Raw genomic sequence first — 57671 nt, 5'->3', positions numbered from 1 at the left:
ATTTTTCCCAAGCGGTACAAAATTGGCCGGAAGTTTTGAGCTGCTTCGCCCTCACCGGCGAAACCGATTATCTCCTGCACACCTTCTTTACTGATATGAACGCTTTCTCTCATTTCGTGCTCGACACCCTGCTCTCGCACCCCGGCGTACAAGATGCGCAATCGAGCTTTGTATTGAAAGAAATCAAAAACACCACCGCCCTGCCGCTGGCACACCTGCAAAACGATTAAGCAGCGCAACGGTTTTCATACATCAATGCCTGTCTGAAAAACAGCTTTTACTTTTTCAGACAGGCATCACACATCAAAGGCAAGCATCATGCAATTTAACCTGATCATCATCGGCGATGAAATCCTGCACGGCTCGCGGATAGACCAGCATTTCGCCTTTTTCAAATCCTTGCTGGAGGAGCACGGTTTCCAACTGGGCAGCGTACAATATCTGCCGGACGATCGCACGCTTTTAAGCAAACAGTTGCGCCGCAGTTTCGAAGACGGCCTGCCGACCTTCGTTACCGGCGGCATCGGCGCCACTCCCGACGACCACACCCGTCAGGCGGCTGCGCTGGCTCTGGATTTACCGATAGTCAACCATCCGCAAGCCGCCAAATATATTGAAGCGGTTACCCTCAGCCGCGAGCAGTCGCTAGACTCACCGGAGCACCGGCAACGGCTGAAAATGGCGGATTTTCCGCAAGGTGCCGATATTATAGAAAACGAATACAACACCATCGCCGGTTTCTCTATCCGCGAGCATTATTTCCTGCCCGGCTTTCCGGTAATGGCGCAACCGATGGCACGTTGGGTGTTGAACAAATATTACGCCAACCACTTCCACCAGCGGCAAAGCGGCCAGCGCTCGGTGCGCATTTATGATCTGGCGGAAGCGAAAATCGCGCCCTTAATGGAAGCAATCGAACAACAATTTCCCGGTGTTTTTACCTACAGCCTGCCCAGCGAGCGCCGGGTAGACGAACATGGCGAAGTAATTCCTTCGTTTATCGAATTCGGCATCAAAGCCGAAGGCGAGGCTTGCGGCCAACTGGATACAGCTTGGCAAATGGCACTGGAGCGCCTGAATACCTTAGGCGGCCGCTTACAGGAGCAAGCCGGCGCTTATGCCTGATTGATTGTGCTAGGGTTTGTTGATGCCCGGCTCAAGCCGGGTATTTTATCGGCCGTCATGTTCACTTTTTCATCACCCCGATTCTTCTTTTCATGGGAACAGAAATGTGTTCTTGCACAATTGCAAGAAAAAGTAATCAAAAAACGTGAAATGCTCCCATCGTGTAAAAAGAAGTAGTTCTGCTTGTTCCGTTCCACCCGCTTTCGTTACCATGGCCTTGCATCTGTTCGGACATTGCGAACACAAAACACCTGTAAAGCGGTCGACAGCCGCTGCCCAGACCGGTTTATCCAAGTATAGTGGCTTAAATTCAGAATAGTACCGCGTTGCCTCACCTTGCCGTACTAGCTGTACTGTCTTCGGCTCGGCGCCTTGTCCTATTCTGAATTTAAGCCACTATAAGTAAAGGTTGTATGATGAAGAAAAAAACACGCGCCATTGCCCTTACCGGCATTCTGGCCTTGCTTTCCACCAGCGCCATGGCCGCCCTGCCCGGTGCGATTTTCCACCCGCGCGGCGCCGACGTAATTCAAGCCCACCGGCAAGCCGATGATGGTTTTGCCGCCGAATTCCGGCTGCGTCATCACAATTTTGGCAAATTATTGCAACAAATCCACCAACATGCCGAAAGCCAAGGCTTCAATGTGACCACTTCCGACGTCCGCCCGCATTCGGTTGAGCTGACTTTCCAGCGCGACCAACAAGAATTGGGGATCTCACTCATCCAAAAAGATTACGGCATCATCGCTTATAAAGCGGATTTAGCGCCATTGGAAACAGCATAAATTTGATACGCAAAATGCCTGTCTGAAAAAGTTTTCAGACAGGCATTTTGCGTATCCATCCATAACCATAAAACAAAGATTAACGACCCGGTACCGTACCGATGCGTTTTTTCAGCGACACATTCGGTTCGTTAAACAAACTGGCGTAATAGGTGGCGTTGGCCATCACTTTTTTCACATAATCACGCGTTTCGTTGAACGGAATGGTTTCGGCATAAATGGCCGCTTCCATCGGTGCGCTGCCCTGCCATTGACGGGCGCGGCTGGGGCCTGCATTGTAGCCGGCGGAAGCCAATACTTCGCTGTTGCCCAAACGGGCTTTGGTATCGGCCATATACCAAGTTCCCATGCGGATGTTGCCTTCGGTGGTATACAGCTCGCTTTGGCTCATACCGATTTTACCGGCGATATGCTGCGCAGTAGCCGGCATCACCTGCATCAGGCCGTGGGCGCCGACGCTGGAGCGCGCGCCCATCATAAAGCGGCTTTCCTGCCGGATCAGGCCATACACCCAAGCCGGATCGATACCTACCTGCTTTGCATACGCAGTGGTGAGGTCTTTAAACGGCGAAATATAGCGCAATTGGTAGTTCAACTTCTGATTGGTGCTGTCGGCGGTATTAATCGCCATTTCGTAAAACTGGTTATTGAATGCCAACTGTGCGGCGGTGAGTAAGTCGTCTTCACCAAATCCGCGGATAGCATAACGCCATTCCGCCTGCGCCTGCCGGCGCATGTTCCAATCGTCGGCATTTTGGCTGGCGCGGAACAAGTTGAGCGCGCGTTCGATGGCGCCGTCTTTTGCCATCCGGTTGATCGCACTGCTGCCTGCTTCGGAAACATTATTGCGGGTATTGACGCTGCGGCCCAACTCTTCGCCGGCCAACAACGCATAAAAGTTACGTCCGCTGTCTGCCGCCTGTTCGTATAAGCGTTTGGCTTCGCTTTGATTTCCCTGCGCCGCCATGCTGCGCCCCAGCCAATAGAGCCAAGTCGGATCTTTCTGCTGTTTATCGTTCATGCTGCGGATAATATCGGCAAGCTCGTTCCAACGCTGCAAACGCAATGCGGAACGCGCATACCAGTCAAACTGGTCGGCAGAGAGCTGTTTGCGGTCGGCACGGTTGTAATACGATAAGGCAGCGCCGAAGTTCTGGCTCTTGGCCTGTGCATAGCCCAATACGCCCCAGGCAAAACCGGTTTGTTCGCGACTGAGCGAGCCGGATAGGTTTTCCAGCGTAACGGCAGCGGCCGGGCTCTTTTGCGCAGACGAGCCGATAATATTCATCAACAAGGCTTCCTGCGCACCCTGCCCGCCGGCACTGCCGTCGAGCGGGCTGCCTAATGCGGCAGCCAGATTGCGGGCATCGGTTAACTGGTTATTGCTGATCAGCCCACGGACACGGCGCCAAGCATCCGCCTGTTTTAAATCGCCGCGGCGCGCCGCTTCTTCCAGCAAACGGTTGCAACCGGGCGCCTGCCGGCCCAATTCGCGCACCACTTCGGCGGCAAGCTCGCTCTTTTTACCCTGCTGGCTCAGCATTTGATACTCGCCATAACAACGCACCTCCTGTGACCGGCCGGCCGCATCGAGTTTGGCGTATTGCTGTTGAAATAAATCCCAACGGTTGCGGTTGCCCAAGCTTTTCAGCCATTCGTTGCGCACGGCCTCTCCCATGGCGCTGTCGGATTGGCGGCTGAGAAACTGTGCCGGCAGATAATCGTCGCCCTGCTTGGCCGCAGTGAGCGTGCTTTGGAAAACCGCATAATCCGCCGCGGTTTGGCTGGGTGATTCGCTGGTACGGGTTTTCAGCTGATGGCCGGAAGACTGCTCTTTGCCATTAATCGGTTCGACCACTTGCTCAGGTGAAGAACAGGCGGCCAGCATAGCAACGGCGGTAGCGAGCAAGCTATATTTAAACTTATGTGTTGAAGTCATAGATTATGGATTCCGTTTAGAGTGTGTTTGTTTAAAGTGAATAATAACAGTGTTTGGTGTGTTTGTAGGCAAACTCAGTTAAGCGGTCTTTATATTTTCAGACAGGCATTTCCTATCTTTATTTTTTCCAGTAGGCCGGTGTCAACAGTACGAAAACGGTGAAGATTTCTAAGCGTCCCAGCAACATCACTGCGGTACACAACCATTTTTGCAAAGCGTTCAATTCGGCATAATTATGTACCGGCCCGACCAAGCCCAAACCGGGCCCTGCATTGGTGATACAGGAAACGGTTGCCGTAAACGCCGAAATGAAATCCATGCCGGTGGCCATAAAGACAAAGCTGAAGGTGACTACCGTCATGAAATACACAAAAATAAACGCCATCACCGACATCGCAATGTGTTCGCCTATGGTGGTTTTATTCACTTTTACCGTACGCACCGCATTCGGGTGCAACAGCAGCAAGGCTTCGCGCAGACTAAACTTGGCCAGCGCGATCGCACGTGCCATTTTGATGCCGCCGCCCATCGAGCCGGTATTGGCCAAAATATTACTGAGGAAAAACATCCACAAAGAAATCAGCAACGGCCAGGTATTGAAATCGGTATTGGCGAAACCACCGGCCAAACCGACCGAGATAAAGTTGAAGCCGACATAACGGAACGACTCTTGCCAAGTCGCATAAAAACCGGTCATCCACATGTATAAACTGCACGCCATAATGCTGCCGAACAACACCACCAACATGATTCTGGCTTCTTCATGACGCCAATAGGCCCGCACGGAGCGTTCGCGCAATGCGGCAAAATGGCAGGTAAAATTCAGTCCGCCCAATACGGTAGCCACCATAATGACACCTTCGACCGCTTTAGACTGGAAATAGCCTATGCTGTCGTCGTGGGTAGAAAAACCGCCGAGCGAAAAAGTGGACATGCCGTGACAAATCGCATCGAACCAAGTCATCCCGCAGATTTTCAATGCGATACAGGTTAAAACGGTAAAAAACAGATACACCAGCCACAACTGTTTGGCGGTTTGCGAAATGCGTGGCGCCATTTTGCTGTCTTTATCGATACCGGGAATTTCCGCTTTAAACAGCTGGGTTCCCCCTACACCCAACATCGGCAAAATCGCCACCGCCAGCACGATAATCCCCATGCCGCCGAGCCAGTTCATCATATGCCGCCAGAAATTGAGAGAGGGCGCCAAAGTATCCAGGCTGGAAATCACGGTAGCCCCGGTGGTGGTCAGCCCGCTCATGGCTTCGAAAAACGCATCGGTATAGCTCATATGCGGGAAATACAGGTAAAAAGGCATCGCCGAAATCGAGGCAAAACCTACCCATAATAAAAACACCAGCGTAAAACCGTCGCGCGGGCGCAATTCGCGCTGGAAACGGCGGGTGGCCAACCACACCAACCCGGAGCCCAGCAAAGTTGCAGCGGCGGTCTGGCTGAAAGCGGCGAGGGCATCATCCATATAGGCATAGGACACCAGCGTCGGTATCAGCAGCACCATGGCATACAGAAAGCCGAGTTTGGAGAGCACATGGATAACGGAGAGGATTTTTGATCGGTTCATATTCGATTCGTTATGACGGCCAAGCTTTCGGGAAATATACCCGCATCTGCGGGCTTTAGATTCGCTTAACCGAAAAAGCCTAATTTCACTTCAATCAGTTTTTCCAGTTCCGGCAATACGCGCCGGCGCGAAACGAAGAAGATAATGTGATCGCCCTCAGCCAGTACCACATCTTCCTTGTGCCCCATAATCACTTCGTCGCCGCGCACCAATGCCGAGAAATGGCAACCTGCCGGCCATTTGATTTCCGATGCTTTGCGCCCGACCAAGGGCGAAGTTTGCGGCGTACCGTGCACCACCACTTCAATCGCTTCGGCGGTACCCCGCCGCAGAGGATGAACAGCCACCACATCGCCGCGCCGGATATGCGCTAAAATCGAGCCGATGGTCACAAGATGGGGCGACACCACGATATCGATTTTATTGCCTTCTAACAAATCTACATAACTGCTGCGGTTCACAATCGAAACCACTCGTTTGGCACCGAGGTTTTTAGCCAGCAGGCTCGCCATAATGTTGTTTTCATCATCATTGGTCACCGCGCAAAACACATCGATTTCATCAATGTATTCACGGTCGAGCAAATCTTCATCAGTAGCGGAACCTTGCAACACCAAGGCTTTATCCAGATTTTCAGACAGCCATTCGGCGCGCTTTTGGTTATATTCAATTAATTTTACGGCATGCGAATGTTCCAGATGCTTGGCCAGCCGGTATCCGATATTGCCGCCGCCGGCAATCATAATGCGCCGGCCGCTCTGCTCGGGCGGGCGCAATTCGCGCATAATGGTTTTCACGTTGGCCGCTGCGGCCACAAAGAATACTTCGTCACCTTCGATAATCACGGTTTGCGCAGTCGGCACAATCAAGCGGTTGTTGCGGTAAATCGCACTGATTTGGCAATCGACGCCGTCGGGCAAATGGCTGTTGATCTGCGAAATTTCGCGGTCCACCAACAAACCGCCTTTAAGTGCCTGTACGATAACCATTTTGGCTTTTTCGTCTGCAAATTTCAGTACTTGCAATACGTTGGGATAGCTAAGCAGCCCCCATAAACGCTCGGTTACCAACTGCTCGGGGCTGATAGATTCGGTGATATTGAACAAATCGAGGCTGCTTTCCCATTCTCCGCTCTCGGGTTTGAACTCCAGATAGTCGGTCGCGCGCACACGGGCGATGCGGTTGGGAATATTGAATAACTCGGCCGCCATTTTACAGGCCACCATATTCGTTTCGTCGCTGCGGGTAAGTGCCAGCAGCATATCGCAATCTATCGCGCCCGCACGCTCCAAAACGGCAGGCGAAGAGCCGTTGCCCACCATCGTGCGCACATCCAGTTTGCTGCCGATGTTGCGCAAGGCATGTTCGTCTATATCAATAATGGTTACGTCGTTGTTCGACATGCTGGCCAAATTATGCGCAATGGTCGAACCGACCTGGCCGCTGCCCAAAATCAGGATTTTCACGGAAACCGCCGCGTATTCGTTAAAAAGTAAAAGATGGACGCTATTGTACGGCGTATTGCGTGCGCTGGATACTACAGCCGTTTATTTCAGACAGGCATTCGGTTTCTGCCGCCCCCTAACATGACCGCACCATTCGAAAAGAACATTAAGATTTTCCGCATCGTTACGATAATTTGATTACAAATAAAAAAATAAATAACCAATGCCTGTCTGAAAAACTTATCCATAAAACACAAGATAGATTTTTCAGACAGGCATTGGCAAAGCAGAGCTTTCCAACCATGCAGGCTAAAGTTAACCAAGCCTACGGTTTGCTGTTTCTTCCGCAATCCGCTCCCGCAAAGCGGTGCGCCGCGATTCATTCGAGCGTATTGCCGATTCCAATGCTATGCGGCTGCCGCAAAAAGCAAACTGTTCGCGGGCCCGAGTCACTGCGGTATACAGCAAAGAGCGGTTTAACAAGTGATGACTTTGCTGCACGTCCGTAGGCGGCAACAGCCACACTTTGCGGTATTCCGAGCCTTGGCTTTTGTGTACGGTCATGGCAAACGCGGTTTCATGCTCGGGCAGGCGACTTAACGGCAAACGACGCCAGCCGCCGGCATCCGGAAAATAAGCCGCCAGCTTGGTTTGGCCGCCATCCTCTTCGCCATCCGGCATTACCACACCGATATCGCCGTTGAATACGCCTAATTCATAATCGTTGCGTATCACCATAATCGTTTGCCCGGCAAACCACAAGGCCTGTTCTCCTGCCAAACCGGCATGCTGCAATTGGCGGCGATAAGCACGGTTAAAAGCCTCCGCATCCTCCCGGCGCGCCGTCAATACGACTACATCTGTCTGATGGCAGAACACCGCCTGCAAATCCTGCGCCGTCACTGCCTGCCAATAATTCTGTTGCAAAGCATAAAAACGCTCAGCTAACTGAGCCTGCGTTTCCTGATAGAACAACAACTCCTGCGGAAAGCGACCAAACGCCTGCCACGCCTCTTGCGCTTCTCCCGCAACAATACTGCGGGCCAAACAACCGATGCCGCTGTCATCCCCGAAACGGTGGCTATAAGTGAGACGATAGCTATTGGCGGCCAAAGGTTGGACTGCCTCTGCTACCTTCAAGCCGTGGCCGGGCAACAGATAGTCCAACTCCTCGGCCTGTTGCGGTGTTAATACGGTGGGTTGCACCAATTCGGCCAACACTGCTCCCGCTCCCACCGAAGGCAACTGGTTTTCATCTCCCAGCAGTATCACCCTGCATCCAGTAGGTACCGCACGCAGAATATCCAGCATCAGCGCAGTATCCAACATCGAAGCTTCGTCTATCAGCAAAACATCCAACGGCAACGGGTTCTCTTGATTAAAAAGCGGCCGCATCATCGGTGGGCGCAGCTTCAACAACCGGTGTACCGTCTGTCCTTCCAAATGATGCAGATGCCGCCTAACTGTTTCGCTAACAGTAAAGTTACCCAGCGCCTGCTGCAAAGCACGCGACATATGTGCCGCTGCCTTGCCGGTAGGTGCTGCTAACGCAATGCGCGGCATTTCGACAATATTTTCACACAACAATGCCAACAGTTTCGCTACGGTAGTGGTCTTGCCCGTTCCCGGGCCGCCGCTGATTAACATAAACGGTTGCAGCATGGCCAGCGCAGCGGCGGTTTTCTGCCCGCCGCTGCCTTCGCCGACAAACCATTCGTTCAAACGGCTGCTTACCGTCAACCAATCCACCGCCGCCACATCAGTATCGGCCAAACGGCAGATTTCACGCGCCAAATCACGCTCAAGCTGCCAAATACGGCCGAGAAACAGTTTGTCTTGCACCAATTGCAAAGGCGTGTCGCCCTGCGTACCCACTATGGGGGTTGCGCGCAATAAGCTCTGGCACTCGGCCGCCGTTAACCGGATAAAAGTATGCCCTTCCGATAACGCCTGAAACAGTCGCATCAAAAAGGGCCTTACGATTTCCGCACCGTGCGGTGAGATGCGTTCGAATAAGGAGGCCACAGCTTCGGCCGCGGCTTGGTCAATATCGATGTCCATCATAAAAAGATGAAAACGCTAGTTAAAGAAAACAATGTTATCCGACAATATTAAAAATGTTTCCGGCTGCTTATCCGAGCCAAATAAATACCTTAACGATCACGAAGGCTACCGTCTTCCATCAGCATCACCCGATCGAAGCGGTCGGCCAGCTCGTCATCATGGGTAACCACCACCAGGCTCGTACCCAATTCGTTTTTCAGATCAAGCATCATCGCCAAAATATTTTGCGCATTTTTACGGTCAAGATTACCGGTTGGCTCGTCAGCCAATAAACATTTTGGATTATTAACCAAAGCGCGGGCAATAGCCGCCCGCTGACGCTCACCGCCCGAAAGTTCGCTGGGCCGGTGCAGCATGCGCTGTTTCAATCCTACTTTCTCCAGCATCTCTGCTGCGGCAGTCTCTGCTTCGGCTTTGCTTTTCTTACCAATTAATAAAGGCATCATCACATTTTCCAGCGCGGAGAATTCCAACAACAAATGGTGAAACTGATAAACGAAACCCAGATAAAGATTACGCAAATCACCCAACTGCTTTTGCCCCAGTTCACCTAAATTCTGCCCCATCAGGCTAACCGTTCCCTCGGTGGGCTGGTCCAAACCGCCCAAAATATGCAACAGAGTCGATTTACCACTGCCGGAGGCGCCGATAATACTCACGCTCTGCCCGGCAGCCACTTGTAGGTTTAACGCTTTCAATACCTGCACGTTCAGGGCGCCTTCATCATAACTTTTGCTGACGCCACGGCAGTCCAATACCCACTCACTCATAACGCAAAGCCTCCGCCGGTTGGATTTTCGACGCACGCCAACTCGGATAGAGCGTCGCAATAAAAGACAAAAACAAAGAAATAGCCGCAATAATCAAAACGTCTTCTATCTTGACATCGCTCGGCAATTGATCGAGAAACATCACTTGTGATTGCACCAAGCTCACACCCAGCAGATTTTCAAAAAAAGCGACAATTCCGCCGACATTGATACCGACAACAACTCCGATAACCATTCCGAGCACCGTACCGAAAAAACCGGCCACAGCACCTTGCACCATAAAGATTTTCATCACACTACCCGGCGCCATGCCTATGGTACGCAAAATCGCAATATCCGCCTGTTTCTCGGTTACCGCCATGACTAACGAAGCCACTAGGTTAAACACCGCTACGGCAATAATCAGCATCAGGATGATGGACATCATGCGCCTTTCCAACTCAACCGCTTGGAAATAAGTACGGTTTTCGAAAGTCCAATCGCGCACCCACATGGTTTTCAACTGTTCCGGATTCAACAGACCACTAGTAAATGACAGCGCTTGCTGCGGATGAGCCAGTTTCAGGCGGATACCGGTTACTCCCTCCCCCAAACGGTAAAACGTTTGCGCATCTTTAATGTGCGTAAGTGCCAAAGTGTTATCCGTTTCGAATAATCCTGTTTTTACAATACCGACTACGCGAAACTGCTTTAGGCGCGGCACCACACCGGCTGGCGTTACATTCCCTTCCGGCGCAATAACGGTTACCTTACCGCCTATCACTACCCCCAAGGAATCCGCCACCCCGGCTCCTAAGATAATATCAAAATCATCTGCTTTTAAATCATCAAAACTGCCGCTGGGCATATCTTTCCAATAATCGACTACTTTCTTTTCTTCAGCCGGATCAATACCACGTAGTTTCACGCCACGCACTTGCCCCGTATTCGCGAGTAAAGCTTGCCCCTCTACATAAGGGGCATCGGCCAACACTTCCGGATTACCGGCAACCACTTTACGCAATTGCTGCCACTGTTCCCTGCCGCCCTGGTCTTGAAAACCGATTTCTGCATGCGGTGAAGCACTTAGCATCTGCCCGCGAATTTCTTTTTGAAATCCGTTCATAACGGAAAGCACAACAATTAATGCGGTAACGCCCAAGGCAATGCCGATTATCGATATCAGCGTAATGAACGACATAAAGCCGTTACGCTTTTTCGCCCGCAAATAGCGCAGGCCTATCCATGTTTCTAAGGAAGCCATTTTACCTTTTCAGACAGGCATTTCGCCTGCCATCTTGTTTTCTGAGCAAAACCCGCATTCTACCGCAAAACAGGTTAATTCGTTTTAAGAAGAAGCTTATAAGAGGGGTAAGCCGTAAAATAACTGCCGGAAAACTTGAGCCAAATGATCAATAAAACCGCTTGGTTGAAATACTCTGCAAACAGAGTTACTCATCCAAGCGGCTATGAAAACAACTTATATTCAGTGTGGTTTAACCGGCAACCTTCACTTCTACGCGACGGCCTTCTGCATTATTACCTTGGGCACCGGTAGTACTCTCCGGCTTCCTCAATTCGATATTGGCAGCTTTCACACCTTGTTTTTCAAAGAAAGCCTGCACTGCTTGCGCACGTTTTTTGGAAAGTTCGGCATTAGCAGCTGCATTACCGGTACTGTCGGTATATCCACTGATAACTAATTTTTTGCCTTCTTTGCCGGCTGCAATCACATCACCTACTACAGATGCCGCATTGACAGCTACATCGCTTTTACCGGTTGCGAAGAAGAAAGTAGCAACTTGAGTGCCTGCTTGGGTATCGTAAGTTACATCAGCTTTGTCCTCAGCAGGTGCGGCAGCCGGTGCAGAAGCAGCAGATGCCGATACAGCCGCAGGTTCAGAAGCAGCTGAAGCAGCAGGTGCAGCTTTCGCAGCGGCCGCGGCTTTAGCGCCCAAAGCATTAGTGCTATCAGTCGGCAAAGCTTTACCATCCGGATGAGACAAACCCCAAACATAAGCAGTCAGCAGATGTACTTTATCGTTACCTAAGAAGTTCTGCCAAGCAGGCATCTGGTTATGATGACCGTTGGTAATAGTATCGATAATGGCTTTTTGCGAACCGCCCCATAACCATACGTCATCAGTCAGATTTGGGCCCGTACCTTGAACGCCCTGCCCCTTATCACCGTGGCAGGTATAACAGTTGGCAGGCGGATTATGGAATACGGCAGCACCACGCTCAGCACGTACAGGATCGTACTGTTCCTCGGGCTTAGACAAAGACAATACATAGTTGGCTACGTCTTTCACACGCTCTTCACCCAAAGTTGGCCCCCAAGCCGCCATCACGCCTACACGGCCTTTGGAAATGGTTTCGCTGATTTTCTCAGGCGTACCGCCCCATAACCAATCGGTATCGGTCAGGTTGGGAAAGCCTTTGGAACCTTTGGCATCAGAGCCGTGGCACTGAATACAGTAGGTATTGAATAAGTTTTGACCAATACGCTGAGCTTGCGGGTCTTTTGCCAACTGTTCAACCGGCATTTTGGCAAATTTAGCGTATAACTCTCCATATTGTTTGTTGGCCGCTTCGACTTCTTTTTCATATTGATTCTTGCTGGTCCAACCGGCAAAGCCCTTGAAATCCCCCAAACCCGGATAAACCAGCAGATAAACCACACCGACCACCATGGTTACAATAAACATATAAAACCACCAGCGCGGCAGAGGGTTGTTATATTCCTCGATACCATCCCAAGAGTGACCCATGGTCTTAACCTCTTCACCTTTGGGTGGCGCTTTCACCTTATTTTGAGACAACAGCAACCAAGCTAAGCCGATAAAACTCAATACCACGATGGCAATGATGTAATAGCTCCAGAAGCTGCTGGTAAATTGTGAAGTTGAATTCATTCTTTCGCTCCGTTGTCACGGGAATAATAGGGCTACGCATTTTTTAATTAGGGGTGTCTTCGTCATCCATGATACTTTTGGCAGCATCATCGTAATTCTTTTTGTTACGCTTACGTGTAACCACATAAAGAACCAATATAAAACTGACAAACACCCATACGGTAAATAAACTGCGCGCCCAATTAAGATCCATCATGTTACCTTGTATTTTTCAGTGTAGTGCCCAAGCCTTGCAGATAGGCAATCACCGCATCCAATTCAGATTTGTTAGCCAGCAATTCAGGAGCCGCTTTAAAATCTTCTTCCGTATAAGGAACGCCGGTAGTACGCAACGCTCGCATATTACGCGTCACCACTTCAGGATCTAGACGGTTACGCGCCAGCCACGGGAATGCAGGCATATTGGATTCAGGTACAACGTCACGCGGATTTAACAGGTGAATACGATGCCATTCGTCGGAATAGCGGCCGCCTACGCGCGCCAAATCCGGGCCGGTACGTTTGGAGCCCCATTGGAAGGGATGGTCGTAAACCGACTCACCACCTACCGAATAATGGCCGTAACGCTCGGTTTCCGCACGGAACGGACGAATCATTTGCGAGTGGCAGTTATAACAGCCTTCGCGGATATAAACATCACGTCCGGCCACTTGCAGCGCATTGTAGGGCTTCAGACCCGGAATCGGCTCAGTAACCGATTTTGTAAAGAACAAAGGTACAACTTCAATCAGCAAACCCACGCTAATCACCAAGAAGGTAAATACGATTAGGAAGCCGACTTTCTCTTCTACTAATGGTTGTAATTTCATTTTAACAGCCTATTCTCTGCATTTATCAGTGGTGTTCGCTTTGGGCTACTACCGGTATAGCTGCATCAACCGGTTTTCCTGCCATAACAGTACGGTAAACGTTGTAGGCCATGACAAACATGCCGCTCAAGTACAATAAACCGCCTACAAAACGGATAACATAAAAAGGCATGCTCTGTTTAACCGACTCAACAAAAGAATAAGTCAAAGTACCGTCAGTATTCAACTGACCCCACATCAGGCCTTGCATTACACCGGAAATCCACATAGAGCTGATGTAAAGCACGATGCCCACAGTGGCTACCCAAAAGTGCAGTTCAACCAATTTGGTGCTGTACATGCCTTTGGTACCGAACAGACGCGGAATCAAATAATACAAAGAGCCGATGGTAATAAATCCTACCCAACCCAAAGCACCGGAGTGTACATGTCCGACAGTCCAGTCGGTGTAGTGGCTCAATGCGTTAACGGTTTTAATAGACATCATCGGGCCTTCAAAGGTAGACATACCGTAGAAGGAGAGTGAGACCACCAAGAATTTCAATACCGGGTCAGTGCGCAGCTTATGCCATGCGCCGGAAAGCGTCATGATGCCGTTAATCATACCGCCCCAAGAGGGTGCAAACAGAATCAATGACAACACCATGCCCAAAGATTGGGTCCAATCAGGCAATGCAGTGTAGTGCAAATGGTGAGGGCCTGCCCACATATAGGTGAAAATCAGCGCCCAAAAGTGAACCACCGACAAGCGGTAAGAATAAACCGGGCGGCCGGCTTGCTTCGGTACAAAGTAATACATCATGCCCAAGAAAGCAGCAGTTAAGAAGAAACCTACCGCATTGTGGCCATACCACCATTGCACCATCGCATCGATGGCACCCGAGTAAATCGGATAAGACCAGAACAAACCTGACGGCACAGCCAGATTATTAACAATGTGCAGCAACGCCACGGCCAGAATAAATGATCCGTAGAACCAGTTGGCTACATAGATATGCTTAATTTTGCGCTTGGCGATGGTGCCGAAGAATACAATAGCATAAGCAATCCACACCACGGCAATCAGAATATCTACCGGCCAAGGCAACTCAGCATATTCCTTACCTTGTGTATAACCCAAAGGCAACAAAATAGCCGCGCAAACGATAACCAGCTGCCACCCCCAGAAAGTAAAGGCCGGCAGGAAGTTGCCACCGAACAGGCGGGTATTACAAGTACGCTGTACTACATAATATGAAGTAGCGAACAGGCCGCAGCCACCGAAAGCGAAAATCACCGCGTTGGTGTGCAAAGGACGGATACGGCCGAAGTGAAACCACGGACCGATGTTTGACAGGTCGAGTGCGGGCGCAAACAGCTGAGCGGCGGCAATAACACCGACCAGCATACCCACAATACCCCAAACTACAGTCATGATGGCAAATTGGCGCACCACCTTGTAGTTATAAGTTTGCGTTTCCATGAAGATTCTCCATTAACATGGCAATTAACATCTGACGGGAAGCTTTTCCGCACGCTACAGACGGCTGAAGCAAGTACCCGATTTTTCTTAATTTAACACCGTTTTCCTAAGACACTGCTAAAGCAGGCGGAAGTTTAACTGGGGCATTTTAAATCAAAACAGGCTGCACACCAAGACAAATCGGCATAAAACCGCAATTTTATTCCGTCAATTAAGTTGCCTTTCTGTTGATTTTGTAAGAGTATAGATTTTGAATTGTGTTTTATTTGACGAATGTCAAACAGCCCCAAAATCACAAACAAATCTTAACAAACAGGCCGTTTTATGTTGCATTACATCCTACAACCCCATCCTTCCAGCCATCAGTGGCAAATAGAGTTGACTTTTGAGCAACCCGCCGATATTCCAACCAAATTATCTTTGGCCAACTGGGTGCCCGGCAGTTATATGATTCGCGATTTCGCCCGCCATATCATCAGTATCGAAGCAGAATGCAACGGCCAATCCGAACCATTGGAGCAAATCAATAAAAACACTTGGCACACCACACCAAGGGCCGGCAGATGGTATATCCGTTACACCGTTTATGCCTATGATTTATCCGTACGCGGCTCGTTTCTTAGCAATGAGCGTGCTTTTTTCGACGGCGCCTGCCTGTTTCTCAAGGTAGCAGGCCTGTCTGAACAAGAACACCGCATCAGCCTGCACAATTTACCCGCCGGCTGGCAGATTGCCACCACCCTCCCCCGTTTTTCGGAGTCAGATAACGAATTTAGTGCGCCATCTTATGCCGATTTAATCGACCACCCGGTAGAAATGGGGCAATTGGAAATCCTCTCTTTTCAGACCAACGGCATTTCGCACCGCATCGCCCTTTCCGGCCACTATCCTGATTTCGACCGCGAACGCCTATTGCGAGACGTCTGCCAAATCTGCGAAACCGCTTTGCAGATGTTTCCCTCTCCCGCGCCCTTTTCCGAATACCTGTTTATGCTGTTTCTCGGCGATCATGTATACGGAGGCCTCGAGCATATCAGCAGCACCGCACTCATGGCCGACCGCCACAGCCTGCCTGCACGCAATATGAAAACGGCCGATGACGCCTATACCGAGCTACTGGGTTTGTTTGCGCACGAGTACTTCCACGCTTGGAACGTGAAATCCATCAAACCCGCCGCCTTCCAGCCTTATCATTTAGACCACGAAAGCCATACTGAGTTGCTGTGGGCATTCGAAGGCATCACTTCTTATTACGACGATTTATTACTGGCAAGAAGCGGCGTGATCAGCCAAGAGGCCTATCTGAAACTCTTGGCCAACAACATTACCCGCGTACAACAAGGCGGCGGCCGGTTGAAACAAACACTGACACAATCCAGTTTCAATGCTTGGACCAAGTATTACAAACAAGACGAAAACAGCCCCAACGCCATCGTCAGCTATTACCAAAAAGGCGCGCTGGCCGCCTTATGCTTGGATCTAACCATCCGCCAACAAAGCCAACAGCAACACAGCCTCGACAGTGTAATGCGGGCGCTGTATCAAGACTGGTTGCAAAACGGTAAAGGTTTAAACGAAAACGAATGGCAGCGTCGTGCCGAAGAAATTACCGGCTTGAATTTAGACGGCTTTTTCCAAGAAGCCATCTTCAGCACCCGTGATCTACCCTTAAATGCCTGTCTGAAAACCGCCGGTATCGACCTGCGTTGGCTGCCCGCCAATCGCTCAAGCGGCGGCAACGTAGTAGCAGAATTTCCAGCCGAAAACAGCGTTAGCGATTTTGGTGCACGCTTCAAACAAAACGGCGACAGCATCACCCTCACCCATGTATTTAACCACGGCAGCGCCGAGCAAGCCGGCTTGGCCGCACAAGACCGCATCATCGCGCTCAACGGCTTTCAATGCAGCGATTTCAACCAACTCTGGCAAAAGCTCTCCATCGGCGATACGGTCAGCCTGCATTATTTCCGCCACGGCTATTTGCTGCAAACCGAGCTAACCGTACAAGCCGCCGCCGCAGATACAGCCTATCTGAAAATCGAAGATCAGGATTTATTGTCCGTTTGGTTGCAAAACCAATAAAACCTTTTTTCAGACAGGCATTGCCGCTGATTTTTAACTACCTAACACTTGCAAAAGGAAACCTCATGACCATCTCCCGTTTAAGCGAAAAACTCTATATTTCCCCACAAGTCGGCCCCGCCGATGCCGCAGAAGCAGCCAAACTCGGCATCCGCAGCGTTATCTGCAACCGCCCAGACGGCGAAGAACCCGGCCAACCCAGCGCCGAACAAGCCACCGCTTGGTTTGCCGAAGCCGGCATCACCTCTTTCCACCACCAACCGGTACTCGCACCGCAAATTAATGCCGACGATGCCCGCCGTTTCGCCGAGCAACTGGCTGCTGTCGACGGCCCGGTACTCGCCTACTGCCGAACAGGTACCCGCTCCTCTTTATTGTGGGCCATCGGCCAAGCGGAAAACGGCCGCCAAGCAAACGAACTGATTGCCGAAATACAACAAAAAACCGGCTTGGACTTAAGCCCGTTTGCCGGCAAACTACTCTCCTAAAATAAAACACCACGCCCCCAAACAAACAGCCGGAGACCTTTGCAAAAAACTTTTTAATCCTGAATTTATGGATATCTCGTCATACTCGGGCTTGACCCGAGTATCTGCTTTTTCTTCTCAAACAAACAGATGCTCGGGTCAAGCCCGAGCATGACGCAAGTGTTTTCAGGTATCGAAAAGAATTTTGCAAAAGTCTCAGCCGGCGCAACATTAATTCGCACCGGCTGTTGTATCTTTCGCAAACAGTATCTTTTGATAGTGGCTTAAATTCAGAATACGACAAGGCGAGGCAACACTGTGTACTATTCTGAATTTAAGTCACCATAAGAAACCTCAGTCACCCAAATATCTCCTTGCATGCCTGTCTGAAAGATTGCCACCATAGTCAAACCAACAGTTCCCTCACGCTCGGGCTGCCGCAACATAACATGCCCGGACCAGGCCGGAGAACATGAAGCGATACGTCTTCTGAAGCCGATGAACCATCTCCAACAAAAACCGGCAAAATGCCCAAACCGTCAAGACAACACCGTCACCGCCGCATGCCCCTGCTTGAATTTTGCCTTCAACACCGCCGGCAAGGCCTCGTCAAAATACCAACGCCCGTCAGGCAACGCCAACGCACCGCCGGCACAACGCAGCGTAACCGATTGCCCGCTTAACGTATCGGTCTCCACAATATTCACCTCATGCGCAGATCCCCAATCGGCTACCGGCAAGACGCCAGCATATTGGCGCACCCGCCGATTTTGCGCCGCCACTCCCGATTCAGACTGGCAAACCCCGTCGCATTTACCCACTTGGCGCACCGGGCAAGGCTCGCCCTTGGCATGACCGCTTGGTAAAATATCCAATACCGCCGGGCAGAAACCATGTTGCGAACTCCACTCACCCAAAGCCCGCCTAAGCGATTTCTTATGCAAAAACAAACCATTGGGGCGCTGATCATGACTACCTGCAGCCAAAGGCACAATTTTGGCCTGCAAAGCGCCCCGCGCATTTTCGCGAAACTGTACCGTTAAATAAGAACGTAATGTTTGCCGCGCCTGCCAACCGTATTGTTCCGCCAGTTGCGCCTTCAACCACAACATATGCAACGGGCCGATGGCCGCGCGAAACTCCACCGAAACGGCCTCCTGCAAAAACAGCGGCAACTGTTTCTTCTGCAAAACCTCGGCCGTTTGCGAAAACATCTTTTCCGCCGCATCCATGTGCAACAATCTGCCCTGTTTGTCCAACCACAACAAAATACCGCAACTGTCCGGCAGCGCATAAAGCTGTGTTGCCAAAGATTCGGGCAGGTTATCCGGCAACATTTTCGGGTTCATCAGCGCACGAATCTGCGTTTCCAGCATATCGGATCCGTGTTCGTTTAAGGCGTATTCCAGAAAATCCGCCAACGCCAGCACATCGGCCATCGCCCTATGCCTGTCTGAAACCTCAATGGCGCAACGTTCGATCAAACTATCCAGATTGTGTTTGTAAAACTGCGGATAAAGGCGGCGCGACAATTGGACGGTACACAACGCCGGTGCCGCAAACGCCAATCCGGCGCGCTGGAAAGCGTGGCGCAGAAAGGTGTAGTCGAAGCGGCTGTTGTGCGCCAGCAGCAGGCTGCCCTGCAACAGTGGCAACACTTGCGGCGCCAATTCGGCAAACGTCGGCGCATCAGCCACCATTTCATTATCGATGCCGGTCAGCCGGCTAATAAACGGCGAAATCGGCATCTGCGGGTTAACCAACCATTGATGGCGGGTAAAAATCCCGTTCTCAAAACGCAAAATAGCGATCTCGGTAATCCGGTCTTCATACAAATGGCCGCCGGTGGTTTCCAAATCAACGATTGCCACCGGCCGCCCGAAGCGCGCAAACAAGCCGGCCAACTGCGCTCTTTGCTGTTGCTCCACCATGATTTCCGATCTTTCCATACAAAAAACAGCTATTTTACCTTTTCCTGAGACATTGCGCAGCAAAAGGCTTGACACCGCCCCCTCTCAATCTTATAATTCAAATCTTTCTCGCACCCGTAGCTCAGTTGGATAGAGTATCTGGCTACGAACCAGAGGGTCGGGCGTTCGAATCGCTCCGGGTGCGCCACAAATTATTTTATCCGCGCCCATCGTCTAGCGGTTAGGACATCGCCCTTTCACGGCGGTAACCGGGGTTCGATTCCCCGTGGGCGTGCCAGCTTATTAAAAAGCAGACCGTTTGGTCTGCTTTTTTCATGGATTTAAGTTTAAAACCTTTACACGCAACATTATATTTAAGCAACGCAAATGCCTGTCTGAAAAACAAAACTTTTTAGCTTCGCAAAAACGCGCAAGCTTGTTTTCAGACAGGCATTTCTTTAATACCGTAAACAATTCAATCAAAATCCAAACCTTCCTGCTGCGGTTCATCTTCCGGCAAACGGTTACGCTCCCACATCACCTGCTCCCATTTTTTGCGCCGCATCGCAATCAGGCGCATTACCTGATGCTTCTGGTCATCGGTCATCTTCAGCCAATAAAGCCGCTCTTCCCTGCTGCGCAAACATCCCCGGCAATAGCCTTTGCTATTAACCTGGCAGACCCCGATGCAGGGGCTGGGAATGGCGAAGAAATCGGGCTGTTCCATACACTCAATTTATCCGGATACGGTTGGCAGAATCGATGTTTCAAGCTTTGCCCTGCATATTGTGATGCTCGATTTCGAAACCGCGCTGGCGGTAAGCACGGAAGCGGTCGCGGGCGGCAGCCAAATCTTCCAAGCCGTCGCCCACAATCTCCAACACGCGCTTGGGCGGTGCAGGTGCATCGCACCAAAACGCATCCGAGCTGTTCAGTACCACAATATCTTCGGCCAGCTCAGGTAACTCGTCTCCCGTTGCCAACACCACAGGCACCCCGGCAGGATAGTCATCCGTCGGCAGCCAGAATTCATGCGGCAGAAAGCTCTCCGGCGGTTCGCGCCACAAACCCCTGTCTATCCGCACACTCTGCGCCTCATCTTCCAGCCACAGCAACAAGCGTCCTTCCGAGGCCGCACGACGGCTGAGCCGGCCGATAAACTGCTCGCGATCGGCCACATGAGTGTAAAAAGTTACCTTGGGCATAAGCGCTTTTCCGTTTTACCTACTTTTTTAAACGGCCGCATCACGCAGGAATTGCAACAGCAAGGGCACCGGACGGCCGGTGGCGCCTTTGTCTTTGCCGGATTTCCAAGCAGTACCGGCGATATCCAAATGCGCCCATTTGTAATCGGCGGCAAAATGGGCAAGGAAAGCAGCGGCGGTAATGGTACCGGCCGGCCGGCCGCCGATGTTTTGCAAATCAGCGAAATTGGATTTCAACTGTTCGCTGTATTCATCAAACAGTGGCAATTGCCAAGCTTTGTCGTTCACCGTGCGCGATGCGCCCAACAACTTATCGACCAGCTCTTGATCATTACCCAGCAAGCCGCTGGCCACATGACCAAGCGCGATAATACAAGCGCCGGTAAGTGTGGCGACATCCACCACCGCCTGCGGCTTGAACTGGGCGGCGTAAGTGAGCGCATCGCACAGAATCAGACGGCCTTCGGCATCGGTGTTGAGAATTTCGATGGTAGTACCGTCCATTGCCGTCACAATATCACCGGGTTTGCTGGCGCCGGCATCGGGCATGTTTTCGCAAGTCGGCACCACGGCAACCAAATTAATCGGCAGCTTGGCGCGTACGGCAGCGACAAACGCACCGATTACGCTGGCGGCACCGCACATATCGTATTTCATTTCATCCATCGCCTCGCCGGGCTTCAGCGAAATACCGCCGGTATCGAAAGTAATGCCTTTGCCGACCAACACCAGCGGCGCGGCGTTTTTATCGGCGGCACCCTGATAACTCAATTCAATCAGATAAGGCTCTTGCACGCTGCCCTTGGCCACCGACCAGAACGAACCCATGTTTTCGCGGATATAGTCTTGTTCCAGGATTTTGGCAGCGGCGCCGGCTTTTTCCGCCTCTTCTTTAGCAGTTTGCGCCAAAAAAGCGGGGGTGCACACATTAGGTGCGGTGTTACCCAAATCCTTGCACAGCTTCACGCCATAATTGAGCGCTTGGGCAATGCGCAGCGCTTCTTCGACCGCTTTTGACGGCTCGTCCAGATAAAATTCCACCTGCTGCAATTTAGCCGGTTTGGCTTCTTTCTTAAAACGGTCGAAGCGATACGCAGCCTGGCCGACAGCCAAGGCCAGCACTTCCACCAGCAATACTGCTTCTTCGGCGGCAAGCCGGTTCAAATCAACGGCAACTTGCGGCTGATCTTGCATCCACTTGGCCGCTTCTGCAGCCGCTTTTTCCAGCGCCGCACGCCCGGTTTCCTGCAAACGCAACACCGCCAGCGGGCGCAGGCGGCCGTTTTCCACAATTTTCGACTCGGCAAACTGCTGCTTTTCTTCCAAGCTGCCGCACAATAATTTCACGGCTTCGCCCGGATGATCTGCCGAACACGGGCAGGCTTCGGTGCAAACATACAGTACAGCAGCTTGAGCAGGCTGCATTTTTCCGGCTTTTATGCTAAATTCCACGTTTTCTGTCTCCTGAATTATTGTTCAGACAGGCATTTACCTATGCCTGTCTGAACTGTAATCAACCTTTTCGGTCTTTGATTGTACGCACATTCACAGCCGACTGAAACCCCGGATATGACTTACCAACGCAATTTCATCAAAGAGCTTACCTACACCGCAGTCGGCATTTTTATCGTGCTGCTGGCCATACTGGTATCGACTCAAGCCATCAACCTGCTGGGACGAGCAGCCAGCGGTCGGGTAGCGGTAGACGCTGTCGCCGCGCTTATCGGCTTCTGGACGCTGGGCATGACCCCTTTATTATTGGTGTTAACCGCCTTTATCAGCACACTCACCGTGCTTACCCGCTATTGGCGCGACAACGAAATGGTGATCTGGCTCTCCAGCGGCCTCTCGCTCAAGCAATGGATACGGCCGGTCTTGCAATTCGCCGTGCCGTTTGCCCTGCTGACGGCCGTCATCCAGCTTTCGGTATTGCCTTGGGCGGAATTGCGCAGCCGTGAATTCGCTGAGATTCTCAAACAAAAACAACAGCTTTCCCTAGTAGAAGCCGGCGTATTCCGCAATCTAGGCAGCCGTGACGATCGGGTTTACTTCGTGGAAACCTTCGATACCGATTCGGGCGTGATGAAAAACCTGTTTTTACGCGAAGTGGACGACAAAGGCCGCGAAAGCGTGGTGTTCGCCAAAGAAGGTACCTTCTCGCTGGCAGACAACAAACGCACGCTCGAATTGAGCAACGGCTACCGCTATAACGGCACCCCCGGCCAGGCCGACTTTAACGAAGTATCCTTCCAACATCTAAGCCTGATCATCAGCGTTACCCCCAAAGTCGTCAATGCCGCCGACAGCCGCAAAACCATCCCTACGGCGGATTTATTCGGCAGCAGCAAACCCGAATACCAAGGCGAATTACTGTGGCGCTTATCGCTGCCGGTTTCCGTATTGATTTTAAGCCTGCTGGCGATTCCGCTTTCCTATTTCAATCCGCGCACCGGCCATACTTATAATATCCTGATCGCCATCGGCTTTTTCCTGATTTATCAAAACGGCCAAACCTTCCTGCGCAATGCCGTTATCAGCGGACAGCTTAATTTCTGGCTCGGCCTTTTGCCGATGCATTTATTGATGATCGCCGCCATCGTGATCCTGCTGCGGGTGCGCAGCATGCCCGCACAACCCTTCTTCAGTGCATTGAAAGGCGGCAGCAAATGAAACTGATTCCCCGCTATCTGATTACCCAGCTTTCGGTCATGACATTGTATGCCCTGCTGGCCTTGTTGGCTTTATACAGCTTTTTCGATGTCATGAACGAAATCGGTGATGTCGGCAAAGGCAGCTATACCACCGCCAAGATGCTGCAATACACCCTGCTGTTGGTTCCGGCCCATATTTACGAACTGATGCCGCTGGCCGTATTAATCGGCGGCCTGTTGGCCCTCTCGCAACTGGCCGCCCGCAGCGAATTAACCGTTATCAAGACCAGCGGCATGAGTACCGGCGACATCATCCGCATTTTGTTGGGATTCGGCTTGATTTTCGCCGCGCTCACAGTGTTCACCGGAGAATGGGCCGCCCCTGCCGCCAGCCGTTATGCCGCCAACATGAAAGCCGGCGCAACAGAGGGCAAAATCAGCACCGGCAACGGCGGCCTGTGGGTAAAAGAGCAGCGCGACATCATCAATATCAAAGAAATGCTGCCCGACCGAACCCTGCGCGACATCACCATCTTTCAGCACAATGATAATTTCCAGCTCACCGCCCAATGGCGTGCCGATTCCGCCGTCGTACAGCCTGACGGCAGTTGGTTGCTGAAAAACATACGCCGCAGTCTGTTGGAGGGTGGCCGCGTAACAGTAGAAACGCGTGCGGAAGAAACCCTGCGTACCAATATCCGCAGCAATCTATTGGATGTATTGCTGGTTGACCCCGGCCAGATGTCGCTCGCCTCGCTCAACAGCTATATCAAACACCTCGAGGCCAACAACCAGGAAGTACAAGCCTATTGGATTGCTTGGTGGCGCAAATTATTTTACCCGGTGGCCGCCGTGGTAATGGCCTTTGTAGCACTGGCATTTACCCCGCAATCCACCCGCCAAGGCAATATGGGGCTCAAACTGTTTTTCGGCATTTGCTTGGGATTGGCCTTCCATTTCGCCGGCCGCCTGTTCAGCTTTACCAGCCAACTCTACGGCATCCCCCCTTTACTTGCCGCAGCGCTGCCCACCACGCTTTTCGCTATATTGGCCATTTGGCTGATACGCAAGCAAGAACAGCGCTGACAACCAAACGTTTCAGACAGGCATATAACAAACCAGCCCGCTTCGGCAAAAGCGGGCTGGTTTTGACATCAACAACAACCATTATTTATTTAGGCTGGCGGAACGCATCGTGGCAAGATTTGCAGCTGGCACCGACATTACCGTAAGCCACCTTGATTTCTTCCAAATTACCGGCTTGCGCCTTAGCATTCAAATCATCCACCGCCGCCAAAAATTTCTCACGTTCGGCATCAAACTGGGCAGGCTTCTCCCATATCGCCGGCAAAGCATCGCCGTTGCCCTGCGGATCGCTGGCGAAATGCTCGAAAGGCTTACGCGCATTCTCGCTGAAAGTCGCGGCGGCGGCTTTAAACTTCTCAACATCATAAGTTTCATCACCTTTAACCATTTTGCCCATGCTTGAATATTCGGGCATCATGGTTTTAAACGCAGTGGTACGCGCTTCGGAAACCGGCCCCTTCGCCGCACCTCCACCGCCCGCTCCGCCGCTACAGGCTGCCAGCAAAGCGCCCGAAAATACAATAGATAATACGGTTTTCATCTTCATAGCGTGTTCCTCGTTAATCATTTATCAAATTTAAGATGGAGTATAATACCCGAAACCTCCGTTAAAAAATGAAAGGACACGCTATGAGCATTCTGGTTACCGGCGCATCGGCAGGTTTCGGCGCCGCTATCTGCGAAACCTTGGTAACAGCCGGCTACCGCGTCATCGGTGCCGCCCGACGCTTGGAAAAACTGCAAGAGATGCAAAACCGTTTGGGCGGCAACTTCCTGCCGCTGCAAATGGACGTTAGCGACACCGCCTCGGTCGACCAAGCCCTTGCCAAGCTGCCCGCCGACTTCGCTGAAATTGACTGCCTCGTCAACAACGCCGGCCTTGCCCTCGGTTTGGAACCCGCCGTCCAAGCCGATTTCAACGACTGGCTGACCATGATTCAAACCAATATCATCGGCCTGACCTACCTCACCCGCCAAGTGCTGCCCGCCATGGTCGGGCGCAAACAAGGTTATGTCATCAACATCGGCTCCATCGCCGGCACTTACCCCTATCCCGGCGGCAACGTATACGGCGCCAGCAAGGCTTTCGTGCGCCAATTTTCGCTCAACCTGCGCGCCGACTTGGCCGGCAGCGGCGTGCGCGTCAGCAACATCGAACCGGGATTGTGCGGCGATACCGAGTTTTCCAACATCCGCTTCAAAGGCGACAGCGAACGCGCCGCCAAACTCTATGAAAACGTCGAATACATCCGCCCGCAAGACATCGCCGATACCGTATTGTGGCTGTACCAGCGTCCGGCGCACATGAACGTCAACAGCATCGAAATCATGCCGGTTGCACAAAGCTTCGGCCCGCTGCCGGTTGCCCGCTAAACTTCCGATGCCTGTCTGAAAACCGCCTGGTTTAAAGTTTTTCAGACAGGCAAATACTTTTACAAAAACCGATTTTTCTTACCGGTTAATGCAAGATAACGGATACGGTTTCGGCCAAACAAAATGCCTGTCTGAAAGTTTTCAGACAGGCATTTCCCATTTTTTCCGTACCCTTATTCCAAAACCACTTCCACACGGCGCGCTTGGGCATTATCACCTTGGCCGGCTTCGGTATTTTCCGGTTTGCGCAATTCAATCTGGCTTTCCGGCACACCGAATCCCAACAGCGCATTGCGTACCGCCAAAGCACGGTTTTTCGACAACTCCTCATTGGCAGCCGCATTGCCGGTGCTATCGTTATAACCGGATACCACCGCTTTTTTGCCTTCGCGCACACCGGCCAATACATCCTTAAGCGCCTCTTCTGCATTATCGGCCAAATCCGCTTTGCCGGTTGCGAAATAGAATTTCACCACACCGTTTTCCACCACCGCACTGGCCGCATCCGCAGCCACCGCGGCAGTCGAAGCAGCCGCCGCAAGCGGTTCGCTGGCCGCAACCGATGCCGAAATAGACTGCGATTCGGGCGCAGCCAAAACCGCCGCCGCCGGTTCGGAAGCCGCCGAAGCCGCTGCGGCAGAAGCCGCCTGGCCATAACCCGGCGAGCCTTCGATCTTGCCGCTCTCCCAACCGTAAACCGCATAGAACAAAATGGCCAAAGTCGCCAAACCGGCGGCGCCGCCGGCAACCCATAAACCAATCCGCTGTTCTTTATGATCGTCGTTATCAGACATCGTCCACTCCTTTTATCAAATCAAAACAATAAATACAAAACAAATAAATTTTGCCGCATTATACCTAAAAACCGTTTGCACGCTAGCCTGAAACCCTGCGAGCCGCTAAAATACGGCCTTTATTTCCGTATTCTCGAAAAGCCGCAATATGCTCACTTTCCAACAAATCGTTTTCAAACTGCAAACCTTCTGGGCCGACAAAGGCTGCACCATCATCCAACCCTTCGATATGGAAGTGGGCGCCGGCACCAGCCATCCGGCTACCTGCCTGCGCGCGCTCGGCCCCGAACCTTGGTTCGCCGCCTATGTACAACCCAGCCGCCGCCCGAAAGACGGCCGCTACGGCGACAACCCCAACCGCCTGCAACACTACTACCAATTCCAAGTCGCGCTGAAACCCGCGCCGGACAATTTCCAAGACCTCTATCTCGACTCCTTGCGCGAGCTGGGCATCGACCCGAAAGTACACGACATCCGATTCGTAGAAGACGACTGGGAAAACCCCACCCTTGGTGCCTGGGGCTTAGGCTGGGAAGTATGGCTCAACGGCATGGAAGTCACCCAGTTTACCTATTTCCAACAAGTCGGCGGCATCGACTGCTCGCCCGTACTCGGCGAAATCACCTACGGCATCGAACGCTTGGCCATGTATCTGCAAGGAGTGGAAAACGTATACGACCTCGTGTGGGCCAAAACCCTGGACGGCCAAACCGTTACCTACGGCGACGTTTACCGCCAAAACGAAGTGGAGCAATCCACCTACAACTTCGAATACAGCGACGCCGAATGGCTGCTGCGCCAGTTTAACGACTACGAAGCACAAGCCAAGCGTTTACTGGAAGTGGAAGACACGAGCCTGGCGCTGCCCGCTTACGAATTGGTACTCAAAGCCGGCCACACCTTCAACCTACTGGACGCCCGCGGCGCAATTTCCGTAACCGAGCGAGCCGCCTATATCGGCCGCATCCGCGCCTTAAGCCGGATTGTCGCGCAAAAATTCGTGGAAAGCCGCGAGAAACTCGGCTTCCCGCTGCTGAAACGGCAAGCCGCTTAAAACAAGATTTCAGACGGTCGCAAACCTTTTGAGGCCGTTTGAAAGCGCCTTGCAACATTTTGCAAACGGCTCGGATTTTATGATAGAAAAACTCACCTTCGGCCTCTTTACCAAAGAAGATTCGCATAACTTTATGCGGCTGATGAAATATGTGCGCCCGTATAAAGTCCGCATCACTTGGGCATTAATCGCCATTTTCGGCGTGGCCGCCACCGAAAGTTATCTGGCCGCCTTTATCGCACCTTTGGTCAACCAAGGCTTCGCTCCGCCCAGCGTACCGCCGGAACTCAACACCACCACCGGCATCATCGCCACCTTGCAAAACTGGAAAGCGCAGTTTACCTATATGATTTGGGGCACGCCCGACAAAGTTTGGGTGGTGCCGGTGTTTTTCATCATTTTGGTGATGATACGCGGCGTTTGCCGCTTCGCCAGCACTTACCTGATGACTTGGGTTTCGGTAATGGCCATCAGCCATGTGCGCCGCGATATGTTTAACAAAATGCTGTTGCTCTCATCGAAATTCCATCAGGAAACACCGTCGGGCCATGTGTTGATGAATATGGTTCAGATGGCCGAACAATCCATCAGCAACGCCAGCAACGTATTTATCACCCTCACGCGCGACACCCTGATCGTTATCGGATTGGTGTGCGTGCTGCTGTATCTCAACTGGCAGCTCAGCCTGATTGTGGCGTTGATGTTCCCGCTGCTGTCGCTGCTGTCGCGCTATTACCGCAACCGCCTCAAAAATATCATCGCAAGCGCCCAGCAAAGCATCGGCACGCTCAACAACGTAGTCAACGAAGTCCATCAGGGGCACCGCGTGGTGAAACTGTTCGGCGGCCAAAAACAGGCGTCCGACCGCTTTGCCGAAGTGAACAACACCATCGTGCGCCTGGGCAAAAAAATCACCCAAGCCACCGCCGCCCGCTCGCCGTTTAGCGAACTAATCGCCTCTTTTGCGCTGGCTGTGGTGATTTTCATCGCACTTTGGCAAAGCCAACAAGGTTACACCACCATCGGCGAATTTATGGCTTTTATCGTGGCCATGCTGCAAATGCTCGGTCCGATTAAAAACCTTGCCAATATCAGCATCCCCATGCAAACCATGTTTTTGGCTTCAGACGGCGTTTGCCAGTTTTTAGATACCGAACCGGAAAAAGACACCGGTACCCAAACCCTACAAAACGTTTCAGGTCATCTGAAATTTGAAAACATCGATGTGCGTTACCGTGAAGACGGCAAAAATGCTTTAAATAATTTCAATCTGGAAATCTACCCCGGCGAGCGCGTGGCCTTGGTGGGTCGTTCCGGCAGCGGCAAAACCACCGTGGTAAACCTGCTGCCGCGCTTTGTCGAACCCAGCGCCGGCACGGTTTACCTCGACGGCACCAATATCGCCGAACTGACCCTGGCCAACCTGCGTGAACAGTTTGCGCTGGTGTCGCAAGACGTATTCCTGTTTGACGACACCCTGCTGGCCAACGTGCGTTACAGCCACCCAGAAGCCAGCGAAGAAGAAGTTTTTGCCGCACTGAAAGCCGCCAACCTGCAAGGCTTGGTAGAAAACTCACCGCAAGGCCTGCACCAACCCATCGGCGCCAACGGTAACCAACTCTCGGGAGGCCAGCGCCAGCGCGTATCCATCGCCCGCGCCATCTTGAAAAACGCCCCGATACTGCTCTTGGACGAAGCCACCAGCGCGCTTGACAACGAATCCGAACGCCTCGTCCAACAAGCCTTGGAGCGTCTGATGCACGGCCGCACCAGCATCATCGTTGCCCACCGCCTGACCACCATCGAACAGGCCGACCGCATCATCGTGATGGACGACGGCCACATCATCGAGCAAGGCTCGCATCAAGCATTGATGGAAAAAGGCGGCTATTACGCCGCATTGAGCAATATGCCGAAAATGGGCGGATAAGCCCTCTTTGCTTTAACCGCCATATTGTTTTTATGGGTTTCAGACGGCCTTAAGGTTGCCTGCCAGGCCGTCTGAACCATAAACGAAAGTAAATGCCATGAACACTATCCGACACCCGCTCGTTTCCGTGATGATTCCTTATTACAACTGCGAGCAGTACATCGCCGAAACCATCGCATCGGTGGAAGCGCAGCACTATCCCAATATCGAAATCATCATCGTAGACGACGGTTCGCGCGAAGAAAGCGCGGCATTCTTGGCCAGATTGTTGGAGAGCAAACCCTCCATACGCCTGTCCGCCCAAAACAACCAAGGCGTTGCCGCCGCCCGCAACCACGCCGCCCGCTTGGCCAAAGGCGAATATTTTCTGTTTCTCGACGCCGACGACCAAATACTGCCCGACTATATTCAAAAAAGCGTAGCCGTACTGGAAAGCAACCCCGATTGCAAGCTGGTTTATCCGCTAGCAGAATTTTTCGACGCCAAAGATGGCACGTGGCAACTGCCGCCTTACGAAGGCATCCAAAGCCTGTTAACCGGCAACCGTATTCCCACGGCCTCCATACACAGGGCTGCCGACTTCAATGCTTTAGCCGGTTTCGACGAAAACTTCGCCACCCATGAAGACTGGGATTTCTGGATCCGTTTGCTAAGCGGAGGCGGCAAGGTTTATCAAATTCCCGAAGTGCTGTTCCGCTACCGCAAACGTCGCGACGGCTCGTCGCTGATAGACCAATTGGAAAGGAATACCGACCTGATCCGGGAAGACTGGCAGCATATTTACGAAAAACACCGCAGTCTGTTTCTGCAACATCATTTAGGCTATTGGGATCATATCCAAACACTGGCGCAAAACCTGCAACTTGCCGCCGACAACGCCCGCCTACAAAAACAAAGCGAAGCAGAACTAGAGCACAACCGGCAATTACAGGCCGATTTATCTCAAGCTTTGCAGCATGCCGATTTTTTGCAGCAACAATCGGCAGATTTGTACCGGCAGCTTGATGATTTCCAGCAAGAAAAACGCAAGCTGGAACAAACCATTGCCGAGTTAAACAGCCAAAACACCATCTTAAGCCAACTTCTCCAACACGAAATTAAAAATCTCGCCAAATATAAAGGCCTATGGACGGTTAAAGCATTCAAACCCGTTATCAAAACCGAGCAAGCCATCAGCTCGGCCAACCGTTACCGCAAAGCTTTCCGTAAACTTGCTAACGAAAAAGGCAGTATCGGCAAGGCTTATCAGCATTTGAGACGCATATATAAGTCACACGATTTGCGTACGGTGAAATTATTTTTACGAACCGGTGAAGCGGTTGCGGTAAAAGATAAAGGCAGTTTCGATATTGCAGACAGATCGACTTATCAAGAGTGGATCAAACAAAACGATACCCGTACCCCGCAGCAGCTTGAGGATATGCGCCGTCAAATGGCTGAATTTACCCACCGGCCTAAAATATCGGTGTTAATGCCCGTGTACAACGTGGATGTGAAATGGTTGCAAATGGCTATCGACTCGGTTTGCACCCAGCTGTATGAAAATTGGGAATTGTGTATTGCCGATGATGCTTCGCCCAACACCGATATTCGCCCGCTTTTAGAAAAATACGCGGCATCCGACGAACGCATCAAGGTTGTGTTCCGCGAGAAAAACGGCCACATTTCTGAAAATTCCAATAGTGCTTTAGAACTATGCAGCGGTGAATGGACTGCACTGATGGATCACGACGATCTCCTGCCAGAGCACGCACTTTTTGAAGTGGCGAAGGTTTTACAAATCCAACCCGATGCCGCACTGATTTATAGTGATGAAGACAAAGTGGATGAAAACGGCTTACGTTTTATGCCGCACTTCAAATCCGATTTCAATCTGGATCTGCTCTACAGTCAAAACTATATTTCACATTTAGGCGTATACCGTACCGATATTGCCAAAGGAATCGGCGGTTTCCGCAAAGGTTTGGAAGGTAGCCAAGATTATGATTTCCTGTTGCGCTATCTACTAAAAGTTGATCAGAGCAAAGTGGTGCACATTCCGAAAATTCTTTATCACTGGCGTGCTATCGAAGGCTCGACCGCGCTGGCTTCCGGTGAAAAATCCTATACGACCGAAGCGGGTGTGAAAGCCCTTCAGCACTACTTTGCCGAGCGTGGCGATGATGTAACCGTTAGCCGCGGCAAAGCCGATAATCTCTACCGCGTGAAATGGCATTGGCAGGAAACACCGTTGGTGAGCCTGATCATTCCGACCCGCAACGGGTATGCCATTACCAAACAGGCGATTGATTCGATTTTGAATAAAACCCTCTATCAAAATTATGAAATCTTACTGGTTGACAATAATTCTGATGATCCGCATGCATTGGCTTATTTTGATGAAATCGCCCAACACGAAAAAGTGACTCTGTTGCGCTACCCTTATCCGTTTAACTATTCGGCCATTAATAATTTTGCCGCACAGTACGCAAAAGGAAGCATTATCGGTTTGATTAACAACGATGTTGAAGTGATTAACGGAGAATGGCTTGGGGAAATGGTATCCCAAGCGCAACGTCCTGATATTGGTTGCGTGGGTGCGATGCTGTATTATCCGAACGATATCATCCAACACGCAGGCGTGATTATCGGTATCGGCTCGGTGGCTGGCCATGCCCACAAATACTTTGCCCGCAACCACCCAGGTTATTTCTCGCGCCTATATGTTTCGCAAAACCTGATGGCCGTTACCGCTGCCTGCCTGCTTGTACGCAAAGCAGTATTCGATGAAGTGGGCAGCTTAAACGAGCAGGATTTAACCGTAGCATTTAACGATGTAGATTTTTGCCTGAAAGTGCATAAGGCAGGTTACCGTAACTTATGGACTCCCTATGCCGAACTTTATCATCATGAATCCATTAGTCGGGGGCACGAAGATAATCCCGAAAAACGTGCGCGCTTCCAACGTGAAATCGATTATATGATCCGCACTTGGCAAACCGACACCCTGCAAGATCCTTACTATAATCCCAATCTGACGTTACAGCATGACGGTTTCTCAATTGCCATGAAGTCTAGGGTAGAGCAATAATTTTAAATTCGCCCGCTTGTTTTCAGACGGCCGGCATGGTAATTGGCCACATTAAGTTAAGACTTTGTAGAAGTATCTCAGGCTGTCTGAAAACCTGTTCATCCGAATTTTTCATACATCAAATTGAACCAATGCCACAGAAAGCAACAACAATGACCGAAACCCTCTTAATCGAATTACTAACCGAAGAGTTGCCGCCCAAGGCCCTCGATAATCTGGGCAAACACTTGGCCGCTTCCATCGCCGAAGGGCTGGAAAAAGCGCAATTAATCGACGGCGCCGTCGAATACACCGCCTACGCCTCGCCGCGCCGCTTGGCGGTGCAAGTGAAAAACGTGAAGCCTGTACAGGCCGACCAGCACGTGGTGAAAAAAGGCCCGGCGGTGGCCAACGCCGTAAAAGACGGTGCACCCACCAAAGCGCTGGAAGGCTTTGCCCGCTCATGCGGTGTCGCCGTTGCCGATTTGAAAATCTTCAACGACGGCAAACAAGACGTTTACGCACACGAATTTACCCAACAAGGCAAAGGCCTGTCTGAATTGCTGGAAGACATTCTCAATCAGGCGGTGAAAAAGCTGCCGATTCCGAAAGTGATGCGCTGGGGCAGCAGCACCTACACCTTCGTGCGCCCGGTGCACGGCTTGGTGGTGATGCACGGCAGCGAAGTGGTGCCGGTAAACGTATTGGGTTTACAAAGCCGCAATTTCACCTTGGGCCACCGCTTCCTCTCGCAAGGCGAAGTGGTGTTTGCCCATGCCGACGAATACGCCGGCAAACTGCGCGACAGCGGCAAAGTGATTGCCTCGTTCGCCGAGCGCAAAGCCGATATCGATGCCGCCTTAAACCAACAGGCAGGCCGCTTGAACGCCACGGTGGCCGCCGACGAAGCTCTGCTCGACGAAGTCACCGCGCTGGTGGAATGGCCGGTGGTGCTGGAAGCCGGTTTTGAAGAACATTTTCTCGCCGTGCCACAGGAATGCCTGATTCTCACCATGCAGCAAAACCAGAAATACTTCCCGCTGCTGGATGCTTCCGGCAAGCTCATCAACCGCTTCCTGCTGGTGTCCAATTTGCAGGCCGAAGACCCGTCACACATTATCCACGGCAACGAGCGCGTATTGCGAGCGCGGTTGGCCGACGCCGAGTTTTTCTACAAGCAAGACCAAAAAGCCACGCTCGAGAGCCGTTTGCCGAAATTATCGCAAGTGGTGTATCACAACAAACTGGGCAATCAGGCTGAACGCATCGAACGGCTGGCCGCCATCAGCCGCCACATCGCCGCCGCCTTGGGCGCCGATGCCGGCACCGCCGAGCGTGCCACCCGCTTATCCAAAGCCGATTTGGTGACCGAAATGGTGGGCGAATTCCCCGAGCTGCAAGGAGTTATGGGCAAATACTACGCCCGCTTGGACGGCGAGCGCGAAGAAATTGCCAACGCCATCGAGCAGCATTACTGGCCGCGCTTTGCCGGCGACAAACTGCCCGAAGGCAAGATTGCCACTGCCGCCGCGCTGGCCGACAAACTGGAAACGCTTATCGGCATTTGGGGCATTGGCCTGATTCCCACCGGCGACAAAGACCCCTACGCATTGCGCCGCTCCGCTTTGGGCATTCTGCGCATACTGATGAACAGCGATTTGAGCATCAGCGACGTGCTGCAAGCCGCTTATGCCGCCTTCCCCGCCGGCAAGCTGGCCGGTAACACGCTCGCCGAAGTGGCCGAATTTATGCAGGCGCGGCTGGCGGTGCTGCTGCAAAACGACTACCCGCACGACGTGGTGGCTGCCGTGCTGGCCAAACGCCCCGACCGCCTCAACGACCTGCCCGCCAAGCTGCAAGCGGTGGAAACATTTAAAAAGCTGCCCGAAGCCGCCGCACTCGCCGCCGCCAACAAACGCGTGCAAAACCTGCTGAAAAAAGCCGATACCGAACTGGGCGCGGTGAACGAAAATCTGTTGCAGCAGGCCGAAGAACAGGCGCTGTTTGCCGCTTCGCAAGCCTTGCAGCCGAAAATCGACGCCGCGCTGGCCGCGCAAGATTTTCAGACAGGCCTCTCCGAGCTGGCCGCCATCAAACCGCAAGTCGATGCCTTTTTCGACGGCGTGATGGTGATGGCCGACGATGCCACAGTCAAACAAAACCGCCTCAACCTGCTCAACCAGTTGGCTGCTCAGATGAACGCGGTGGCCGATATCGCGCTATTGAGCGAATAAGCTCTTTATCGCTCCAATCGAAAATGCCTGTCTGAAAGTTTTCAGACAGGCATTTTTAGTCTTTGGCTGCGATGGCCGGCAACTATTCTGAAACTTTTGCAAAAAGCCGGTTCATTCCTAAAAATATTTGTACACCGTCATACTCGGGCTTGACCCGAGTATCTGCTTTTCCTTCTAAAACAACCAGATGCTCGGATCAAGCCCGAGCATGACGCTCATGTTTAAAGTATCGGAAAGTATTTTGCAAAGGTCTTTGCCTGTCTGAAAAACATCAAGCCTTCCGAGCAGCGAACCCTACAGCATCACCCGTATTTCCGCCGCGGCTTTTTGCAGCAACGGCAGGCAGCGGCTGCGCCAGGCGGCATCGGAAATATTGCCGTTCGCATCCACAGCGTTGAGCGCGGCCACCACTTCGCCCCGCGCATCGACCACCGGCACCGCCAAACCGCCGAAACCCGGTTCGTATTCGCCCAGCGCCTCCGCCCAACCCTGTTGCCGCACCAGAGCCAATTGTTCTTGCAACACCTCAGCATCCGTAATGGTTTGGGTGGTAAACCTAACCAAGGGATAAGCCGCCAGCCATTGCGCCAACTGATCAAAACTCAAAGCCGCCAGCAACACCTTGCCGTTGGCGCCGCTGTGCGCCGGAATGCGGTTGCCCGAATAAATGCCGTATGGCAGCACCTGTGCCTGTTCCAGATGAGGCGGGTAACAGCTGGCCACCGTTACCGCCTCGCCGCCGGAGAGTACCACCACAGAATGATAGCAGCCGGTTTGCTGCGGCAAACTGCGCAGCACCGCACGCGACGCCCTCGGCAGCGCCGCGGAATTGAGATAAATCCCCGCCGGTTTCAGAATTTTCGGGCTGAGCCAGAAATACTGGCCGTCGCTATCCAGATAGCCCAAATAATAAAGCGTACGCAAATGACGGCGTGCCGCCGCACGCGTCAGCCCGGTGCGCTCGGCCGTTTTGGTTACCGAAAGCCGCACTTGGCCGCTGTCGAAACAATCCAATATTGCCAAGCCTTTGGCCAGACCGGCGATATAGTCTTCCGGTTTGAGACTGCGCCCGTTATTCGGGTGCACCATGGTATCCGCCGCTTGTCCGGGCGCTGTGAAATCGTCTGCCATTTCTCGCTTTACTGCTAAAACTGGCCGATTATCGGCCAACGTTTTCAATTATCGGCCATTTCCACTCATAAAGCTATGGTTGTTTGATGCGCTTTCTTTTACGCTTGCTGCCAACGATTTAAAAATATTCCAACCGTTTTTTATTTTTCAGACAGGCATGGTTGCACTTTCAACGTTCAGTGCCTGTTTTGCACATACATAAGGAGTAATAGCATGGATATCCGTTTGGACGGGGAAACCCGGGTTTATTACGTAGTGGGCGATCCGATTGCCCAAGTCAAATCACCCACCGGTATGACAACTGCTTTCCAGCAAAACGGCCTCAATGCCGTTTGCATTCCTGCTCACGTGGCTGCGCAAGATTTAAGCGACTTTTTCAGCGCGCTAAAAAGTATGCGCAACGTCGACGGCCTGATGGTGACCGTACCGCACAAAATCGCCTTCAGCGCCTTGTGCGACCGGCTTTCCGAGCGCGCCCGCTTTCTCAATGCGGTAAATGTGGTGCGCCGCGAAGGCGATTTGTGGGTGGGCGATATGTTCGACGGATTGGCACAAGTGGAGGCGCTCACCCGCAACGGTGCGCAGCTGGCCGGTAAAAAAGTGATTCTGGCCGGAGCCGGCGGTGCGGGCACCGCCATTGCCCATGCTTTGTTGCAAGCGGGTGTAGCCGAGCTGGCGATACACGAAACCGACGGCCAACGGCGTGACCAGCTGATCGATCGCCTCAGCCAACTGCAACTGGGGCGCGTTTATGCGGGCAGCAGCGATCCTTCCGGCTTCGACGTGGTCATCAACGCCACCCCGCTGGGCATGAAACCTGACGATGCTTTGCCGTTTGACGGCGGCAAGCTTATGCCCGAAATGTTTGTCGGCGATGTGGTCGCCCATCCGCCGCTTACCGCTTGGATCCGCCACGCCCAAGCCTGCGGCTGCCGAACTTCCGCCGGCGGCGATATGTTTGCCTGCGTGCGCGATCTGATGGCCGGTTTCCTGATGCAAAAGCATTCGGATAAAAAATAAAGGGGCAGCACGGACATGAACACCCATCAAGTCGATTTATTGGTGATCGGCGGCGGCGCTGCCGGGATGACCGCCGCACTAACCGCCAAACGCGCCGGCCTGAATGTCTGCCTGTGCGAAAAAGCACCTTACGTAGGCGGCATCACCGCCACTTCCGGCGGCACTACTTGGGTGCCGGGCACGCATTTGAGCGATGCGGCAGGCGTACCCGATCGTGTTGAAGACGCGGATATTTTCCTGCAACACGTCTGCCACGGCCGGCCGGGCGACGATATGCGCGCCGCTTTTTTGCAGTCCGGCCCGCAGATGATCGCCGAATTGGATGCGCATACCGATGTCAAATTCGTTGCCGCCGCCGCCCATCCCGATTACATCGGCAACCTGCCGGGCGAAGCCTACGGTGGCCGCGCACTCGCTCCGCTGCCTTTCGAAGGATCGGTATTGGGCAAAGAATTCGACCGCGTCCGACCGCCCCGCCGCGAGTTTATGGGCTTGGGCGGCATGATGGTCAACCGCAACGAACTTGATGCCCTGCTCAATCCGTTTCGCTCGGCCGCCAACCTGAAAACCACCTTGAAAGTGGTGCTGCCTTATTTCAAAAGCCGCCTGCGCTTCAAACGCGGCACGCGGCTGGTTATGGGTAACGCCTTGGTCGGCCGCCTGTATTACAGCCTGCTCAAGCATCAGGTGCCGGTATGGTTCGAATCGCCGATGCGCTCCCTGATAGTGGAAAACGGCAAGGTAACCGGCGCGCTGGTTGAACATCAAGGGCAAACCGTTGCCATTCATGCCCAAAAAGGCGTGGTACTGGCTACCGGCGGTGTCGGCCATCACGAAGCCTTGCGCCGGCAGTATTTTCCGGCCGGCACGCCCGACTCCTACGCCCCCGAAAGCCACAATGCCGACGGCATTTGCGCCGCCCGCGACATCGGCGCCGCTTTGGACAACACCCAATATCCGGCCTTATGGTTCCCCACTTCCTACCAAACCCTGCCCGACGGCTACCGTGCGATGTGGCCGCACATCATTCTCGACCGCGCCAAACCGGGCTTGCTGGCGGTGTTGAGCGACGGCAAACGCTTTGTTAACGAGAGCAACTCTTATCACGACTTCAGTTCCGCCCAAATCGATTGCAGCGAAAACGGCAAGTTGCCCACCGCTTATCTGATTGTCGATGATGCCTTTGTGCGCCGTTACGGCTTGGGCTTCATCATGCCCGGTGGCAAAAAACTGGCGCATTTTGTCGAAAAAGGCTATCTCACCCGCGCCGATACGCTGGCCGGGTTGGCCGAACGGTGCGGCATAGACGCCGCCGCCCTGCAAAACACCGTCGAGCGCTACAACCAACTGGCCGCCCAAGGCGAAGACACCGATTTCCACCGCGGCAGCAGCGCGATGAACCGCTTTAACGGCGACGCCTCCGTACAACCCAATCCCTGCCTGCGGCCGCTGTCGTCCACCGGCCCTTATTATGCGCTTGCGGTACGCCCGGCCGATTTGGCTTCCAGCCTGGGCTTGGCCTGCAACACCTTCGGCCAAGTGCTCAACACCGAGGGACAGCCGATAGAAGGCCTGTTTGCCTGCGGCAACGATTTGGCCTCGATTTTCAAAGGCACTTATCCCGGCCCCGGCACCACCATCGGCCCGGGGATGGTATTCGGCTGGCGGATTGCCAAATTTGCCGCCGGCCAGTTAAAGCCTGTCTGAAAAACTGCTGAATGCCTGTCTGAAAAAACGGATTAGAACATCATGGAAACCACAATCAAGCATACTGCTTCCGATTCGGCCCTTTCGACCGAATGGCAATACGATGTCATCATTGCCGGCAGCGGCGCCGGCGGTCTGGCCGCCGCCGTTACCGCCGCCCACCACGGCTTGAAAGTGCTCTTGGCTGAACGCGCACCGTTTTGCGGCGGCGCCACCGCCCGCTCCGGCGGTTGGGCGTGGACACCCGGCAACCCCTTAGCCGTGGCAGACGGCGTTATCGAACCGCGCGACGACTACCGTGCCTATCTGAAAGCGGTTACCGGCGACGATTACGACAGCGAACGCGTAGAAATGTTTTTGGAACAGGTACCGCACATGGTCGGCTTTTTCCAGCAGCACACCCCCTTGCAGTTCACGCCCGGCAAAAGCATCTGCGACATTTACGGCAAACTGCCCGGTGCCGGCACCGGACACCGCTCGGTCGCCGCCAGCCCGCTTTACGGCACGCAATTGCCCAAACACCTGCTCGCCATCCTGCCCGACCAATACCGCATGACTTCATTCTGGGGCATGGGCATCATGGCCGGCCCCGATCTGGGGCATTTCCTCAACGCCATGAAACGGCCGGCCAGTTTTCTCTACGCCGCCAAACGCTTTGCCATCCACCTTTGGGACAAAGTCGTTCACCGGCGCAATATGCAGATGGTTAACGGCTTGGCGCTGGTTGCCAGATTGTTGCGGGCCGCCGATGAAAAAGGCGTGGACATTCGGGTGAACACCGCCGTCGAGGGCTTGATACAAGACGAAAACGGCAAGGTATGCGGCGCTTACCTGCGCACTCCCGAAGGGCGGATACGCGTACACGCCGCCAAAGGCGTGGTGTTGGCCACCGGCGGTTATCCGGCCGATAGCGGGCGGCGCAAAAACTTTCCGCGCACCCCCACCGGTCAGGAACATTGGACGCTGGCGGTACCCGAAGCCGACGGCGCCGGTTTGACGCTGGCAGAACAAGCCGGCGGCTATCTGGATGCGCGCGGAAAATCGCCCGCCGCTTGGTGCCCGGTATCGCTGGTGCGTTTCAAAGACGGCAGCGAAGGCGTGTTCCCCCATATTGCCGACCGCGCCAAACCCGGCATCATCGGCGTATTGAAAAACGGCCGCCGCTTCGTCAACGAAGCCAACGGCTATTATGATTACGTCAGCGGCATGCTTGGTACCGTGCCCGAAGACGAAGCGGTGGAATCCTGGCTGATAGGCGACCGCCGCGCCGTGCGCAGCTATATGTTCGGTTTCGCCAAACCCCGCCCCGTTCCGCTGGCGCTCTACACCCGCTATCTGAATTGCATTACCGAAGCCGATACGCTCGATCAGTTGGCCGAGCGCTGCGGCATCGATCCGGTCGGCCTGATGCAAACCGTCGCCGAGTTCAACCGACACGCCAAACAAGGGCAAGACCCCTTATTCGGGCGAGGCGAAACCCCGTTCAACCGCTACGGCGGCGACGCCTCAACCGGTTACCCCAATCCCTCGCTGGCACCCTTGGGCAAAGGCCCTTATTACGCCGTTAAAATCCAAGTAGGCTCTTTCGGCACTTTTGCCGGCATCGCCGTGGATGCCCATTCGCGGGTAAAAACGGCAGACGGCGGCATAGTCGAAGGCCTGTATGCCGTCGGCTGCGACCAAAAATCGGTTTTCGGCGGCCACTATCCCTGCGGCGGCATCAACATCGGCCCGGCGCTCACCTTCGGCTACGCCGTCGGCCGTCATCTGGCCGGCGTCAGCCGCTACGAAGACGACGGCACGTATTTTCCCTCGGCCGATTACCGGGGCGGCGCACACACCGAATCCGTTCCGACTTAATTCATATCACCATAATTAGGAGATTTTTATGACACGCCTGATTGGCATCGCCCCTTTAAGCGCATTGGGTACCGAACCTGCCGACTTTGTCCGCGCCGCCGCCGAAACCGGCTACGACTTTATCGGTCTGCGCACCCGCCCGGTTACCGCCACCGAAAAAGACCTGAATTTGCTCAATAATCCGCGGTTAAAAGAAGTACAAGCCGTTTTGCGGGATACCGGCATGCGGGTTTACGACACCGAATTTATCGCCATCGACAGCCAAACCGACCGCGATTTTTGGATGCCCATGCTGGAGGCCGCACAAGCCTTGGCGGCGCAAAGCCTAACCGTTACCATCACCGACCCCGATCTGTCCCGCGCCACCGATACCCTGTCCGAATTGGTCGCCGACGGCCGCGCCTTCGGCATCAGCATCGCGCTGGAACCGATTTCCTACCAAACCGTGCAACAACTGCGCGACGGCATTCCCGTGGCCAGCCAAAGCGGCTGCCGCCTCTTGCTCGACACCCTGCATTTCCACCGCGCCCTCTGCAACTTGGAACAAATCAGCGAAGCACAGCCTTATCTGGCCGAAGTCGTACAACTGTGCGACGGCATCTTGGCTCAACGTGCCGACACCCGCGAAGGCCTAATCGAAGAATCGCGCGCCAAGCGCGGCATTCCCGGCGAGGGCGATTTCAAGCTGGCCGAATGCCTCGCACTGTTGCCCGCCGACACGCCGGTGAGCATCGAAGTGCCGAATCCGAAATTTGCCGAACTGGGGCTGCACGGTTATCTGCGCCATTTGAAACAAGCCGCCGCGCAAGTATAGTCGATTCAAATAAAATGTCCGGTAGAGCGCGGACGTTTTCGTCCGCTTTTTATGTATGATTCTGGATATTTTGCGGACGGGGACGTCCGCGCTCCAATCTCGGAGTTTTATTTTAAATCCACTATATTGGCCCGCAGCGACAGCATCCGGCAGAATGGTTGATGCGTTTTCAAAACTGAAAATGTTTGTCTAGCGCCGTCCTACCCAGGCTTAACCCGGGTAGGACGCAGAGGTTTATGCCTGTCTGAAAAAAATGCCTGTCTGAAAGGCCAAATAGCTTTCAGACAGGCATTTTTATCCGGCGGCTACGTTCACTTGCCTTTCACATCAATAATCCACACTTCCGATTGCGAGCCCAGCCGCAACGGTACGCCCCAAAAGCCGTAGCCGGAAGTCACAAAGAAATGGCCGTTGCCGATGGCTTCATAACCGTAATGTATCCGGTTGAGAAAGCGCACAATCAGATTGGCCGGTGCAACCTGCCCGTTGTGCACATGGCCGGAAACCTGCACATCCACCGGCAGTTGCGAATGGATTTCCACTTCGGTCGGGCGGTGATCCATCAGCAACACCGGCAAATCGGTATTCTGGTTAGCCAACAGCTGCGCGGTACTCGGGCGGTTTTTATCCCTGTCGTCGTTGCGCCCCACCACCAGCAATCGCTTATCGACCACCAAGCTTTCGTTGGCCAGCACACGAATGTCCGCTTTGCTGACTTCCTCACGGATTTCCCGCTCGTGGCCGAATAAATCGTGGTTTCCCATCGTGGCGTAAACCCCCAAGGGCGCGCGCAATTTTTCCAAGCTCGGCTGCATGTTCTCAGCGCGGTAGGCATCGACATTGTCGTCCATCAAATCGCCGGGCAACAAAATGATATCGACTTTCTCGCGGTTCATAATAGCGGCCAGCTCGTCTAATTGCTTGGCGCCGAAAAGAGAGCCGATATGCATATCACTGGCCATACCGATGCGCAAGGGCTTATCCAGCTTCTTATTAATCGTAATCTCCGCATGGCGCACCACCGGCGTATATGCATTGTGCCACGCCAGGGCAAACAGACCGGCCACAAACAAGGGCGCAAACAAGCGCAAGCCGTGCGACATCTGCTTTTGCGGCATAAACCGGCGCAACAGCAAGTAAAGCAGAAAAGTCGCCAGCGCGGCATACATCACAAACAGCAGCAGCACCATCCACAATGCCGTCCAACGGAAAACGGCATGCCCCAGCTGCAACACCAAACCGGCGATTAAAGAATTGGTGATGACAAACGCAATAATCATCAACCAACGCCGCCGCTTGATTCCTATCCAAGGCGCCAACAGCCATTGCAACGAGCGCCCGAGGCCGAAGGTAAAGAGCTGCATCAACAGCAGCACCAACACAAACATCACACTACGCATTTGATTTTCCTATTATTCAGGCGGCGGATTTTAACACGCGGCCACGGCAGGAAAAGTGTGAGAAAGTAAAGAAAAGCAAGCGGTTCGGTTGCGACCGGCAAAGCATACCGTCGCAATGCCGTCGACTACACTCCCTAGGGTCTGTCGACAATTAACGCAACGGCGGTATTTTTGGTCAAAAATCCCCGTCTGCAGCGTTAAAAATGCTCGCAAGGTGTTCAACCTTGCTGTGCTTTTTGCCTTGCATACGCGGTTTTTGCCTCAAAAAACCGCTTCGCCGGTTAATTGTCGACAAACCCTAGCGCTACTTTTCAGACAGGCATTTGCCTATTCGGTGGCAAAGCGGATGCTCACCGCGCCTTTGCCGACGGCTTGTTTCAAACCTTCAATATCGCGGATTTTGCCCAAGCGGGTATAGCTGTAAGCGGAATCGAAGCTCTCGTAAAACACCACGATGGTATCGCCCTGCCACAGCATCACATCGCCCGCTTCGATGCGGCCGGGGCGGTAGTCGTTGCGCGGCAGGCTGTGCGGCAGCGGTGCGTGTTTTTCGTTGCCGAGATGGTCTTGCAGGGTCAGCGTTAAGGGCAGCAGGCGGCGCAGCTCTTGCGCGGCGGCGGTGTCGGCCAGATCGGCGGTGAAGCTGCGGTGGTTGATGGTCAGTTGCATAGCGGCTCCTTGGGTTTGTTGGCTGCGTGCGGACGCGGCAGGCGGTTCGGCACGGCTGTCGGCGGGTGTGCAGGCGCTGCACAACAGGGCGGCGAGTATCAGCAAGCGGACGGTTTTCATGGCGGCTCCTTATGCTGTGGCGATGTTTTTGAGCACGCGCGCCGGAATGCCGCCGACGATGCTGTTGGGCGGCACGTCTTTGGCCACCACGGCACCGGCGGCCACGATGCTGTTTTCGCCCACGGTCACGCCGGGCAGAATGGTGGCGCCCGCGCCGATCCAGGCGTTTTTCCGAATCACTACGGGTTTGAGAACCAGCCCGCGCCGCTGTGCAGGATTTTCAGGATGATTAACGCTAAGGATGTTGACGCGCGGGGCGATTAATACGTTATCTTCCAGCGTGATGCCGCCCAAATCGGTAAACATGGCGCCCGAGTTGATGAACACGTTTTTACCGATGCGGATATGGCGGCCGAAGTCGCTGTAAAACGGCAGGTTGACGTGCAGACTGTCGTCAATCTCTGTGCCGGTGATGTCAGCCAACAAGGCACGGATTTGTTCCTGCGTTTTGTATGCGCCGGAAAGTTCGGCGATTTTGGGCGCGTTTTCGGCCACGATGCGGTGGATTTCGGCAAACTCGGGCGAATCGGGCGCGATGATACGGTTGGGCGGAAAGCTTTGCATGATGTGTCCTTAAGGCCGTCTGAAAGGTGCAATGCCTGTCTGAAAGAGTTTTTCAGACAGGCATTTGCGGTTTATTTCAAATTCGCTTGGAAAAACTGCTCGAATTTATCAAACGGGATTTTGCCCGCTTGGTTGTCGTACAAATCCACATGGCTAGCATTCGGAACAATATACAGCTCTTTGTTTTTACTGCCCAAAGCCTTGAACGCATCTTCGCTGAAGTAGCGCGAATGGGCTTGTTCGCCGTGCACCACCAAGGCAGGGGCGCGCAGTTCGGCGGCGTATTGCAAAATGGGCATATTAATCATCGACAGCATGCCGGTGGTCGCCCATGAGCCTGCCGGATTGGAGTTTACGGCACGCGGGTGGAAGCCGCGTTTGGTGGTATAGAAATTGGAATAATCGGCGATAAACTTGGGCGTTTCGGCAGTAATCTGCTCGGCGGTCAGGTTATTGGGCGGCAACAAATCGGCATAGCCGTTTTTCGCAGCTTTCCAGCGCGCTTCGTTGATTTCCTGCTTCATTTTGTAACGGGCTTCGGCATCGGTGCTGTCGTTATAGCCTTTGGCGGCCACGCGGGTGATGTCGTACATGGTGCTGGTGGCCACGGCTTTAACGCGGGTATCGCTGATGGCGGCGTTGAGCGCAAATCCGCCCCAGCCGCAAATGCCCAGAATACCGATGCGCTCGCGGTTCACTTCGGGCAGCAGACCAAGATAATCCACGGCAGCGGAAAAATCTTCGGTGTTGATGTCGGGCGACGGCATGTTGCGCGGCTGGCCGCCGCTCTCGCCGGTGTAGGAACCGTCAAACGCCAAAGTAACAAAGCCGCGCTCGGCCAGCGTTTGCGCATACAGGCCGCTCGATTGCTCTTTTACCGCACCGAAGGGGCCGGAAACGGCAATGGCGGGCAGCTTGCCGCCGGCGCGGTTTTTCGGCAGATACAAATCGCCTACCAGCGTGATGCCGTAGCGGTTTTTAAATGATACTTTGCGGTGGGTTACCTTGTCGGATTTAGGAAAGATTTTGTCCCACTCGCGCACCATCGAAACGGCGGCGGTCGGGTCGGCGGTTTGTGCGTAAGTCATGGCGGAAGCTCCGGTTAAGGCCGCGCCCAGCAGCAGCGCGGCGGCAAGGGTTTTTAACGAACGAGGAAAGTGTTTCATGATGCGTGTCCTTGTTTGTTTGAAGTACGATGCCGTGCATTCTACTCCCTGCCCCGCCGCTTGATTAGACGGCGCAACTGCATAATACTTATACCCTATTGTTATGAATAAAACGGAAAACCGATGAATCTGCGCGAAAACTATAATGATTTATACCTATTTATGCTGGTTGCCGACGAGGGCAGCTTTACCAAAGCCGCCGCACGGCTGGGCATGGCGCAATCGGGCGTGAGCCGCAGCATACGCGGCTTGGAAGAGCGCCTCGGCGTGCAATTGCTTACCCGCACCACGCGCCGCCTCGCACTCACGCAGGCGGGCGAACAGCTTTACCGCACCGCACAAGAGAGCTTCGCGCGTCTCGACAACGGCCTCAACCTGCTCGTCCACTACCGCGATACCCCTTCCGGCACCGTGCGCATCAACGCCAGCCTGCACGCCATCGACAAAATCCTGCTGCCCAAGCTCGCCGCTTTCAGACGGCTTTACCCCGACGTGCGGCTGGAACTGATTAACGAAAGCCGCTTTGTCGACATCATCCAAGAGCGCTTCGACGCCGGCGTGCGGTTGGGCGGCGATGTGGGCGAAGGCATGGTCGCCGTACGCATCGGTTTGGAAACCGAAATGGCGGTGGTCGGCACACCCGAGCATTTCCGCCGCTACGGTTTTCCCGAAACCCCGCAGGCGCTCGCCGCCCATCCCTGCATCGCCTACCAGTTTGCCGACGGCAGCCATTACCAATGGGAATTCCGGCAAAACGGCCACATCGTCAAGCATACGCCGCAAGGACAATGGGCGTTTGCCGACAGCTATATGGAAACCGCTGCCGCCCGCGCCGGGCTGGGTCTGGCCTATGTACCGCTCGATTTGGTGGAAGACGACCTCGCCCACGGCCGGCTGATCCGCGTGTTGCAGCCTTACAGCGACCGTATGCCCGCACTGTATCTTTACTATCCCCACCGCAATATCTCGCCCGCCCTCAAAGCGGTGGCGGATACGCTGAGGGTGTGAAAAAGGCCGTCTGAAAAACGGTTTCTGCGTTTTTCAGACGGCCTGAGACCTTTGCAAAAAACTTTTTAATCCTGAATTTATTGATATCTCGTCATACTCGGGCTTGACCCGAGTATCTGCTTTTTCTTTCAAAACAAAAAGATGCTCGGGTCAAGCCCGAGCATGACGCACGTGTTTTCAGGTATCGAAAAGAATTTTGCAAAGGTCTCGGCCTGATTGTTTTTTGGACTGCTTTCCGGCTTACACCGCCAATTGCGCTTTCGCGCTGCGCACGATGCCGTCCAGCCATTCCTGATGGCCGTTGATCATCGGGTTGGGCACGGCTTTGGCCAGCTCCTGAGCGGGTTTGCCGCGCTGGCTTTCCTGCGTGAGGATACGCACGCGGCCGCCGTCCAAATCTTCGATCAGCCAGGCATGGATAACGTCCAAGCGCTCGTCGCTGCCCTCTTCGCCCGCCCAGCCGTGCCATGAAATGCGTGCGGGTTCGCCCGATTGCGGCGCAACGTATTCGGTAACGCGCGCTTCAACGGGAAAGCCGAAGGTTTTGAAAAAGAAACGGGCATTGTCATACAGCTCCGTGCCCGGATAACCGTCGTAAAAGCGCACGTCGGCGACATTGCTGTAATAGTGCGGCCAGTAGCGGGTATCGTTGAGGTATTTCCACACTTCGGCGGTGCTCAAACCCGCCACAATCACTTCATTGGAACAAAAATTATCGGTAAAGCCCGGGGTATATTCCTGCGGCCAGTTGATTGAGTTTTGCATTTTGTGTCCTTTCTGAACGGTTTTCTGAAATCGATGCAGGCAGTATAAGCAACGTTGTGATATAAGTTAAATCGTTATTCGAAATATCTTGTATCATTTGGCCTGATATGAAAACGGAGCACTTGACATGCGCGATTTACGCTCTTTGGATTTGAATCTGCTGAAAGCCTTCGATGCGCTGATGGACGAGCGCAGCGTCAGCCGTGCGGCGGAACGTTTGTCGGTTACGCAACCTGCAATGAGCGGCATACTTACGCGACTGCGCGACAGTTTCGACGACCCGCTGTTCGTGCGGGTGCAACGCGGCGTGGAACCGACCAACCGCGCCCTCGGGCTGGCGGGGCCGGTCAAACAACTGCTGCATGATGCCGCCCAATTGTTGCAGCCGCCGCGGTTCGAGCCGCAACTTGCCGAAACCGTGCTGAAAATCGCCTGCACCGATTACGCCCTCTATGCGGTGGTTACGCCGTTTCTCACCGCCTTGCGGCGGCAGGCGCCGCACATCCGCACCGCAGTGCTGGCGCTTGACGAAACCAGGCTGCAAACCCAGCTCGAACAGGGCCAGGTGGATTTCGCGTTGGTAACGCCCGACTTTCAGGCGCCCGACCTCCATGCGCTGAACCTGTACCGCGAAGAATACGTGTGCGCCCTGCGCAGCGGCCATCCGCTGGCGGCGCAAGAAGAACTGACGCTGGAGCAATTTTGCCAAACCGAGCAGGCGCTGGTGTCTTACCACGGCGGCAGCTTCTCCGGCGTAACCGATCAGGCGCTGGCACAAGCGGGGTTGGCGCGGCGGGTGGCCGTATCGGTGCAGAATTTCCTGATTCTGCCCGAGCTGCTGCGGTGCAGCGATCTGCTGGCTGTGGCGCCGCAAAAACTGGTGGCCGGTTTGTCCGGCATCAAAACGTTTGCACCGCCGCTGGCCATCACCGGCTTTACCAAAACGCTCGTCTGGCACGAACGCAGCCACCGCGACCCCGCCTACCGCTGGCTGCGGCAACTGATGGCGCATTGTTGTGAAACCGGTGCGGTCGAATCCACATAATGCCTGTCTGAAAACATCAAGGCCGTCTGAAAATCCGCTCCAGTGATTTTTCAGACGGCCTTCAAATTGTCGGCGCAACGGTTACTCGGCTGCCGCTTTCAATAACACATCGGCGGCGAGTATGCCCAGATTATTGGCGGCCAGCGGGCTGTCGCCGGTAAGCAGTTGACGGTCATGGCAGACTTGGCCGCTGATGCCTTCGTTTGCCACTTTCATGCCCAATTGTTGCAGGCGTTCGGCTGCCAGCCACGGCAGGCGGCCGGGCATATAGCCGATGTCGATATTGGCGCCCTCGTCGAGCGCGTCGGGGAACACGCACAACTGATAGCCGGCAAACGGAAAACTGCCGTGCCGGGCGGTAGCGGCCAATGCGGCGGGGCCGTGGCAAAGGGTGATGATGTAGCGGTTGTTATCCAGCGCCCAATGCAGAATACGCGCCACTTCGCGGCTTTCGGGAATGGCGTTGAACGCGCCGTGGCCGCCGGGAATCAAAACGGCAAGATAGGGCGAATCGGGTGCGGTGGCCTGTTCAATCACATCGGCCAGCTTCAGCGGCTTTTGCAGCTTGGGCAGGTAGGTTTGGAAAATGCCCTGCACGGCCAAATCCTCCTGCGGCATCGCCCACATTTCGAATTTGGCGGCATTGCCCGACAGCGTGGCGACGTCGATTTCAAAACCGGCTTCGTGAATGTGCAGCATGGGCAGCAGGGTTTCGACGGGATGGTTGCCGGTGGAAAACAGTTTGCCGTTTTGCATTTGCAGATAACGCTCGTCGGTGGCGATCATCAGCACTTTGTAGCGGCCGGTGTAGGGGCGGTCGAATTTTACGCCGTCGAAATCGGTTTTCGGCGCAGTGTATTGGCTCAAAGAATATTCCGACGGAAAAAAGGCGTTGTATTCGGCACGGTCGGGCACGGGGGTTTTGCTCAGTTCGCTCATGTTGTCTCCGGTTTGAGGGTTGCAATGTCCGGCATTATAAACAATCCGCCATCCTTCACGCTTGCCCGAAACGGTGCGTTTCTTGCCTGAATTGACAAATTCCGGCTCCGGCTCGGCACATGGCGCACGGAAACGGTTAAACTGCCGTTGTTTGCAAACGGCCCGATAAATCATGAACCACCCCGAACCTTCTCTCTCCCAAAGCATGGCTGCGGCCTATCAAACGCTTGCCCGCCTCGCGGAAAAGATTGCCCGAAATGACGGCAAAACCGCCACCGCCGTTTCCTCGCTCAGCGTTTACCGCCACAGCACTCCGGTTTACTCGCTGCCCTGCCTCTACCCGCAAGGCTTGGTGCTGGCTTTACAGGGCAGTAAAACGGTGTGCTGCGGCCAAGATTCGCTGACCTACCGCGTGGGCGAATGTTTGTTTGCCGGCGCCGATTTGTCGGCGCTCTCCTATGTGCCCGAATGCTGCCCGACACAGCCCTATCTGGGGCTGGTTATCGAACTGGATTGGCATCTGCTCGCCCGTGCCGCCGCCGAGCTGCCGGATGGCGGCGCAAGCGGGCACGGCGGCATCCCGTTGGCCATCGTGCCCGCCGATGAAAAGCTGCTGGCCGCAGTCGCCCGCCTGCTTGAGCTTACCGGAGAGCCTGATTTGCTGCCGCACCTTGCGCCGCTCATCGAAGCCGAAATCGCCTACCGCCTGCTTTCGGGTGCAAGCCGCGCCCACCTGCGCCGGATGCTGACCGCCCGCTCACAGCAAATCAGCCGCGTGGCGGCATGGCTCAAGCAACATTACCGTGAAAAAACTTCGCTCTCCGATTTGGCCGCTATGGCGCACATGAGCGAATCGTCTTTCCGCCAGCATTTCCGCCGCCTGATCGGCACCAGCCCGATGCAGTACCAAAAACAACTGCGCCTGCAACAAGCCCGGCAGCTCCTGCTTTCCGAGCACATTACCGCCGCTCAGGCAGCGGCGGCCGTCGGCTACGAAAGCCCCAGCCAGTTTTCGCGCGAATACCGCCGCTTTTTCGGCCTGCCGCCGGCGGCCGATACCGGGCGGTAACGGAAATGATGCAGAAAACCCGTGCAAAATAAAGCAAGGCCGTCTGAAAAGTTTTCAGACGGCCTTTATCATAATATTTCAACAGATTACTTCACCTGCCGTTATTTCCTTACCTGCTGAAACAGCCAGTCGCGCGCGGGTTCGAGCAAATAGGCGTAGTCGAACGAATACATATGTTCTCCGGCTTTGCTGTTGCCGTTTACGCCTGCGGGCAAGGTGGTGCCTTTGGTGAACACAATGAAGTTATGCGGATTGCCCTGTTGCAGCAAGGCGTTAACGGCGGCGTCCTGCTCGGCTTTCGGGGCGTTGGCGGCAAATTCGGTTTGCGCGAAGGGGATGTTTTTCTGCTTGAACATCGCCGCCAAATCCGCCATGCCTTTAGAGGCTTTGGGATCGCCTGCGGATACGGTGTAGATGAATTTGGCGTTTTTCAGCGGCTCGAGCACGTTCACGTCCCACTGGCTGCCGACGAACATCGAAGCGGCGAACAGCTTGGGTTCGGTTACATTCAGGTAAAATGAAATCATGCCGCCCATCGACTGGCCGGTGGTGTAAACCCGTTTGGCATCGACGGCCTGGTTTTTGATGGTGTGTTTGAGCAGGCGCAAGGCAATGCCGACTTCGTCGCTGGTCTGCCATTGGTCGTTAACGGCCGACTGCGGGCCGGCGAAAGAAGGCACCAATACGAAGGCGGGGTGTTTGGCCTGCGCTTCGTCGGTGGCCCAGATGATGCCGCCGTAGCCCTGCATCAGCGGCGCTTGCACGCCTTTGCCGACGGTGCTGGCATCGGCGATAAACATCACCAGCGGATATTTCTTGCCCGGCTCGAGGTTTTTCGGCGTGTAGAGGTTATACGCCATGGTTTTGCCGGTTACGCTGTCTTTGAATTCAAGCTGCCGGAAGCGTGGGGCGATTTGCTCGCGCAGGCTGAGCAGGTTTTGGTCGTAGCTTTTGTCGGCGCCGCCGTATTGTTTGTCCCAAACGGCTTTGGGTGTGGCGGTAGGTTCGGTGGTTTGGGCTGTGCCAGCGCAGGCGGTAAGCAGCGCTGCCAGGCTGAGGACGAGCAGGGATTTTTTCATTGCAAACTCCTGATTAAGGTTAAAACAGGTCTAAATAAACGTATTTTAAATAAGCTAAACCGTAGGTCGGGCATTTATGCCCGACTTTGGCTTGTGTAAAGATTGTGTCGGGCATAAATGCCCGACCTACTGATTAGAAATGAAAACGGTATTTGCCCGATGCTTAGGCCGTAATTTATTCAGGCAGTTGCGCGGCTTGCAGGCGCTGCCATTCGGTTTTGCCTGCTTCGTAGCCGGCATCCATTGCCTGCTTGTAATAGGCGGCGGCGCGGCTGCGGTTAGCCGGCACGCCTTTGCCTTGTTCATACAGATGCCCCAAGGCCACCATGGCAGGTGCGGCAATCACGTCGCCGCGCCGGGCGGATTGGGTGTACCATTTCATCGCTTGGGTATAGTCCCGCGCGGTGCCGATGCCGTTTTCGTAGCAATAGCCCAGCCAATATTGGCCGGTAATGTCGCCTTCATTCGCGGCGCGTTGGAAATAGGCAAACGCCTGTGCGTTGCTTTGCGCCATGCCGTTGCCGTTGAGCGCCATCAGGCCGAGATAACGGGCGGCTTTCATGTGCCCCAACTGATCTGCCTGTTTGAACAGCGGCAGCGCGGCGGCGTAATCCTGCGCCTGATAGGCTTTGATGCCTTGGTCGAGCACTGCGCGGGCAGCGTCGCGCCGGCTTTGGCTTTGGCTGTCGGAACTTGCGCCGGCGGCGGTTTGCGGCGCGGTGTGGGTGCAGGCGGCCAGCAATACTGCCAGTGCGGCTGCGGAAAAGCGGTTTTTCATGTTCATATGCTGGTTGTGAAAATATTGGTGGAAACCTGGTAAAACCGTGCCGTATTATAAATGTTTAAAACGATCAACTACCGGCCGGTTAACATAATTTGGCAGTTAACCGCAGGCAGCCGCCGGTTTTTACTTGCGTTTACCTGCCGCGGCGGAAGGAAGAAACGCCATCGCCATGCTGCCGATGCCGAACAGCGCGATAATCAACGCCATCGCGTGCGGCGTGCCGTCTGAAAGCGCAGCCAGCAGCAGCGATGAAACGATGCCGCTGCCGTATTGCAGCGAACCGAGCAGAGCCGAAGCCGAGCCGGCGATCTGCGGCACGCCGTCGAGCGCGGCGGCGGTGGTGCAGGCGGCGATGATGCCGTTGGTGGCGAAAAACACCAACACGGGCAGGATAATGCCGTAAATGCCGCCGAAGCCGCTGTAGGCACAAACCGCCAACACGATGCCGGCAACGGCTGCAACGGCGGTTGCCGCACGAATCAGCGTGTCGAGGCGGTAGCGCCCCACCAACCGGCGGTTGGCCGCGCTCACTCCCATCAGTCCGACGATGTTCAGCGCAAACAGCCAGCCGTAGTGTTGCGGGTCGATGCCGAAATAATCGATATAAACAAAAGGCGAGCCGATAATAAAGGCATAGGCGGACACATAAAACAGGGTTACACACATCACATAGCGCATATAAGCCTTGTTTTTCAACAAACTGCCGTAAGCGGCAAAAGCGTGCCACAAAGATTCATTGCTGCGTTTTTCCAAAGGATGGGTTTCGGGCAGTTTGACAAGTGCAGCAAACATCAACACGCCCACCGCCGCCAGCAGCCAGAAAATTGCGTGCCAAGTGCTGAAGCGGATCAGCTGGCCGCCAAGCAACGGCCCGACGATGGGCGCCACCGCCACAATCAGCGTTAAGGTAGAAAGCATCTGCGCGGCACGGGTTTGCCCGTATAAATCGCGTATCATCGCCCGCGCCAGCATCGGCGCGGTGCAGGCGCCGACGGCTTGGAACACGCGCCAAAACATGATTTCGCCGATGCCGTCCGACAGAGCACAGCCCGCCGAACCGAGCGCAAACAACACCATGCCGGCATAAAGCGGCAGCTTGCGCCCGATGCGGTCGCTCACCGGCCCCCAAAACAGTTGCGCGATAGCGAAGCCGATCAAAAAACCCGTTACCGTCAGCTCCGCATTGCCGCGCAAATCTTGCGACATCTGCGGCATGGCAGGCAGGTAAATATCGGTGGAGAGCGAGGTGAACGCCATCAGCGCACCCAAAATCAAAATCAGCGTAGTTTCTTTGGCTGGAGAGGTAAAAGCCATCATCTGCTCATTCAAATCGACTTAAAGATCACCACTATACGCGCTTTCTTCTGGCAGATTAAGCGGCCCGGCGCGCATGGGCTTGTGAATAAAATTCACGAATAGAAAAAGGCCGTCTGAAAACGGGCGGTTTGTGTTTTCAGACGGCCTAAAGAAAATTCCAATATTGCCAGCCACTTACACCGCACGATGGCTCAAATAAATCTTTTCCAACAATTCATACACCAGCAACACCCGTTTGGCGGTAATGGTTTGTTTGGGGCGGTATAGGTAATACGCCCATTTCTGCGACCCGCTGTGCGGGAACACTTTCACCAATTCGCCCGTTTCAAAATAATGCCGGCAATCCATATCGGGCAGTTGGGCGAATATCCGCCCCGACAACGCCGCCTGCAGCAAGGCTTTATTGTCGTCTGTTACCACTTGAGCTTGATAAACGGGAAACAATTCGTCATTCACATACCACGCCCAAGGCCGGTTGGTTTTGGTGTTTAATAAACTGCCGACGGGGAAGCGGGCGATTAAATCTTCAATATTTTCAGGCAGGCCCAGCCGTTCAACCAATGCGGGCGAAGCAACTACCGGCTCGTTGAGCATGCGGATTTTCTTAGCAACCCAGTTGTCGTCGGGCGTTTGCGTAATCCGCAGGCCGATATCGATTTGGTCTTCCACCGTTTTGAGCACATCAAATCCCGTGCGCCAATCAATGCGGATATCGGGATACGGCGCGAGGGCAATCAGCAACTGTTTGAGTACCCAATCACTGTAAACCGAAGGCGGCGCGGTAATCCGCACCATGCCGGAGAGTTCGCTGTCGCTTACTTTGGCCGATGCGCCGAATAAAACGGTTTCCTGCCGCAAAAACTGCTCGGCTTTGGGCAGCCATTGCACGCCGAAATCGGTGAGGCGGACAGAGCGGGTATTGCGCTTAAACAATTGTTCGCCCAATTCGTTTTCCAATTCGCCCATCACGCGGGTAATCACCTGCGGCGAAACGGAAAAACGCTCCGCCGTCGCCCGAAAGCTCAAGGTTTCCGCAGCCACGACAAAATATTTCAAAGCGTCTAATCGGTTCATAATCTCATTTTTCGGAATTGTTTATTCTGAATTTATTCATTTTATCGAGATTCAGACAGGGCTACAATGAAAGCGTCAAACCAACCGCCGTTCATAGGGTCTGTCTTATGAAAAACCATCAGAAAACCTTTGCTGTTTTAACCGCATTATGGGCTTTGGGCATGGCAACGGAAACCGCAGCAGCCCCGCCCGCCCAAACGCAAACCACCCACCGACAAGGAGCCGCAAAAATGGCACTTTCCAACAAACAATACAGTCTTGCCCAAATCGGCGCTTTTACCGCCAACGGCGACACAGGCCGTCTGAAAGATGCTATCGACCGCGCTTTGGATCAGGGCTTAACCGTAAACGAAATTCAGGCCGCGATGGTGCAGCTTTATGCCTATGCGGGCTTTCCGCGCAGTTTGAATGCCTTATCCGCCCTGTCCGAACGCGTGCAGGCGCGGCGGGCGCAAGGCTTGAAAGCGGAACAAGGCCGCGCCGCCCGCCCGTTGCCCGAACATGCCGACTTATTGGCGCTGGGCACGCAAACGCAAACCGAGCTGGTCGGGCAGGCCGTTGACCTTTCCGCACTTTCGCCCGATATCGACCGCTACCTGAAAACCCATTTGTTCGGTGATGTTTTTGCCAATGATTTGTTGAACTGGCAGGAGCGCGAAATCATTACCGTTGCCGCCTTAAGCAGTATGCAGGGCGTGGATGGCCAATTGAATTCGCACATCAACGTCAGCAAAAAACACGGCATCAGCGACGAGCAAATCGCAGAGATTACCCGCATAAGCAAACCGGAAATGAGCCAGTTTCCGGCGGGCGGAGAAAACACCGCTTATGCCCGATATTTTGCCGGCAAAAGTTATCTGAACATGCTTTCCACCGACCAAGTGGTGGTGGGCAACGTAACCTTCGAACCGGGCACGCGCAATAACTGGCATATCCACCATGCCGCCAAAGGCGGCGGGCAGATGCTGTTGGTTACCGCCGGCCGCGGCTATTACCAGGAATGGGGCAAACCCGCGCAAGAGCTGAAAGCCGGCGACATCGTGCACATCCCTGCCGGTGTGAAACACTGGCACGGCGCCGCGCCGACGGAATGGTTCCAACATCTGGCCATTGAAGTGCCGGGCGAAAACACCCGCAGCGAATGGCTGGAGCCGGTATCCGACGCCGATTACGGCAAGCTGGAATAAAGCTGTTGAGGCCGTCTGAAAAACAAGCGGCCGAATCTGCCAAACCTTTTGCCGGCCTGAGCGCACCTTTATTATTGAATTTAATTCATCAGGGCATTGCATTTTGCCTACTTAATCCAACCCGCCCGAGATTTTATACTTCGCAATGTTTTATTCAGGAGCAACAAACCATGTATTCATTTAGTTTCCAAAACCCTACCCGTATCGAATTCGGTGTTGGCAAAGAGCAAAACATCGGTGCATATATGCAAGAATTCGGTGTTAAAAAAACCCTGCTGGTGTACGGCAGCGAACGGATTAAGCAATCGGGCCTGTTTGACGATGTCGCCGCCAGCCTGCAAGCCAACGGCATTGAATGGGTTGAATTGGGCGGCGTAAAAAGCAATCCGATTTTAAGCAAAGTCAAAGAAGGCATCGCGCTTGCCCGCCAACACGGCGTGGACAGCATTTTAAGCGTGGGCGGCGGCTCGTGTTTGGACAGCGCCAAAGCAATCGCCGCAGGCGCGTTGTATGACGGCGATGTGTGGGATTTCTTTATCGGCAAAGCCGCGGTCGAACAAAACCTGCCGATTTTCGACATCATCACCCTTGCCGCCACCGGCAGCGAAATGAACAACGGCGGCGTGGTCATGAACGAGCAAACCCAGCAGAAATATGCCGTTAACGGCAAAGATCTGTTCCCCAAAGTGTCGGTGATTAACCCGAAACTGCAAGCCACCGTGAGCCGCGATTATCTGGTTTATTCGGCGGCAGACATTATCGCCCACTCGATTGAAGGCTACTTCACCGCCAGCGTGCAGCCCGAACTCATCAATATGCAGATTGAAGCCAACATCAAAACCGTGATCCGCACCACTGAAATCCTGCTGAACAATCCCAACGATTTGGACGCGCGCGGTGAATTTGCATGGGCGGCCACCATGGCGCTGAACGGCTTGACTTATGTCGGCACACACGGTTTCAGCTATCCCAACCACATGATCGAACACGCCCTAAGCGCGATTTGCGATGTGCCGCACGGCGCAGGTTTGTCGGTGGTGATGCCCGCCTGGATGACTTGGTACAAAGAGCAAAACCGCCCGCAATTCGAGCGGTTCGCCCGCGAGATTTTCGGCTTGAAAACCGCCGAAGAAGGCATTGCCGCCTTGAAAGCATGGTTCGACAAAATCGGCACGCCCACCACCTTGGCACAATTGGGCGTAAACGACGAACAACTCGCCGCCGTGATCGACAATGCCGTGCAAAACGCGGTTGCCTGGCAAATGAACGAAACCTACACCCAAGCGGCGATTACGGAAGTGTTTGAATTGGCCAAGTAATGATTAATGCCTGTCTGAAAAAACCAGCTTTTCCAAGCAACCCGTAATATCAAGGATATCGCACTCGGCATCCTTGATATTGCGTATCTATCCGCAAAAAGGAAAACCATGTCCGTTATTTTTTCGATTTTAAAATGGTTGCTCATCGCCGCCGCAGTATTAGGCGTTGCCGCGTTTGCTTTTGTCCGGTTCCACCCTGTTTTCGGCGGCGAGCCTGATGCGGCCAGCCTGAAGAAAATGCACAATTCGCCGTATTTCAACGGCAAAACTTTTGACAATTTGGAGCCGACATCCGTCGAAGTCCGCGACGGCCACGGTGCGGAAAAACCGAGTTTGCTGGAATGGCTAAGCTCCGTCACCAACCCGCCGCCGGGCAAGCAGCCTGCCGAGCCGCTGCCGAGCGAAAAAATCGATGCCGCGAAGCTGCAAAACAACCAGTTTATCTGGCTGGGGCATTCCGGCCTGCTGTTTAAAATGGATAACAAATTGATTGTTGCCGACCCCGTGTTTAACCGCGCCTCACCGGTTTTTTTAGGCGGCGCACCGTTTGCGATGGTGCATACGCCAAGCGTGGCGGATTTGCCCGAGGCCATCGACATCGTGCTGCTGTCCCACGATCATTACGACCATCTGGATTATCGGGTGATGAGCGAAATCAAAGACCGCATCGGCCGGTTTTACGTTCCGCTCGGGGTCAAAGCGCATTTGCAGCGTTGGGGCGTGGCGGATAACAAAATCACCGAAATGGATTGGTACGAACAAGCCGATCAAGAAGGATTGCAATTAACCCTATTGCCCTCCCGCCACTTCAGCGGCCGCAGTCTAACCAACCGCAACAGCACCTTATGGGGCGCTTGGGCGGTGAAGTCGGCGGATTTCTCGCTGTATTTCAACGGCGACAGCGGCTACGGCAAACATTTCAA

Annotated in this window: 49 protein-coding genes and 2 tRNA genes (1 of these 51 running past the window's edge); 24 read left to right on the top strand and 27 right to left on the bottom strand. The window is 53.8% G+C overall.

Translation table 11 applies throughout. The features are described from left to right. From Q4C79_RS02715 to Q4C79_RS02705, 3 genes are all read left to right on the top strand, one after another. Positions 1-230 carry the final stretch of an Lrp/AsnC family transcriptional regulator gene (locus Q4C79_RS02715; RefSeq protein WP_303089495.1) on the top strand. Its footprint begins 253 nt before the window's first position, so the window shows 230 of its 483 coding nt (coding positions 254-483); its start codon lies beyond the left edge, outside the window; it ends in the stop codon at positions 228-230. An 85-nt stretch (positions 231-315) separates the two neighbouring features. Then, the gene (locus Q4C79_RS02710; protein WP_303089500.1) at positions 316-1125 is read left to right on the top strand and encodes a molybdopterin-binding protein; all 810 of its coding nucleotides are present in this window, start codon (positions 316-318) and stop codon (positions 1123-1125) included. A gap of 413 nt (positions 1126-1538) precedes the next feature. Further along, positions 1539-1910 carry a hypothetical protein gene (locus Q4C79_RS02705; RefSeq protein ID WP_303089494.1) on the top strand — a complete coding sequence of 124 codons (372 nt, stop codon included), beginning with the start codon at positions 1539-1541 and terminating at the stop codon, positions 1908-1910. A 79-nt stretch (positions 1911-1989) separates the two neighbouring features. Here Q4C79_RS02705 and Q4C79_RS02700 read toward each other — a convergent pair whose 3' ends face one another. The 10 genes from Q4C79_RS02700 to ccoN all read right to left on the bottom strand — a co-directional run bounded on the left by Q4C79_RS02700 (position 1990) and on the right by ccoN (position 14875). Then, complete coding sequence (locus Q4C79_RS02700; RefSeq protein WP_303089493.1) at positions 1990-3849, bottom strand: transglycosylase SLT domain-containing protein; 1860 nt, start codon at positions 3847-3849, stop codon at positions 1990-1992. A 118-nt stretch (positions 3850-3967) separates the two neighbouring features. After that, on the bottom strand, positions 3968-5431 hold the full coding sequence (locus tag Q4C79_RS02695) for a TrkH family potassium uptake protein (protein WP_303089492.1): 1464 nt from the start codon (positions 5429-5431) through the stop codon (positions 3968-3970). Between the two features lie 65 nt (positions 5432-5496). After that, the gene (gene trkA / locus Q4C79_RS02690; RefSeq protein WP_303089491.1) at positions 5497-6897 is read right to left on the bottom strand and encodes a Trk system potassium transporter TrkA; all 1401 of its coding nucleotides are present in this window, start codon (positions 6895-6897) and stop codon (positions 5497-5499) included. A 294-nt stretch (positions 6898-7191) separates the two neighbouring features. Beyond that, the gene (gene recD, locus Q4C79_RS02685) at positions 7192-8940 is read right to left on the bottom strand and encodes an exodeoxyribonuclease V subunit alpha (RefSeq protein WP_303089490.1); all 1749 of its coding nucleotides are present in this window, start codon (positions 8938-8940) and stop codon (positions 7192-7194) included. Positions 8941-9029: 89 nt separating this feature from the next. Further along, positions 9030-9710, bottom strand: a complete 681-nt coding sequence (gene lolD, locus Q4C79_RS02680; RefSeq protein ID WP_303089489.1) for a lipoprotein-releasing ABC transporter ATP-binding protein LolD — start codon at positions 9708-9710, stop codon at positions 9030-9032. Further along, on the bottom strand, positions 9703-10953 hold the full coding sequence (locus Q4C79_RS02675; RefSeq protein ID WP_303089488.1) for a lipoprotein-releasing ABC transporter permease subunit: 1251 nt from the start codon (positions 10951-10953) through the stop codon (positions 9703-9705). The genes lolD and Q4C79_RS02675 overlap by 8 nt, the downstream gene beginning before the upstream one ends. 232 nt (positions 10954-11185) lie before the next feature. Then, positions 11186-12604, bottom strand: coding sequence for a cytochrome-c oxidase, cbb3-type subunit III (gene ccoP / locus Q4C79_RS02670; RefSeq protein ID WP_303089487.1), 1419 nt, complete (start codon positions 12602-12604; stop codon positions 11186-11188). A 43-nt stretch (positions 12605-12647) separates the two neighbouring features. Continuing rightward, positions 12648-12797 carry a CcoQ/FixQ family Cbb3-type cytochrome c oxidase assembly chaperone gene (locus tag Q4C79_RS02665; protein ID WP_303089499.1) on the bottom strand — a complete coding sequence of 50 codons (150 nt, stop codon included), beginning with the start codon at positions 12795-12797 and terminating at the stop codon, positions 12648-12650. Between the two features lie 4 nt (positions 12798-12801). Continuing rightward, the gene (gene ccoO, locus Q4C79_RS02660) at positions 12802-13413 is read right to left on the bottom strand and encodes a cytochrome-c oxidase, cbb3-type subunit II (protein WP_303089486.1); all 612 of its coding nucleotides are present in this window, start codon (positions 13411-13413) and stop codon (positions 12802-12804) included. Positions 13414-13438: 25 nt separating this feature from the next. Beyond that, positions 13439-14875 (bottom strand): cytochrome-c oxidase, cbb3-type subunit I, encoded by a 1437-nt coding sequence (gene ccoN / locus Q4C79_RS02655; RefSeq protein WP_303089485.1) that lies wholly within the window; start codon positions 14873-14875, stop codon positions 13439-13441. A gap of 324 nt (positions 14876-15199) precedes the next feature. On the opposite strand from ccoN, the gene Q4C79_RS02650 reads away from it, so the two are divergent. Both Q4C79_RS02650 and Q4C79_RS02645 read left to right on the top strand, forming a co-directional pair. Next, the gene (locus Q4C79_RS02650; protein ID WP_303089484.1) at positions 15200-16957 is read left to right on the top strand and encodes a M61 family metallopeptidase; all 1758 of its coding nucleotides are present in this window, start codon (positions 15200-15202) and stop codon (positions 16955-16957) included. Between the two features lie 65 nt (positions 16958-17022). Continuing rightward, complete coding sequence (locus Q4C79_RS02645) at positions 17023-17445, top strand: TIGR01244 family sulfur transferase (RefSeq protein WP_303089483.1); 423 nt, start codon at positions 17023-17025, stop codon at positions 17443-17445. Between the two features lie 518 nt (positions 17446-17963). Here the strand turns inward: Q4C79_RS02645 and Q4C79_RS02640 are convergent. Further along, positions 17964-19373 (bottom strand): PolC-type DNA polymerase III, encoded by a 1410-nt coding sequence (locus tag Q4C79_RS02640; protein WP_303089482.1) that lies wholly within the window; start codon positions 19371-19373, stop codon positions 17964-17966. 92 nt (positions 19374-19465) lie between these two features. On the opposite strand from Q4C79_RS02640, the gene Q4C79_RS02635 reads away from it, so the two are divergent. After that, positions 19466-19542, top strand: a tRNA-Arg gene (locus tag Q4C79_RS02635). Positions 19543-19557: 15 nt separating this feature from the next. Then, positions 19558-19632: transfer RNA gene (locus tag Q4C79_RS02630), tRNA-Glu, on the top strand. 177 nt (positions 19633-19809) lie between these two features. Here the strand turns inward: Q4C79_RS02630 and Q4C79_RS02625 are convergent. The 3 genes from Q4C79_RS02625 to Q4C79_RS02615 are packed head-to-tail and all read right to left on the bottom strand — an operon-like array spanning position 19810 to position 21991. Continuing rightward, a complete protein-coding gene (locus Q4C79_RS02625; RefSeq protein ID WP_303089481.1) occupies positions 19810-20061 on the bottom strand; it encodes a DUF1289 domain-containing protein in 252 nt (83 codons plus the stop codon). A gap of 40 nt (positions 20062-20101) precedes the next feature. Continuing rightward, positions 20102-20539, bottom strand: coding sequence for a DNA polymerase III subunit chi (locus Q4C79_RS02620; RefSeq protein ID WP_303089480.1), 438 nt, complete (start codon positions 20537-20539; stop codon positions 20102-20104). Positions 20540-20566: 27 nt separating this feature from the next. After that, on the bottom strand, positions 20567-21991 hold the full coding sequence (locus tag Q4C79_RS02615; protein WP_303089479.1) for a leucyl aminopeptidase: 1425 nt from the start codon (positions 21989-21991) through the stop codon (positions 20567-20569). A 117-nt stretch (positions 21992-22108) separates the two neighbouring features. Here Q4C79_RS02615 and lptF point away from each other — a divergent pair, with 117 nt between their 5' ends. Together lptF and lptG are read left to right on the top strand one after the other, a co-directional pair. Next, complete coding sequence (gene lptF, locus Q4C79_RS02610) at positions 22109-23209, top strand: LPS export ABC transporter permease LptF (RefSeq protein ID WP_303089478.1); 1101 nt, start codon at positions 22109-22111, stop codon at positions 23207-23209. Beyond that, positions 23206-24276, top strand: a complete 1071-nt coding sequence (gene lptG, locus Q4C79_RS02605) for an LPS export ABC transporter permease LptG (RefSeq protein ID WP_303089477.1) — start codon at positions 23206-23208, stop codon at positions 24274-24276. The genes lptF and lptG overlap by 4 nt, the downstream gene beginning before the upstream one ends. A gap of 85 nt (positions 24277-24361) precedes the next feature. Here the strand turns inward: lptG and Q4C79_RS02600 are convergent, their stop codons facing one another. Further along, entirely contained in the window at positions 24362-24823 is a 462-nt protein-coding gene (locus tag Q4C79_RS02600) for a cytochrome b562 (RefSeq protein WP_303089476.1), read from the bottom strand. Between the two features lie 83 nt (positions 24824-24906). Between Q4C79_RS02600 and Q4C79_RS02595 the strand changes: the two genes are divergently transcribed. Beyond that, positions 24907-25650, top strand: a complete 744-nt coding sequence (locus Q4C79_RS02595; RefSeq protein ID WP_303089475.1) for an SDR family oxidoreductase — start codon at positions 24907-24909, stop codon at positions 25648-25650. Positions 25651-25823: 173 nt separating this feature from the next. Here the strand turns inward: Q4C79_RS02595 and Q4C79_RS02590 are convergent, their stop codons facing one another. Continuing rightward, positions 25824-26444, bottom strand: a complete 621-nt coding sequence (locus Q4C79_RS02590) for an OmpA family protein (RefSeq protein ID WP_303089474.1) — start codon at positions 26442-26444, stop codon at positions 25824-25826. 148 nt (positions 26445-26592) lie between these two features. On the opposite strand from Q4C79_RS02590, the gene glyQ reads away from it, so the two are divergent. From glyQ to glyS, 4 genes are all read left to right on the top strand, one after another. After that, the gene (glyQ, locus tag Q4C79_RS02585; protein WP_303089473.1) at positions 26593-27498 is read left to right on the top strand and encodes a glycine--tRNA ligase subunit alpha; all 906 of its coding nucleotides are present in this window, start codon (positions 26593-26595) and stop codon (positions 27496-27498) included. Between the two features lie 79 nt (positions 27499-27577). Then, positions 27578-29428: a lipid A export permease/ATP-binding protein MsbA gene (msbA, locus tag Q4C79_RS02580; protein ID WP_303089472.1), complete on the top strand. Its 1851-nt coding sequence runs from the start codon at positions 27578-27580 to the stop codon at positions 29426-29428. Between the two features lie 97 nt (positions 29429-29525). Next, the gene (locus tag Q4C79_RS02575) at positions 29526-32498 is read left to right on the top strand and encodes a glycosyltransferase (protein WP_303089471.1); all 2973 of its coding nucleotides are present in this window, start codon (positions 29526-29528) and stop codon (positions 32496-32498) included. A 152-nt stretch (positions 32499-32650) separates the two neighbouring features. Further along, positions 32651-34711 carry a glycine--tRNA ligase subunit beta gene (gene glyS / locus Q4C79_RS02570; protein WP_303089470.1) on the top strand — a complete coding sequence of 687 codons (2061 nt, stop codon included), beginning with the start codon at positions 32651-32653 and terminating at the stop codon, positions 34709-34711. Between the two features lie 294 nt (positions 34712-35005). On the opposite strand, the gene Q4C79_RS02565 is transcribed toward glyS, so the two are convergent. Beyond that, positions 35006-35842 carry an IclR family transcriptional regulator C-terminal domain-containing protein gene (locus Q4C79_RS02565; protein WP_303089469.1) on the bottom strand — a complete coding sequence of 279 codons (837 nt, stop codon included), beginning with the start codon at positions 35840-35842 and terminating at the stop codon, positions 35006-35008. Between the two features lie 213 nt (positions 35843-36055). Here Q4C79_RS02565 and Q4C79_RS02560 point away from each other — a divergent pair, with 213 nt between their 5' ends. The 4 genes from Q4C79_RS02560 to Q4C79_RS02545 are packed head-to-tail and all read left to right on the top strand — an operon-like array spanning position 36056 to position 41243. Further along, positions 36056-36862, top strand: a complete 807-nt coding sequence (locus Q4C79_RS02560; RefSeq protein ID WP_303089468.1) for a shikimate dehydrogenase — start codon at positions 36056-36058, stop codon at positions 36860-36862. Between the two features lie 15 nt (positions 36863-36877). Further along, a complete protein-coding gene (locus Q4C79_RS02555; protein WP_303089467.1) occupies positions 36878-38569 on the top strand; it encodes an FAD-dependent oxidoreductase in 1692 nt (563 codons plus the stop codon). A gap of 42 nt (positions 38570-38611) precedes the next feature. Then, the gene (locus Q4C79_RS02550) at positions 38612-40429 is read left to right on the top strand and encodes an FAD-dependent oxidoreductase (protein WP_303089466.1); all 1818 of its coding nucleotides are present in this window, start codon (positions 38612-38614) and stop codon (positions 40427-40429) included. A gap of 28 nt (positions 40430-40457) precedes the next feature. Continuing rightward, on the top strand, positions 40458-41243 hold the full coding sequence (locus tag Q4C79_RS02545) for a sugar phosphate isomerase/epimerase (RefSeq protein ID WP_303089465.1): 786 nt from the start codon (positions 40458-40460) through the stop codon (positions 41241-41243). Between the two features lie 311 nt (positions 41244-41554). On the opposite strand, the gene Q4C79_RS02540 is transcribed toward Q4C79_RS02545, so the two are convergent. The 4 genes from Q4C79_RS02540 to Q4C79_RS02525 form a co-directional block, all read right to left on the bottom strand. Continuing rightward, a complete protein-coding gene (locus Q4C79_RS02540) occupies positions 41555-42643 on the bottom strand; it encodes a metallophosphoesterase (RefSeq protein ID WP_303089464.1) in 1089 nt (362 codons plus the stop codon). Between the two features lie 327 nt (positions 42644-42970). Further along, positions 42971-43432, bottom strand: a complete 462-nt coding sequence (locus tag Q4C79_RS02535) for a cyclophilin-like fold protein (RefSeq protein WP_303089463.1) — start codon at positions 43430-43432, stop codon at positions 42971-42973. A 9-nt stretch (positions 43433-43441) separates the two neighbouring features. After that, a complete protein-coding gene (locus tag Q4C79_RS02530; RefSeq protein ID WP_085366628.1) occupies positions 43442-43996 on the bottom strand; it encodes a DapH/DapD/GlmU-related protein in 555 nt (184 codons plus the stop codon). A gap of 71 nt (positions 43997-44067) precedes the next feature. Then, complete coding sequence (locus tag Q4C79_RS02525) at positions 44068-45162, bottom strand: alpha/beta hydrolase (RefSeq protein WP_303089462.1); 1095 nt, start codon at positions 45160-45162, stop codon at positions 44068-44070. Positions 45163-45285: 123 nt separating this feature from the next. On the opposite strand from Q4C79_RS02525, the gene Q4C79_RS02520 reads away from it, so the two are divergent. Further along, on the top strand, positions 45286-46170 hold the full coding sequence (locus tag Q4C79_RS02520) for a LysR family transcriptional regulator (RefSeq protein ID WP_303089461.1): 885 nt from the start codon (positions 45286-45288) through the stop codon (positions 46168-46170). A gap of 240 nt (positions 46171-46410) precedes the next feature. On the opposite strand, the gene Q4C79_RS02515 is transcribed toward Q4C79_RS02520, so the two are convergent. Next, a complete protein-coding gene (locus Q4C79_RS02515) occupies positions 46411-46935 on the bottom strand; it encodes an SRPBCC domain-containing protein (RefSeq protein ID WP_303089460.1) in 525 nt (174 codons plus the stop codon). Between the two features lie 127 nt (positions 46936-47062). On the opposite strand from Q4C79_RS02515, the gene Q4C79_RS02510 reads away from it, so the two are divergent. Further along, a complete protein-coding gene (locus tag Q4C79_RS02510) occupies positions 47063-47980 on the top strand; it encodes a LysR family transcriptional regulator (RefSeq protein ID WP_303089459.1) in 918 nt (305 codons plus the stop codon). Between the two features lie 81 nt (positions 47981-48061). Here Q4C79_RS02510 and hchA read toward each other — a convergent pair whose 3' ends face one another. Continuing rightward, on the bottom strand, positions 48062-49093 hold the full coding sequence (gene hchA, locus Q4C79_RS02505; protein ID WP_303089458.1) for a glyoxalase III HchA: 1032 nt from the start codon (positions 49091-49093) through the stop codon (positions 48062-48064). Between hchA and Q4C79_RS02500 the strand changes: the two genes are divergently transcribed. Continuing rightward, positions 49092-49988 carry an AraC family transcriptional regulator gene (locus Q4C79_RS02500; RefSeq protein ID WP_303089457.1) on the top strand — a complete coding sequence of 299 codons (897 nt, stop codon included), beginning with the start codon at positions 49092-49094 and terminating at the stop codon, positions 49986-49988. The two genes, hchA and Q4C79_RS02500, sit on opposite strands and share 2 nt — an antisense overlap. Before the next feature lie 101 nt (positions 49989-50089). Here Q4C79_RS02500 and Q4C79_RS02495 read toward each other — a convergent pair whose 3' ends face one another. From Q4C79_RS02495 to Q4C79_RS02480, 4 genes are all read right to left on the bottom strand, one after another. After that, on the bottom strand, positions 50090-51067 hold the full coding sequence (locus tag Q4C79_RS02495) for an alpha/beta hydrolase-fold protein (protein WP_303089456.1): 978 nt from the start codon (positions 51065-51067) through the stop codon (positions 50090-50092). 175 nt (positions 51068-51242) lie between these two features. Then, complete coding sequence (locus Q4C79_RS02490; protein WP_303089455.1) at positions 51243-51845, bottom strand: tetratricopeptide repeat protein; 603 nt, start codon at positions 51843-51845, stop codon at positions 51243-51245. Positions 51846-51974: 129 nt separating this feature from the next. Next, on the bottom strand, positions 51975-53168 hold the full coding sequence (locus Q4C79_RS02485; RefSeq protein WP_303089454.1) for a multidrug effflux MFS transporter: 1194 nt from the start codon (positions 53166-53168) through the stop codon (positions 51975-51977). A 174-nt stretch (positions 53169-53342) separates the two neighbouring features. Continuing rightward, positions 53343-54242, bottom strand: coding sequence for a LysR family transcriptional regulator (locus Q4C79_RS02480; protein ID WP_303089453.1), 900 nt, complete (start codon positions 54240-54242; stop codon positions 53343-53345). Between the two features lie 107 nt (positions 54243-54349). On the opposite strand from Q4C79_RS02480, the gene Q4C79_RS02475 reads away from it, so the two are divergent. The 3 genes from Q4C79_RS02475 to Q4C79_RS02465 all read left to right on the top strand — a co-directional run. Next, a complete protein-coding gene (locus tag Q4C79_RS02475) occupies positions 54350-55429 on the top strand; it encodes a carboxymuconolactone decarboxylase family protein (RefSeq protein ID WP_303089452.1) in 1080 nt (359 codons plus the stop codon). A 170-nt stretch (positions 55430-55599) separates the two neighbouring features. Beyond that, positions 55600-56748, top strand: coding sequence for an iron-containing alcohol dehydrogenase (locus Q4C79_RS02470; RefSeq protein WP_303089451.1), 1149 nt, complete (start codon positions 55600-55602; stop codon positions 56746-56748). Positions 56749-56856: 108 nt separating this feature from the next. After that, a partial coding sequence (locus tag Q4C79_RS02465; RefSeq protein ID WP_303089450.1) for an MBL fold metallo-hydrolase occupies positions 56857-57671 on the top strand: 815 nt, incomplete at its 3' end.

The organism is Neisseria sp., from assembly GCF_030523955.1.
GTDB lineage: Bacteria > Pseudomonadota > Gammaproteobacteria > Burkholderiales > Neisseriaceae > Neisseria.
Note: the sequence above shows the minus strand (reverse complement) of the source record. Positions and strands in the feature narration are given on the sequence as shown.

Coding starts and splice junctions, on each gene's coding strand:
- Q4C79_RS02705 (WP_303089494.1), top strand. CDS start 1,539: ATGATGAAGAAAAAAACACGCGCCATTGCCCTTACCGGCATTCTGGCC.
- Q4C79_RS02700 (WP_303089493.1), bottom strand. CDS start 3,849: ATGACTTCAACACATAAGTTTAAATATAGCTTGCTCGCTACCGCCGTT.
- Q4C79_RS02695 (WP_303089492.1), bottom strand. CDS start 5,431: ATGAACCGATCAAAAATCCTCTCCGTTATCCATGTGCTCTCCAAACTC.
- recD (WP_303089490.1), bottom strand. CDS start 8,940: ATGATGGACATCGATATTGACCAAGCCGCGGCCGAAGCTGTGGCCTCC.
- lolD (WP_303089489.1), bottom strand. CDS start 9,710: ATGAGTGAGTGGGTATTGGACTGCCGTGGCGTCAGCAAAAGTTATGAT.
- Q4C79_RS02675 (WP_303089488.1), bottom strand. CDS start 10,953: ATGGCTTCCTTAGAAACATGGATAGGCCTGCGCTATTTGCGGGCGAAA.
- ccoP (WP_303089487.1), bottom strand. CDS start 12,604: ATGAATTCAACTTCACAATTTACCAGCAGCTTCTGGAGCTATTACATC.
- Q4C79_RS02665 (WP_303089499.1), bottom strand. CDS start 12,797: ATGGATCTTAATTGGGCGCGCAGTTTATTTACCGTATGGGTGTTTGTC.
- ccoO (WP_303089486.1), bottom strand. CDS start 13,413: ATGAAATTACAACCATTAGTAGAAGAGAAAGTCGGCTTCCTAATCGTA.
- ccoN (WP_303089485.1), bottom strand. CDS start 14,875: ATGGAAACGCAAACTTATAACTACAAGGTGGTGCGCCAATTTGCCATC.
- Q4C79_RS02650 (WP_303089484.1), top strand. CDS start 15,200: ATGTTGCATTACATCCTACAACCCCATCCTTCCAGCCATCAGTGGCAA.
- Q4C79_RS02645 (WP_303089483.1), top strand. CDS start 17,023: ATGACCATCTCCCGTTTAAGCGAAAAACTCTATATTTCCCCACAAGTC.
- Q4C79_RS02640 (WP_303089482.1), bottom strand. CDS start 19,373: ATGGAAAGATCGGAAATCATGGTGGAGCAACAGCAAAGAGCGCAGTTG.
- Q4C79_RS02625 (WP_303089481.1), bottom strand. CDS start 20,061: ATGGAACAGCCCGATTTCTTCGCCATTCCCAGCCCCTGCATCGGGGTC.
- Q4C79_RS02620 (WP_303089480.1), bottom strand. CDS start 20,539: ATGCCCAAGGTAACTTTTTACACTCATGTGGCCGATCGCGAGCAGTTT.
- lptF (WP_303089478.1), top strand. CDS start 22,109: ATGACTTACCAACGCAATTTCATCAAAGAGCTTACCTACACCGCAGTC.
- lptG (WP_303089477.1), top strand. CDS start 23,206: ATGAAACTGATTCCCCGCTATCTGATTACCCAGCTTTCGGTCATGACA.
- Q4C79_RS02600 (WP_303089476.1), bottom strand. CDS start 24,823: ATGAAGATGAAAACCGTATTATCTATTGTATTTTCGGGCGCTTTGCTG.
- Q4C79_RS02595 (WP_303089475.1), top strand. CDS start 24,907: ATGAGCATTCTGGTTACCGGCGCATCGGCAGGTTTCGGCGCCGCTATC.
- Q4C79_RS02590 (WP_303089474.1), bottom strand. CDS start 26,444: ATGTCTGATAACGACGATCATAAAGAACAGCGGATTGGTTTATGGGTT.
- glyQ (WP_303089473.1), top strand. CDS start 26,593: ATGCTCACTTTCCAACAAATCGTTTTCAAACTGCAAACCTTCTGGGCC.
- msbA (WP_303089472.1), top strand. CDS start 27,578: ATGATAGAAAAACTCACCTTCGGCCTCTTTACCAAAGAAGATTCGCAT.
- Q4C79_RS02575 (WP_303089471.1), top strand. CDS start 29,526: ATGAACACTATCCGACACCCGCTCGTTTCCGTGATGATTCCTTATTAC.
- glyS (WP_303089470.1), top strand. CDS start 32,651: ATGACCGAAACCCTCTTAATCGAATTACTAACCGAAGAGTTGCCGCCC.
- Q4C79_RS02565 (WP_303089469.1), bottom strand. CDS start 35,842: ATGGCAGACGATTTCACAGCGCCCGGACAAGCGGCGGATACCATGGTG.
- Q4C79_RS02560 (WP_303089468.1), top strand. CDS start 36,056: ATGGATATCCGTTTGGACGGGGAAACCCGGGTTTATTACGTAGTGGGC.
- Q4C79_RS02555 (WP_303089467.1), top strand. CDS start 36,878: ATGAACACCCATCAAGTCGATTTATTGGTGATCGGCGGCGGCGCTGCC.
- Q4C79_RS02550 (WP_303089466.1), top strand. CDS start 38,612: ATGGAAACCACAATCAAGCATACTGCTTCCGATTCGGCCCTTTCGACC.
- Q4C79_RS02545 (WP_303089465.1), top strand. CDS start 40,458: ATGACACGCCTGATTGGCATCGCCCCTTTAAGCGCATTGGGTACCGAA.
- Q4C79_RS02540 (WP_303089464.1), bottom strand. CDS start 42,643: ATGCGTAGTGTGATGTTTGTGTTGGTGCTGCTGTTGATGCAGCTCTTT.
- Q4C79_RS02535 (WP_303089463.1), bottom strand. CDS start 43,432: ATGAAAACCGTCCGCTTGCTGATACTCGCCGCCCTGTTGTGCAGCGCC.
- Q4C79_RS02530 (WP_085366628.1), bottom strand. CDS start 43,996: ATGCAAAGCTTTCCGCCCAACCGTATCATCGCGCCCGATTCGCCCGAG.
- Q4C79_RS02525 (WP_303089462.1), bottom strand. CDS start 45,162: ATGAAACACTTTCCTCGTTCGTTAAAAACCCTTGCCGCCGCGCTGCTG.
- Q4C79_RS02520 (WP_303089461.1), top strand. CDS start 45,286: ATGAATCTGCGCGAAAACTATAATGATTTATACCTATTTATGCTGGTT.
- Q4C79_RS02515 (WP_303089460.1), bottom strand. CDS start 46,935: ATGCAAAACTCAATCAACTGGCCGCAGGAATATACCCCGGGCTTTACC.
- Q4C79_RS02510 (WP_303089459.1), top strand. CDS start 47,063: ATGCGCGATTTACGCTCTTTGGATTTGAATCTGCTGAAAGCCTTCGAT.
- Q4C79_RS02500 (WP_303089457.1), top strand. CDS start 49,092: ATGAACCACCCCGAACCTTCTCTCTCCCAAAGCATGGCTGCGGCCTAT.
- hchA (WP_303089458.1), bottom strand. CDS start 49,093: ATGATTTATCGGGCCGTTTGCAAACAACGGCAGTTTAACCGTTTCCGT.
- Q4C79_RS02495 (WP_303089456.1), bottom strand. CDS start 51,067: ATGAAAAAATCCCTGCTCGTCCTCAGCCTGGCAGCGCTGCTTACCGCC.
- Q4C79_RS02490 (WP_303089455.1), bottom strand. CDS start 51,845: ATGAAAAACCGCTTTTCCGCAGCCGCACTGGCAGTATTGCTGGCCGCC.
- Q4C79_RS02485 (WP_303089454.1), bottom strand. CDS start 53,168: ATGATGGCTTTTACCTCTCCAGCCAAAGAAACTACGCTGATTTTGATT.
- Q4C79_RS02480 (WP_303089453.1), bottom strand. CDS start 54,242: ATGAACCGATTAGACGCTTTGAAATATTTTGTCGTGGCTGCGGAAACC.
- Q4C79_RS02475 (WP_303089452.1), top strand. CDS start 54,350: ATGAAAAACCATCAGAAAACCTTTGCTGTTTTAACCGCATTATGGGCT.
- Q4C79_RS02470 (WP_303089451.1), top strand. CDS start 55,600: ATGTATTCATTTAGTTTCCAAAACCCTACCCGTATCGAATTCGGTGTT.